General features: G+C 47.5%; 46 protein-coding genes (1 of these 46 only partly in view). 23 read left to right on the top strand and 23 right to left on the bottom strand.

Going from position 1 to position 57,671, the window contains the following annotated elements:
* On the bottom strand, window positions 1–783 hold the 5' portion of the coding sequence (locus H6F73_RS25430; RefSeq protein ID WP_190761537.1) for an aminotransferase class I/II-fold pyridoxal phosphate-dependent enzyme. Its footprint begins 504 nt before the window's first position; 783 of the gene's 1,287 nt are visible here — the first part of the coding sequence; the start codon lies at window positions 781–783; its stop codon lies beyond the left edge, outside the window.
* Between the two features lie 63 nt (window positions 784–846).
* Window positions 847–2,001, bottom strand: coding sequence for an aromatic ring-hydroxylating dioxygenase subunit alpha (locus tag H6F73_RS25425; RefSeq protein WP_190761536.1), 1,155 nt, complete (start codon window positions 1,999–2,001; stop codon window positions 847–849).
* Between the two features lie 146 nt (window positions 2,002–2,147).
* Between H6F73_RS25425 and H6F73_RS25420 the strand changes: the two genes are divergently transcribed.
* Window positions 2,148–3,356 carry an MFS transporter gene (locus tag H6F73_RS25420; RefSeq protein ID WP_347239614.1) on the top strand — a complete coding sequence of 403 codons (1,209 nt, stop codon included), beginning with the start codon at window positions 2,148–2,150 and terminating at the stop codon, window positions 3,354–3,356.
* Between the two features lie 6 nt (window positions 3,357–3,362).
* On the opposite strand, the gene H6F73_RS25415 is transcribed toward H6F73_RS25420, so the two are convergent.
* The 4 genes from H6F73_RS25415 to H6F73_RS25395 form a co-directional block, all read right to left on the bottom strand.
* Window positions 3,363–5,045 carry a GH3 auxin-responsive promoter family protein gene (locus H6F73_RS25415; RefSeq protein WP_190761535.1) on the bottom strand — a complete coding sequence of 561 codons (1,683 nt, stop codon included), beginning with the start codon at window positions 5,043–5,045 and terminating at the stop codon, window positions 3,363–3,365.
* A 476-nt stretch (window positions 5,046–5,521) separates the two neighbouring features.
* Entirely contained in the window at window positions 5,522–6,163 is a 642-nt protein-coding gene (locus H6F73_RS25405; protein WP_190761534.1) for a hypothetical protein, read from the bottom strand.
* Between the two features lie 305 nt (window positions 6,164–6,468).
* Window positions 6,469–8,007 (bottom strand): methyl-accepting chemotaxis protein, encoded by a 1,539-nt coding sequence (locus H6F73_RS25400; protein ID WP_190761533.1) that lies wholly within the window; start codon window positions 8,005–8,007, stop codon window positions 6,469–6,471.
* A 458-nt stretch (window positions 8,008–8,465) separates the two neighbouring features.
* Entirely contained in the window at window positions 8,466–9,056 is a 591-nt protein-coding gene (locus H6F73_RS25395; protein WP_190761532.1) for a hypothetical protein, read from the bottom strand.
* Between the two features lie 251 nt (window positions 9,057–9,307).
* Between H6F73_RS25395 and H6F73_RS25390 the strand changes: the two genes are divergently transcribed.
* A complete protein-coding gene (locus H6F73_RS25390; RefSeq protein WP_190761531.1) occupies window positions 9,308–9,790 on the top strand; it encodes a sterol desaturase family protein in 483 nt (160 codons plus the stop codon).
* Between the two features lie 79 nt (window positions 9,791–9,869).
* Here the strand turns inward: H6F73_RS25390 and H6F73_RS25385 are convergent, their stop codons facing one another.
* A complete protein-coding gene (locus H6F73_RS25385) occupies window positions 9,870–10,043 on the bottom strand; it encodes a hypothetical protein (protein ID WP_190761625.1) in 174 nt (57 codons plus the stop codon).
* 1 nt (window position 10,044) lies between these two features.
* Here H6F73_RS25385 and H6F73_RS25380 point away from each other — a divergent pair, with 1 nt between their 5' ends.
* The 3 genes from H6F73_RS25380 (at window position 10,045) to H6F73_RS25370 (ending at window position 13,588) form a co-directional block, all read left to right on the top strand.
* Window positions 10,045–10,365 carry an Mpo1-like protein gene (locus H6F73_RS25380; protein ID WP_190761530.1) on the top strand — a complete coding sequence of 107 codons (321 nt, stop codon included), beginning with the start codon at window positions 10,045–10,047 and terminating at the stop codon, window positions 10,363–10,365.
* A gap of 134 nt (window positions 10,366–10,499) precedes the next feature.
* The gene (locus tag H6F73_RS25375; RefSeq protein ID WP_190761529.1) at window positions 10,500–11,882 is read left to right on the top strand and encodes an amidohydrolase family protein; all 1,383 of its coding nucleotides are present in this window, start codon (window positions 10,500–10,502) and stop codon (window positions 11,880–11,882) included.
* Window positions 11,883–12,004: 122 nt separating this feature from the next.
* On the top strand, window positions 12,005–13,588 hold the full coding sequence (locus H6F73_RS25370) for a B12-binding domain-containing radical SAM protein (RefSeq protein WP_190761528.1): 1,584 nt from the start codon (window positions 12,005–12,007) through the stop codon (window positions 13,586–13,588).
* A 287-nt stretch (window positions 13,589–13,875) separates the two neighbouring features.
* On the opposite strand, the gene H6F73_RS25365 is transcribed toward H6F73_RS25370, so the two are convergent.
* The 3 genes from H6F73_RS25365 to H6F73_RS25355 all read right to left on the bottom strand — a co-directional run bounded on the left by H6F73_RS25365 (window position 13,876) and on the right by H6F73_RS25355 (window position 15,405).
* On the bottom strand, window positions 13,876–14,409 hold the full coding sequence (locus tag H6F73_RS25365; protein ID WP_190761527.1) for a hypothetical protein: 534 nt from the start codon (window positions 14,407–14,409) through the stop codon (window positions 13,876–13,878).
* A 108-nt stretch (window positions 14,410–14,517) separates the two neighbouring features.
* On the bottom strand, window positions 14,518–14,853 hold the full coding sequence (locus H6F73_RS25360) for a DUF4870 domain-containing protein (protein WP_190761526.1): 336 nt from the start codon (window positions 14,851–14,853) through the stop codon (window positions 14,518–14,520).
* Between the two features lie 216 nt (window positions 14,854–15,069).
* Entirely contained in the window at window positions 15,070–15,405 is a 336-nt protein-coding gene (locus H6F73_RS25355) for a DUF4870 domain-containing protein (RefSeq protein WP_190761525.1), read from the bottom strand.
* A 235-nt stretch (window positions 15,406–15,640) separates the two neighbouring features.
* Here H6F73_RS25355 and prfC point away from each other — a divergent pair, with 235 nt between their 5' ends.
* Window positions 15,641–17,269, top strand: a complete 1,629-nt coding sequence (gene prfC / locus H6F73_RS25350) for a peptide chain release factor 3 (protein WP_190761524.1) — start codon at window positions 15,641–15,643, stop codon at window positions 17,267–17,269.
* Window positions 17,270–17,338: 69 nt separating this feature from the next.
* Here prfC and H6F73_RS25345 read toward each other — a convergent pair whose 3' ends face one another.
* Both H6F73_RS25345 and H6F73_RS25340 read right to left on the bottom strand, forming a co-directional pair.
* Window positions 17,339–19,333 (bottom strand): ATP-binding protein, encoded by a 1,995-nt coding sequence (locus H6F73_RS25345; protein ID WP_190761523.1) that lies wholly within the window; start codon window positions 19,331–19,333, stop codon window positions 17,339–17,341.
* Window positions 19,334–19,708: 375 nt separating this feature from the next.
* On the bottom strand, window positions 19,709–20,527 hold the full coding sequence (locus H6F73_RS25340) for an alpha/beta hydrolase (protein WP_190761522.1): 819 nt from the start codon (window positions 20,525–20,527) through the stop codon (window positions 19,709–19,711).
* Window positions 20,528–20,992: 465 nt separating this feature from the next.
* Between H6F73_RS25340 and H6F73_RS25335 the strand changes: the two genes are divergently transcribed.
* Window positions 20,993–23,575, top strand: coding sequence for a zinc metalloprotease HtpX (locus tag H6F73_RS25335; RefSeq protein WP_190761521.1), 2,583 nt, complete (start codon window positions 20,993–20,995; stop codon window positions 23,573–23,575).
* Window positions 23,576–24,600: 1,025 nt separating this feature from the next.
* Window positions 24,601–25,131 carry an RNA-binding protein gene (locus tag H6F73_RS25330; RefSeq protein WP_190761520.1) on the top strand — a complete coding sequence of 177 codons (531 nt, stop codon included), beginning with the start codon at window positions 24,601–24,603 and terminating at the stop codon, window positions 25,129–25,131.
* Between the two features lie 224 nt (window positions 25,132–25,355).
* Here H6F73_RS25330 and H6F73_RS25325 read toward each other — a convergent pair whose 3' ends face one another.
* The 5 genes from H6F73_RS25325 to pds form a co-directional block, all read right to left on the bottom strand.
* Window positions 25,356–25,769 (bottom strand): hypothetical protein, encoded by a 414-nt coding sequence (locus H6F73_RS25325; protein ID WP_190761519.1) that lies wholly within the window; start codon window positions 25,767–25,769, stop codon window positions 25,356–25,358.
* A 9-nt stretch (window positions 25,770–25,778) separates the two neighbouring features.
* Complete coding sequence (locus tag H6F73_RS26265; protein ID WP_206754765.1) at window positions 25,779–25,925, bottom strand: hypothetical protein; 147 nt, start codon at window positions 25,923–25,925, stop codon at window positions 25,779–25,781.
* Window positions 25,926–25,930: 5 nt separating this feature from the next.
* Window positions 25,931–26,998: an EAL domain-containing protein gene (locus tag H6F73_RS25320; protein ID WP_242072650.1), complete on the bottom strand. Its 1,068-nt coding sequence runs from the start codon at window positions 26,996–26,998 to the stop codon at window positions 25,931–25,933.
* 593 nt (window positions 26,999–27,591) lie between these two features.
* Window positions 27,592–28,521: a 15-cis-phytoene synthase CrtB gene (crtB, locus tag H6F73_RS25315; RefSeq protein ID WP_190761517.1), complete on the bottom strand. Its 930-nt coding sequence runs from the start codon at window positions 28,519–28,521 to the stop codon at window positions 27,592–27,594.
* 77 nt (window positions 28,522–28,598) lie between these two features.
* Entirely contained in the window at window positions 28,599–30,053 is a 1,455-nt protein-coding gene (gene pds, locus H6F73_RS25310; RefSeq protein WP_190761516.1) for a 15-cis-phytoene desaturase, read from the bottom strand.
* 521 nt (window positions 30,054–30,574) lie between these two features.
* Here pds and H6F73_RS25305 point away from each other — a divergent pair.
* On the top strand, window positions 30,575–30,943 hold the full coding sequence (locus H6F73_RS25305) for a response regulator (protein ID WP_190761515.1): 369 nt from the start codon (window positions 30,575–30,577) through the stop codon (window positions 30,941–30,943).
* Between the two features lie 387 nt (window positions 30,944–31,330).
* On the opposite strand, the gene H6F73_RS25300 is transcribed toward H6F73_RS25305, so the two are convergent.
* Window positions 31,331–31,630, bottom strand: a complete 300-nt coding sequence (locus H6F73_RS25300; RefSeq protein WP_190761514.1) for an antibiotic biosynthesis monooxygenase — start codon at window positions 31,628–31,630, stop codon at window positions 31,331–31,333.
* A gap of 63 nt (window positions 31,631–31,693) precedes the next feature.
* Complete coding sequence (locus tag H6F73_RS25295; protein ID WP_190761513.1) at window positions 31,694–31,846, bottom strand: hypothetical protein; 153 nt, start codon at window positions 31,844–31,846, stop codon at window positions 31,694–31,696.
* Between the two features lie 111 nt (window positions 31,847–31,957).
* Between H6F73_RS25295 and dnaK the strand changes: the two genes are divergently transcribed.
* The 12 genes from dnaK to H6F73_RS25230 all read left to right on the top strand — a co-directional run bounded on the left by dnaK (window position 31,958) and on the right by H6F73_RS25230 (window position 52,670).
* Window positions 31,958–33,943, top strand: coding sequence for a molecular chaperone DnaK (gene dnaK / locus H6F73_RS25290; RefSeq protein ID WP_190761512.1), 1,986 nt, complete (start codon window positions 31,958–31,960; stop codon window positions 33,941–33,943).
* Window positions 33,944–34,049: 106 nt separating this feature from the next.
* Entirely contained in the window at window positions 34,050–35,057 is a 1,008-nt protein-coding gene (locus tag H6F73_RS25285) for a J domain-containing protein (RefSeq protein WP_190761511.1), read from the top strand.
* 799 nt (window positions 35,058–35,856) lie between these two features.
* The gene (gene amt / locus H6F73_RS26820) at window positions 35,857–40,080 is read left to right on the top strand and encodes an ammonium transporter (RefSeq protein WP_242072649.1); all 4,224 of its coding nucleotides are present in this window, start codon (window positions 35,857–35,859) and stop codon (window positions 40,078–40,080) included.
* A gap of 256 nt (window positions 40,081–40,336) precedes the next feature.
* Window positions 40,337–43,570, top strand: coding sequence for a response regulator (locus tag H6F73_RS25270; RefSeq protein WP_190761510.1), 3,234 nt, complete (start codon window positions 40,337–40,339; stop codon window positions 43,568–43,570).
* A gap of 98 nt (window positions 43,571–43,668) precedes the next feature.
* Window positions 43,669–44,046 carry a response regulator gene (locus H6F73_RS25265; RefSeq protein ID WP_190761509.1) on the top strand — a complete coding sequence of 126 codons (378 nt, stop codon included), beginning with the start codon at window positions 43,669–43,671 and terminating at the stop codon, window positions 44,044–44,046.
* A 794-nt stretch (window positions 44,047–44,840) separates the two neighbouring features.
* Window positions 44,841–44,999 (top strand): hypothetical protein, encoded by a 159-nt coding sequence (locus H6F73_RS25260; RefSeq protein ID WP_190761508.1) that lies wholly within the window; start codon window positions 44,841–44,843, stop codon window positions 44,997–44,999.
* Entirely contained in the window at window positions 44,996–46,054 is a 1,059-nt protein-coding gene (locus H6F73_RS25255) for an adenylate/guanylate cyclase domain-containing protein (RefSeq protein ID WP_190761507.1), read from the top strand. The genes H6F73_RS25260 and H6F73_RS25255 overlap by 4 nt, the downstream gene beginning before the upstream one ends.
* Before the next feature lie 177 nt (window positions 46,055–46,231).
* The gene (locus H6F73_RS25250; RefSeq protein WP_190761506.1) at window positions 46,232–48,952 is read left to right on the top strand and encodes a PAS domain S-box protein; all 2,721 of its coding nucleotides are present in this window, start codon (window positions 46,232–46,234) and stop codon (window positions 48,950–48,952) included.
* A gap of 437 nt (window positions 48,953–49,389) precedes the next feature.
* Window positions 49,390–50,211: a 5'/3'-nucleotidase SurE gene (gene surE / locus H6F73_RS25245; protein ID WP_190761505.1), complete on the top strand. Its 822-nt coding sequence runs from the start codon at window positions 49,390–49,392 to the stop codon at window positions 50,209–50,211.
* A 408-nt stretch (window positions 50,212–50,619) separates the two neighbouring features.
* Window positions 50,620–51,012 carry a hypothetical protein gene (locus H6F73_RS25240; RefSeq protein WP_190761504.1) on the top strand — a complete coding sequence of 131 codons (393 nt, stop codon included), beginning with the start codon at window positions 50,620–50,622 and terminating at the stop codon, window positions 51,010–51,012.
* A 195-nt stretch (window positions 51,013–51,207) separates the two neighbouring features.
* On the top strand, window positions 51,208–51,666 hold the full coding sequence (gene dtd / locus H6F73_RS25235; RefSeq protein ID WP_190761503.1) for a D-aminoacyl-tRNA deacylase: 459 nt from the start codon (window positions 51,208–51,210) through the stop codon (window positions 51,664–51,666).
* Between the two features lie 203 nt (window positions 51,667–51,869).
* Window positions 51,870–52,670 (top strand): HAD family hydrolase, encoded by an 801-nt coding sequence (locus tag H6F73_RS25230; protein WP_190761502.1) that lies wholly within the window; start codon window positions 51,870–51,872, stop codon window positions 52,668–52,670.
* A gap of 62 nt (window positions 52,671–52,732) precedes the next feature.
* Here the strand turns inward: H6F73_RS25230 and mreD are convergent, their stop codons facing one another.
* The 3 genes from mreD to H6F73_RS25215 form a co-directional block, all read right to left on the bottom strand.
* Complete coding sequence (gene mreD, locus H6F73_RS25225; protein WP_199330766.1) at window positions 52,733–53,296, bottom strand: rod shape-determining protein MreD; 564 nt, start codon at window positions 53,294–53,296, stop codon at window positions 52,733–52,735.
* Complete coding sequence (gene mreC, locus H6F73_RS25220; RefSeq protein WP_190761500.1) at window positions 53,286–54,095, bottom strand: rod shape-determining protein MreC; 810 nt, start codon at window positions 54,093–54,095, stop codon at window positions 53,286–53,288. Before mreC ends, mreD begins: the two co-directional genes overlap by 11 nt.
* A gap of 98 nt (window positions 54,096–54,193) precedes the next feature.
* Window positions 54,194–55,201 (bottom strand): rod shape-determining protein, encoded by a 1,008-nt coding sequence (locus H6F73_RS25215; protein ID WP_190761499.1) that lies wholly within the window; start codon window positions 55,199–55,201, stop codon window positions 54,194–54,196.
* A 440-nt stretch (window positions 55,202–55,641) separates the two neighbouring features.
* Here H6F73_RS25215 and H6F73_RS25210 point away from each other — a divergent pair, with 440 nt between their 5' ends.
* A complete protein-coding gene (locus H6F73_RS25210) occupies window positions 55,642–56,022 on the top strand; it encodes a single-stranded DNA-binding protein (protein ID WP_190761498.1) in 381 nt (126 codons plus the stop codon).
* Between the two features lie 54 nt (window positions 56,023–56,076).
* On the opposite strand, the gene H6F73_RS25205 is transcribed toward H6F73_RS25210, so the two are convergent.
* Window positions 56,077–56,751 (bottom strand): SIMPL domain-containing protein, encoded by a 675-nt coding sequence (locus tag H6F73_RS25205; protein WP_242072666.1) that lies wholly within the window; start codon window positions 56,749–56,751, stop codon window positions 56,077–56,079.
* A 317-nt stretch (window positions 56,752–57,068) separates the two neighbouring features.
* Here H6F73_RS25205 and H6F73_RS25200 point away from each other — a divergent pair, with 317 nt between their 5' ends.
* Window positions 57,069–57,476 carry an EVE domain-containing protein gene (locus H6F73_RS25200; RefSeq protein ID WP_147688357.1) on the top strand — a complete coding sequence of 136 codons (408 nt, stop codon included), beginning with the start codon at window positions 57,069–57,071 and terminating at the stop codon, window positions 57,474–57,476.
* The last annotated feature ends 195 nt before the right edge of the window (window positions 57,477–57,671 follow it).

Here is a 57,671-nt window from a genome sequence, read left to right as displayed (position 1 = left end):
CTCAATCGCGTGTTGAGGCAAAATACCAAAATGTTCGTAAATGCCCCTGCCGGTGGCACCAATGGCACCGCTGGCATGAGCTTCATCCATTACCAACACACTGCCGTCATAATGTTGCAGCACGTCGAGCATATCTGGCAGCGGCGCGATGTCCCCATCCATTGAAAACACAGCATCAGAGATGACCAGAATTCGATCCCCTGGACGAGCATACCGGCGCAACTTGCGAGCCAAATCTTCCATATCGCAGTGCCGGTAAGGCTTGACACGGACACGGGGGCTATTGCCAAACACCTTGCCAGAACGGGTGCCGGCATTGACAACCGCCGCAACAATGCAACCGTGATTCAGAACGTCCGTGAGAATCAACGTCTCGCGGGTATTTTGAAATCCGGGCACTGGAATTGCCAAATGACAGAACGCATCCATTAAGGCTTGCATCGCCATCCAGGCATTTAAAAATAGCTGAGTGTGAGGCAGATGTTTAAACGCCGAAATTTCAGCTTCCAGCTGCCGGTGTAGATCGATGCGCCCACTCAAAACTGAGCAGGAACTGTTCGACGTTCCATATTGAAGAATGCTATCAATTGCCGCTTGGCGTACAGCCGGGTTCTGAACTAAACCTAAGACATCATTCGTGCAGAAAGTCAGAACTGTCTGACGCTTGCCGGTTGTCGCTTCTTCGATCTCTACTAAATTTCCCTGCTTTTGATGACAAATATACTCATCGGGATCTAGCCCACTGTCATACCAGCGCTGAACATACTCTTTGACGACTTGCACTTTAAACTCCCCTCACCTTAGCAGACTGGCAACTGTATTCGAGTAATGCGAAAACGGCTGCTTTCATCCAATTGAAGTTTCTTTTGTTAACTCAGCTTGGCCTGAGGCCATGCCCTTAGACAGCGGAACAGATTCTTTGGAGTTTCCGCTCGCATTGTTTTTCGGTTGACTAGATTTTTGCACAAATTGCTCATACTGCCGAATAATCAACCGTTGAACGGCAATAATCGCTGGATTGATTTCCACATAGCGCCGGCGCGGGTTGGCCAGATAGCTTTGTTGTTCGCTTTCAACCATCTCAATATCTTGGGCAAGAAATTTCAGCAGAAAAAAGCGCTGAAGCAGCGTGCTTAGTAAAGGTTTGAGTGGATTGAGAAGCCATTTTGGCAGGGGAACTTTAAAAAAGAATAGAGCGCAAGACCGGCTTTCTGTTGGACCCACCGGCAACCGCATCAGATACAGCGTGGAAACGCCTTCCAAAGAGCTGTAAAAATTGGGATAGCGGTAATCGGTTGAGACGACGCGGGTGGTCACTTCATTTCCCTTGTCGGTCAAGCCTAAAAACTTGGCCATGCGACTTTTATAGGAGACTTTGTACTCAGCGCAAACCGCTGCGTCCGTCTCCCGCAAACTCAGCAAAACCGGATCGAACCACCCCTGTAAGTTGCGGTGCAAATAACCGTGAAAAACGTCCATTGAATTTTCATTGCACATGGAAAAATGTGCTCTGAAGTAGGCGCTCACCGGCACCATGAACCAGTCAGGATCATCAAATTCTGGCATATCGGGCAGCGCGTAGTTAGCAGCTTCTTCCGAATCGCCAGGAAAGATCCAAATGACATTATATTTTTCCGCAATGGCATAGCTGCGGGCTTTGGCGCAGGGAAGTTTTTGCGTTGGAGGGAGGTAGGGAATGCTGACGCACTGGCCGCTGCCGTCAAATTCCCAGCCATGATACCCACAAGCGAGGTGGCGTCCTTGGACTTGGCCTTTATGCAGGGCGATGCCTTTGTGAGGGCAGACATCCTCTAGGGCGTGGAGTTCGCCGGTTTCATCGCGGTAAACCGCAATCGTTTGTTGCCAAATCACGACCGGCATGATTTGACCGACTCGCAGCCGATCTGCCCAACCAACGCCATACCAATGATTTGGGTTGATTCCGACTTCTCGGACTTGGTTCTGAACTGTCTGGCTTTTTAAAGTTGTAGCCAGTTCCATTAATTGTGCCTCTGTGTTTAGGTATGGGAAAATATTTAGCTTTTGTGTGCCGTGTTCGTCAATCGGTAGCCTTTAAACTTTAAAGTTTAGGCTTGAGACTGTCCGGAGTCTAGCAGAACAAACCTGTGAAAAGTGAAATGTGAAACGTGAAAAGCTTGAAGATTTTACTCCCCAAATCCCAATCAACTAACCCTAACCCACAACCCTCGATGTTGCGAGATCGCCGGCTGCTGTTATTGCTGGCGGCTGGTTCTCTCACCACGATGGCCGGGGGAGTTGTTGCGCCGGTGCTGCCGGAGGTGGTGCAGCAACTTCAACTCAATCCGGTGCTAGCCGGCAATTTGGTCAGTATGCACTGCTTAACAATTGCCTTGTTTAGCCCATTCTTAGGAATTTTAGCTGATCGCTTCAGCCGGCTGAAAGTGCTGGTTCCCTCCTTGATTCTCTACGCGATATTTGGCGTTGCCGGCGCTCTAATGTCCAATTTTTGGCCCCTCTTAGCGACACGGGCGCTGTTAGGGGCAGCCAGTGGCGGCATTGCGGCGGCAAGTCTGGGCTTGCTGGGCAGTTTGTATGAAGAACCGGAACGTTCGCAAGCGATTGGCTACGCCACCAGCACTTTAACGCTTACCGGCATTTTATTCCCACTTCTAGGCGGCTGGGTGGGCGCGTCCCACTGGCAATTTGCCTTCTATCTTTACGCAATTGGGTTGCCCCTGGCGCTACTCGCCTTGTTTTTTCTGCCAGAAAAGCAGCAGCAGCCGGCCAAGGGGTTGGCGTTGGACGGCAAGCAGTTGGGCGCTTTGCTGAAACGCAGCCAGACTTGGCGGTTGTTAGTGACTCTCAGCCTTGCCTCGGCAACCATGTATGCTTTCTTGATTTATGTCCCCCAATATCTCAAACAAACTTTAGCCGCCGGCACGGTTGTTAATGGCATTGTCCTGGCATCCACCGCGATTGGTGCGGCGGTTGTTTCTGCTTTGGGAAGCAGCCGAATTTCCCAAAAATGGGGACTTGATCGGGCCATCGCCCTGGGATTTGGGCTGATGGCTGCGATGCTGGTGGCCATCGCGCAACTGGGCACCCTCAACGCAATTCTGCCGGCAGCCGTGTTTTTTGGGGTAGGGTTTGGTTTGGCCCTGCCGAGTCTTTATGCGGCTTTAGCAAATTTGGCCCCTTCAACGATGCGTTCTAGTTTGCTGGCTGCCGGCACGGGGGCCGGATTTTTGGGCCAGTTTCTTTCGCCGGTGTTTTTAGGGCCGGTGTTGGGTGCCGGTGGCATTGCGGCTGTATTTTATGCGGCGGCGATTGTTGCAATGGTGGCTGGGTTGTTACTGTTTGCTCCCAGCCGGTAATGATTTTTAATTGTCTTCGCTCATTCGGATTTCCTGTTCTATGACTAAGCCGGCAAGAAATTGCCGGTCTTCACTAATATGAGGAAATTTGAGTTGGGAATCGGGAATGCCTTTTTCTATCTGACGCTGGCGCACGATCCCAAAACTTCCGGGTGCTAAAATTCTCAATCTTGGCGGCGGAATCGGATCTTTGCGAGAGATTTCATAGTGAGTATTGACTTCTTGAAGTTTGCGGTCGCAAGTTTCTAAAAAGGCTTGAGGATTCTCCAATTGATAACCGGCAGCGAGTTCGATATTAATTAAATATCGCGCTGGGAAGTCGTTGTCAGATAATGTAATGCAGAAGTCTTCTAAGGGAATCTTAAATTCTTGCTGCAAGGCTTTCATAACTTGTGTGGCGTGAGCTTCGGTTGTCTTTTCGGTTGTGGAGGAAATTTGCCCCGCTCGTCGATAGCGAAAGACAATTAAGGGAGTCGTTTCATAAAATCCCACAACTTCGATGACATCGCCAATATCGTATCGGTAGAAACCGCCATAGTTGGTTGTGAGTATGCGATAGCGCTGGCCGGCTTTAACTTCTGTGGCGAGTAAGGTTTTTGGATGTTCTTCGTCCCACTGATCTTCTGGAATAAATTCAAAAAATCCGCTTTCAATTGCTAAAACGCTGCCATCTGTGTTGACATCTGGATAGATGCTAAACATTCCTTCGGCTGATGAGAAAACAGCCCCAAAAATCGGAGTATTTTCAAAATAAGTAGGGAATCTTTCAAAATAAAAATCTGAGGTTCCGCCGCGTGCGTTGGCAACAAAAGAAATATCTGGCCAAGCGAGTTTGGGAGTGAGCCGGCCTTCAGATTTTAAGATTTCTCGCAACTGACGCGCCCGGTTTGGATTGGCTGACCATTGCTGTTCTAATTGCGCTCTAATTTCGGGTTCCAGTTCTAGCCGGCTGGAGATCGTTCCTTTGTCAATATCTTGAATCAGTTCCTCTGCAAACTTCTCTAAATAATTACAAGTTCGCAAGATTAGCATGGGAAAATTAGCGACCATTCCCCGCATTAAAGGATCGCGTAAAGCAAATAGCAGACAGATATAATGGCGTGCGGGACTGTCAGCAACTTGCAGGGCTTCGTAAGGGTGAGCAAAAAATTGTTTGTAAAGCCGGTTATCCATTCGCAGAACGCCGGCACTTGCAGGACCATAATCAATGCCGCCTTCGGTACGTCCCCAGCGTTGTACGGAGTTGGTGACTAACAGTTTGCCAAACCGAAGTTTTCGCCACTCTAGCGCCTCTATTAAAAACCCCATGCTGGTTAAAGTTGCCTGCCGGACAATGTTTTGTGATTGGCGGGTGGTTGGGATTAGTTTTTTCTTGCCGGTGGAACCGCTGGTGAGTGTTAAATAAACGACGGGTTCAGCGGTTAATATATTTTGCTCACCTTTAGCAATCCGCTCCATTAAGGGTTCATAACTGCTGTAAGGTAAAATTGGGATGCGCTCTCGAAATTGCTCGATAGTTTTGATCTCTCCCAATTGATATTTTCGCCCAAGTTCTGTATCTCGATGCGCTAGCAGCACAGATCGTAAGGATTTCTCCTGCACGGCATCCGTCTTGCCGGTTTGACGAACAAAATTTGCTTTGGCACGTTTAGCCACTGCACTGAGAATGGGCAACATAAAGTTTGGCATTAGAATCTCACACCGCGCATCAAATTTTGGATTTTAGAAGCGATTTATCAAGCCGGCGCTCCTCTCTGCCTTGGTATTTTTTTTAGAATGCAGAGTTTTGTAACTTTGACCTGACAAACACTCTGTTATACCATTTTTTGTGAATTTTGCAAAATTAAATTTTATTCTCTTAATAACAGAGAAAACCATTTGCTATTATTAATTTATTATTTTTGCTAATTAAAAACTATATAGCCGATTGAATCCTAACGATTTTTGTTTTAGTAAAAGCTGTAAAAATTAATCTATAAGTTAATAAATATTTTAAACTTTAACAAGCTGAATCTCATATCATTTCTCAGCTTAATCTGGGACAGGCATTCACGTCGGGGCAAAGCATTTAGGCAAATAAGTTAAACGGTAGAACCATGTTTTTGTGAAGAAAGATTGCTATATATCCGTTTTAGAGTTAAACTTAATTAGTATTAAGTAACTTTTCAGCAATCATCCAACTTTTGTAAGGTAACTGTCCACCTATCCTTAACTTTTATCATAAGAAACGAATCATAACACTGCATAAACTCTACCAACTTTAATTGTGGAATCAATCCATTCAGCACGGGCTTTATCGGCTTCCCATACTTTTTATAAAAATGTTTTGTTAAAACTGAAATTTCAACAAAATATAAGGGCGAATCTGCTCCTAGTTCTTTCAATAAACTGTATAGATATCGTTCCAAATCTTCACAAGATTGGATGCTTGATATCTGTATTGCAGAGTTTGATATAATAACTGGTTCTATGCTTTCTGATTTACATACAGATTCTTCTGAGAATGTTGATTCCTCGCTTTCTGATTTACATACAGATTCTTCTGAGAGTGTTGATTCCTCTGGCTCAAATTCTCCATTTTTTGTAGAGTAAAAAGAAGGGAGCGTTTCAACCAAAGCTATGTAAATCTCCAAAGGGTTTGCTGTACGATATACTCGAAAATCAGGATTATTTGTAAACCATTCTTTTGTAATAGCTAATTGGTATTTAGTACAGCAAATTTTAGCAACCTCAGATAACTTAATCCAGATTTCTCCGTTTTTATGTTGTTCAGTTCTGATAGCTTCTTTTACTAAATTTATGTTCATATATAAACTTTTATTTGTATAAGCTTTTTCGTTTTGATAACCTTTATTACCAAATTTATGTGCATTTCTAAATTATCAATAATTGCCTTACGACTGCTTTAAATTAGGAATAAAATCTTTAGGGGATCGGCAGCCTCATTACAATAGCATCCCATTTTTGTAAATTTGTAGTCCGGGCATCTTGCCCGCTTGTCGTCATTAGGCAGCTTATTGATCTCACTCCAATATTTTGACAAATTTGAGATGCACCCCCTCACTACTATATCAATGCGATAGTTTCAATACTATCGGCGCTTTAATATTCATTACACTACTGTTTTGAGATGCATGGCAGCTTCATTAAGTTTTTGAGTGCCAATTTTTGTTTGACTGATCCCACTTGCTGTCTCAGAAGCTCCCTGATTAATAGCATTCATTGCCTCCACGACTTGCTGAACCGCAATCGCTTGCTGTTTAGAAGTGAGCGAAATTTGCTGGCAACTTTCCACCACCTCATTAATTGCATTCAGCGAAACTTGCTGATTGTTCAAAACAATGTCATTAATGGCTTGAGTCACGCTCGTAAAAACCTCTACAGTTCCTTGAGAAAGTTTAATTCCTTCCTCAGCTTTTCTCGTTCCTTGATCAGTCACTATCACAGTAAAATTAATAGCTTTTTGGATCTCATCAATGAGAACAGTGATTTTATCGGCTGAGATTTTGCTTTGATCGGCGAGTTTGCGAATCTCTGCGGCAACAACACCAAATCCTTTACCTTGCTCTCCAGCACGAACGGCTTCCACTGCTGCGTTGAGTGCTAACATATTTGTTTGATTTGCTAACTGGGTAACTGCATTCGTAATACTGCCGATCTGATTTGCCTGCTGGCTTAAGCGCATAATTTGCTCAGCAATTGCCCCGACATTGTCTTTTAGTGCGTAAATTCCCTCAAGGGTTTGCGTCACCGATTTATTGCCTTCCTCTGCCCGGTTTAAAACTTGATGTGCGCCGGCTGATGCTGATTCTGCTAGCTTTAAAACTTGACGCGCACTTTCGGCTGATAATTCTGCTTGCTGTGCTGCATGACGGGATGACGCGCCCAACTCATCCATTGTCGTCGTTGTTTGATAGACGGAACTCGCTTGCTGTGCTGCTGTACGTTCCTGCTGTTCTACGGTTGCCGCAATTTGCGTTGAAGATGAGGCAATTGAACTAACAGCTTGATTAATCGTATTCGTAATTCCAGAAGAAAGGATTAAAGCAACGGTTATGGCTAAAATAATTAGCAATAATGACCCAACAATAAGTGCATAGAGCAAAAAATTTAAAGCATTTTTTGATTGTGCGGTTTTTTCTTCAAGTTGCTCTTGCTGGAATTCTCTAAAATCTTGACTAATTTCATCAAATTTATTAACAAATTTTGTCCCCTGACCTGTTTTGAATAAAGCGATTGCTTGATTTTGTTTTCCTTGATTAATAAGATTTATTGATTTTTTTGTAAAATTATCATACTCTTTAACTACATCAAGCATTTGGGAAATACGGGTTTTTTGCTCTTTACTCTTTACAATTTCTTCGAGTAAAACTGCTGCCTCACGAGTAGCTTTTAAATTCTGTTGATATTCCTTAATGAATTCATCGTTATTATCAATAACGTATCCCCTATAATTTCGGATCATTGCCTTAGCTTCTGTTTCCAGTTTATTAGCCAATATCAAGACTTTTTGTAGTCTTTCAACTTCTTCAAATGTCTTAAAGACTTGATTTGCTGTTGAGTAAACCAACCCAACCATTAGCATATACAAAAATAAAGGAATAGTAGAGCTAATTAACATTTTTGTTTTTAGATTCATTTTAAATTCCATAAACTCATGCCCTTTACTTCAAATCCAACAATACTAAAATATTTTTTAAAAAATGAGTTTTAAACAATTTTAACTAAAATTTTATAGTTGAATTGAATAGTTATTTACAATTTAATATAAAGATAAACATATCCTTGAATTAGTTAACAACAGAACTCCGATTAAAACATTACTCAGATCGACAAGTACACTACTGGAGTCTGCCTTGCTAAAATTCTATCTTCTATTTTTTCATAGGATAAAAGCCTAAGTATCAGTCAAAGTGCAGGCATCATCGTTGATAGCTGGGTAGGACTAAGTAATTTCCGTGCTGTGCCAAATGGTGATGCTTGCACGGCACCGGCAACAGCTAAGGCGTTCAAAACTTAGCCAGTCCAGCTTAGCTTTCATCCCCAGCTCATAGCAACATTTTTGGGTGTTTTACACCCGTTTTGATAAATCTCGAAACACTTCAAGGGTTACCAGTGATATCGCCTTAACACATCTTGAGGATTTGAACCGGCTTCGGGTACTTGTTGAGAGGCAATTCTAATCGCATCTTGCTCTGGGACGGAGTGGATATCATGCAACCGAACAGGAGTGGCCACAGATGCCTCGCCAGACTGCATCTGAGACTGAATGCCGCCTGGTGGGGTTAATTCTTCTAACTGAACGCTCATCACCTCAAGAGATTGCTCTAGCGAAACGATCTGCTGTTGCAATTTCAGCATAGCTGTCCCCAAGTTTTCCACTTCCTGGCCGGCTTGAATTTTTTGCGCCTCCTGATTCAGCTGAGCAATGTCCATTCTCAAGTCGTCAACGCGCCGCTCAACTAAAGCTTTGATACTAAACAACTTTTGGTCTAGTTGGGTGATCGCAGCAGTCAGTCTCGCCCTCGTCAGTTCCTCCCAACGATGCCGGTTAAACAAGTTCAATAACAACGATAAAGACACCGGCACAGCCGAATACAAAACTTGCTGTGAAGCCACAGCGACAATTGAACCAATCACAGCACCGGAAAGCGCTAAATATTCAGCAATCTCTGGCCAATCAAGGTTATTTACTTTCATGGGGCGATCTTTCATCCAAAGAATTATTTCTGAGCCTTCTGTCCGACTTATCTAGGATGAGGCTACTTGGTCTGTGAGATTGCACCCTGCCGGTGAACGCAGATAAGCGGCATTCTACAGCTTCGCACACGTCTCGTGGTAGAGAACCATAACTTAACTTTTAGGCGAATCGTACCCCTCACCGGCAGCCAGAAAATGGCAAAATATCCCTGGTGGTTTCACTACAGAAACATCCCGCGTGAGGAGGCAGCATGATCGCAATCGCCTGTTTTATCATTGCCTTTATCTTGGCAAGTTTAGTGGAATATTGGATGCACCGCTTAATGCACGTCTCGCCTAAAATTGGCGAACGTCACCGCGATCACCACCGGCGCAACGAAGGCCAAGGCGTGATCTGGGAATTTCGGGACTATATTAAGGGGACTGGCCTTGTTCTGGCCCTAATGTTTTTCTACTCCCTAGAAGCCGGTATCGGTTGGTGTCTGGGCGGAGTGGCTTATGCAGCCTTTTCAGCTTATGCCCACCAACTACAGCACGAAAACCCAAAAGCGTGCTTTTGGATGAAGATGCCGGTTCACTATGTCCACCACAAATACAATATGTGGCACCACAACTTCGGTCTAGCAGTTGATTGGTGGGATCATGTCTTTGGCACCTACAAGCCGGTGGAATGGCTAACTGAAGAGGAAATGACTCAACCACCACGAAATTACTTACAACTGCGCTGGTGGTAGAGGGAATTTTGAGGAGTGAGTGCGTAAAGGGTGCCCAATGCCCCATCCCCCTAACGTTCTTGTTGGCGCAGCCTTGACCCTACCGTTCTTGTTGGCGCAGCCTTGCCCCATGCCCCATGCCCCATGCCCAATGCCCAATGCCCAATCCCCATTCCCCAATCCCAGCCAATCCTTGAAATTTTGCGCTCGCTCTCGCCAGAATGAGAGCGTAAGTGATATTGTTCCCAAAAGCGTGACTCGACAGGAGAATCACCGTGAGCTACTTCCAAGAAGCCAAAGCACACTTTGTGGCCAGCCATCAAAATCCCATTAACCAAATCCTGCATCATATAACCAACATCCTGGCAATTGCGGCGGTGATCTTGCTATTTTATGACTGGCGTCTCACCCTTCTTTGCTTGATCTTCACCCAAGTATTTGCCTTGGGAGGTCATGCCTTTTTTGAAAAAAACGAACCTGCTTTTAGAAAATATCCCGGCATCACCATCCTCGCCTCGATGTCGTGGTCGTTTGAACACTGGTTTGGTTTACGCCAATTGTGGGCGCACTTTAACCGTAAGCCGGCTTCACGCTAGGTTCACTTAAAATAACCTAAGCAATCGGCGCGAGACTGAGCAGTAGAAACCTATTCTGCTAGTCCAGTTCCCTCGAACGTCTCTAGCCCCTAAAATCTGACAACTGACAACTAAGAACTAACAGAGGAAAGTTAATGTACGACGGCTTACTGGTGATTGATGCCGATGCTCATAAGATAGAAAATCCCCTGATTATGCGGGATTATTTGGAACCAGAGTATCGCGACCGGCTCGGTTTAGTTGTCGATAGCCTCGGCGATCAACGGGCAAGAGTCATGGACTTTAACCCAGCCACCGGCAAAAAAGACTTTATGCGGATGTTCCCCCAACCGCAGGGTTTCGGTAAAGGCGGCTTTCGCAACCTCCACCCAGATACAACCTTAGGCGCTTTGTTCAATCAGCGCCGGGTTGAACACATGGATCAAGAAGGCGTAGATGTCCAAGTGATCTACGGCACCCTAAATCTAATCTTCTCCAGCATTTTGGATAAAGATTTCGGGGTTGCGTTGTGCAAAGCTTACAACAGCTATATCGCCGATGATTGCCGCAAGTACAGTGATCGGCTCAAACCAATTGGTGTTTTGCCGCTTCAAGATGTGAATGAAGCCGTAGCAGAAATGCACCGATGTGTTAATGAATTGGGCATGATTGGCGTTGCAGTTGCCCCCAATATGCCGATCCCTCATCCCAAAGCACCCGATGCTTTCCCGGAAATCCGCGCTTGCAAAACCATCAGCCATCCTGACTTCCACCCCATTTTACAAGCTGCCGTAGACCTGGATATCGCCCTAGGCGTACACGGTGGCCCAGGTTCCTATATGGTGGGTGGGATTTCAGACTACACCGAAACTTTCATCCTCACTCACATTTTCGTGCAGCGAAATCAGCAGCAATTAGCGCTCGCGCGGATGGTGTTTGATGGGGCTTTTGAGAAATTCCCCACTCTGCGAGTTGGCTTTTTAGAAGGTGGTTGCGGTTGGCTGCCAGATTTGGCCCATTCTTTCCACGAACACTGGGAAAAACGCATTCGAGACTTTGATCCCAAGCATCCCTATCGCCCCTCTTTGATGGAGTTTACCAAGTTGCTCATTCAGGAGCGTGGGAGCAATAATGTCAATATTATCTCTCAGGCGAAAAATCTTTTCGATTTGATGTGGAATGCTCAAAACGATCCCACAAAAATCGATGATGCCAGCTTGTACGAGCACTACGATTTGCGTCACCGCGATCCTCTGGAATATTTTGAACGGGGTCAGATTTTTACCTCGTTTGAATCTGACGATCCGGGACCGGCTTATCTGCCGACGGCGATGGGTGAAATTGGCAAGCATTTGGCTTGCTTCTCAGGCGATTATGGTCACTGGGATGGGGTTCTGAAAAATTGCGTCAAAGATGCGGCTGAGGTGACAAATTACGACCGGCAGCATCTCGGATTGCTGTTAGGTGGCAATGCGTTAGCGTTGTATGGCGAACGTTTGCGCCAATCTCTGCCGGCAAACCAAATGGTTCATGCCTAAAAGTTAGTAAGTGGCACTCAACAGCCAGTAGAATACTCAGCAATCACTGAAAAAAACACTGATTGTTGAGTGCTAACAATTTCTAACTGACCGCTTCCCTTTTTTATGAGGCTTGAGTTTCAATGCGAGTTTTACTCCTCTATCCCCTATTTCCAAAAAGTTTCTGGTCATTTGAAAAAACCTTAGAACTGGTGGGGCGAAAGGCAATGCTGCCGCCATTGGGTTTGGCAACAGTTGCGGCAATTTTGCCTCAAGAATGGGAGTTTAAGTTAGTTGATCGCAATGTTCGGGCAGTAACGGAGGCGGAATGGGAATGGGCTGAAGTTGTAATTATTTCAGCCATGATTGTTCAAAAGCTAGATTTTATTGCTCAAATTGAGGAAGCAAAACGACGCGGCAAATTAGTCGCAGTGGGCGGCCCTTATCCAACGGCATTGCCAAAAGAAGCGAATGCTGCCGGTGCAGATTTTCTGATTTTAGATGAAGGCGAACTCACCCTGCCCATGTTTGTCGAGGCGATTCAAAAGGGTGAAGTTTCAGGAACTTTCCGCGCCACAGAAAAGCCTGATGTGACTTCAACGCCAATCCCGCGCTTTGAGTTGCTGGATTTTGAAGCCTACGACAATATGTCAATCCAGTTCTCTCGCGGTTGCCCGTTTCAATGCGAATTTTGTGACATTATTGTTCTCTACGGTCGCAAACCTCGGACAAAATCTCCAGAACAACTTTTAGCTGAACTTGACCGGCTTTATGAATTAGGCTGGCGACGCAGCATTTTCATGGTAGATGACAACTTTATTGGCAACAAACGCAATGTCAGATTGTTGCTAAATGAGTTGAAAACCTGGATGATAGAACGCAACTATCCCTTCCATTTAAATACTGAAGCATCCATTGATTTAGCACAAGATCCTGAACTGATGAAATTGATGGTTGAGTGCAACTTCAATGCTGTCTTTCTAGGAATTGAAACACCTGATGAAGAAAGTTTAGCGTTTACCAAAAAGTTTCAAAATACAAGAGATCCGCTTTCAGAATCTGTGGAGGCGATTACGAGAACCGGCTTGCGGGTAATGGCCGGCTTTATTATTGGTTTTGATGGCGAAAAACCAGGTGCCGGTGAGCGAATTGTCCGGTTTGTTGAGCAAACAGCAATCCCCACAGCACTGTTCAGTATGTTACAGGCATTGCCAGATACCGGACTGTGGCACCGGCTGGAAAAAGAAGGCCGGTTGCATGGCAAAACCACGGCTATCAACCAAACCAACTTAATGAACTTTGTGCCAACGCGTCCCATAGAGACAATTGCCCGTGAATATGTTGATGCGTTTTGGCAATTGTACGACCCCATGACATTTTTAAATCGCACCTATCGGCACTTTCTAATGTTAGGGGTTCCCAAGCATCACGCCCCCACAAGACCGCCAAGTTGGGTGAATGTTAAAGCACTGCTGACTGTCTGCTGGCGGCAAGGTTTTGTTCGCCATACTCGCTGGCAGTTCTGGCGCAATCTGTTTGGCATCTTCCGGCACAATCCCCGCGTGTGGGATGCCTATTTAACTGTTTGCGCCCACAGCGAACACTTTATCGAATATCGCCAGATTGTGCGCGAACAAATTGAAGCTCAACTAGCTGAATATATGGCATCTGAAGCTGGGGCTAAAACGAAGATTCATGAAGAGGCGAGAGAATCAGCAGCCGCTTAATCCTTGCAACGATTTTTTTCAGCAACAGCCTCCAAACCGCCCGGAAATTGATTTTCGGGCGGTTTCGTTTAAGTCGAATAAATCCGAATCCAATAATTTTCAAGTCGGATTTATCCGGCTTTAGCTATTAACCAGAGGTTTAAACTCCCGGCTGGTTATCGAGCAGGTGTGGCGATATCAGGAAACAGAAATACCGCAAAGGTTGGAAGACAAAATGTAATTTAATCTTGACCTCTTTCTGCGCTTAAAAAACAATATTTCGGAAAGAAATCATTAGTTTTGGGAGGTTATTGTGAATCAATCCGTTGTGCCTTACCTACAGGCGTAAAGCGCTGAACAAAGCTTTGAAATTTAGGAATTTTGTCTCCATTTAAATTCAAAACCGGCAGATATCTTTCTTCGCTTGCTGAGTCGTATCCGTAACCGTAGCGAATCACGGTTCGTTCGGGACGTCCTGTGCCATAAGCAATGTGGATATCACGCACAAGGTTACAACTCATTACAAATCGCCCCATATTGATCTCACCATCACCGGCAAAGTAATGCCACTCAACGCTGTTCCAACTATTAGAACAATAGAGATTTGCCACTTCAAGCATTTTAGAGATGTGGACATCATAACGACTCAGCTTGCCACCATAAGCTGAGCGAGTTGTGTCTACATCCGGTACAATAAAAACGCCTCTTGCTTGTCCGCCTTTCTGAGCGCCCACGAAGCGAATGGAAGTGATAGGAACTTCGGTGTTGGCAACTGTCGGTTGCGCGATTGCGCCGGCACCTAATAAACCACAAGCAGCGATGGATAAAAATTGTGTACGCATAAAAGTAGGCTGTCGCGTGTAATGGTTAGATAACCATCACTACACGCCGACAGCCGGTGATTCCTAAAACTAATTTTTTATATCTAAGCTCAGGTGTTTAGGCAGTTATCATACCAAGCGGTAAATAAACGGGTAGCGATAAGGCCGGTCGGGATTGCCCAGAACTTGAATAATAGCCATAATCGGGAGTACAAAACTGGCAATACCTAACAGAATTAACAGTGGAAGCCCAATTAATACCAAAGCCAGCAGCCCAAAGATAGCTGCATAAATATAAAGGTTAATGTGAAAATTTAAGGATTCCTTAGCATTGTCTTTCACCACCGGATCGTTAGATATAAACATAAGCGCAATCGGTATGCCAATAGAGACAAGTGCAGCGCTAAAAAATATCGCTCCATGACACAACGCTGAGAAGAGCTTCCGTTTATCTAAGTCATTCATGCGAGCACGCTCCCATTGATTGCACGATACGTTCAATCATACCGGCCTAAAATCGGCATCACTTTAATTACTCGCTTTTATTTAAGATTAGAGCGTTCGGTTATCTTTTAAAAGCGGATGGATAATTGGTAATGCTCTGCCCTTTCTAATTACCAATTATCCATTACCCGAAATATCCTGCAAGTGCAATCACGAACATTTCCCACACCGGCAGCCTTAGAGAATGCGGAAAATAAACGGGTAGCGATAAGGCTGGTCAGAATTTCCAAAGACCTGTAAAAGTGCCAGAACCGTCAGTCCCCAGTGGATAAGAAACCCGATAGGACCCAAAATCAACCCCAGCAACCCAAAGGTCAAGAAAGCCAGCGCTGCAATAATGGCTCCATAAAACCATACGTTAATATGGAAATTGATCGATTCTTTGGCATTTTCTCGCACAACCGAGTCATCCGATACAAACCAAACTGCAATCGGTATCCCAACAGACACAATCGTAGTGCTGAAAAATATCGCCCCATGAGACAGTGCTGATAAAAGCTTTCGTTTGTCCATTTAACCAACTCTCTCACCCATTTCGGGCTTTGCTATTGTTGCCAGCGGCTGATCCGCTTCGTTATCTGTAATGTATTTTAACTTTGACAGCCAACATTTACGCTGGGTGGGATCTGGGGGGAGTTTCCGCACACGACAGCCAAGCAATTCGTGCTAGGGATAAAACTTGAATCCTTAGCTAGCTTTGCTACACTCAAACTTAAAGCTCCGTAACCTCGTCCCGCCAAATTTCAGCATGACCACAGAACTGCAAACCGAACTTCTAGCAGCGGTTGATCAGCGCCGCAACTTTGCCATTATTTCCCACCCCGATGCCGGTAAAACCACACTTACAGAAAAGCTGCTGCTGTACGGGGGTGCAATTCACGAAGCCGGTGCTGTAAAGGCACGCAGAGCACAGCGTCATGCGACTTCAGACTGGATGGCAATGGAGCAACAGCGGGGCATTTCCATCACTTCCACAGTATTGCAGTTTGAATATCGAGGCCGGCAGATTAACCTGCTAGACACCCCCGGACACCAAGACTTCAGCGAAGACACCTATCGCACCCTCGCCGCCGCAGACAACGCCGTGATGTTGGAAGACGCCGCCAAAGGGCTAGAACCGCAAACACGCAAACTGTTTGAAGTGTGCCGGATGCGTTCCATTCCCATCTTCACTTTTTTTAACAAACTCGACCGGCCCGGACGTGAACCGTTAGAACTGCTAGACGAAATTGAGAAAGAACTGGGTCTAGCAACCTATGCAGTAAACTGGCCGATTGGGATGGGTGACCGCTTCAAAGGCGTCTACGACCGGCGCACCCAGCAAATTCACCTGTTTGAGCGTAGTGCCCACGGTAGCCGTGAAGCGCTCGATACAGCCATCGATCTAGGCGATCCTCGCCTCGAAGAATTGTTAGAAAAAGACCTTTATTATCAATTCAAAGATGAGTTAGAGCTGCTGGATGGAGTGGGTTCAGAATTAGATTTAGAACAGGTTCATGCCGGCAAAATGACACCCGTTTTCTTCGGCAGCGCCATGACCAATTTTGGCGTGCAGTTATTCCTCGACTCGTTCTTAGACTACGCCCTAAAACCCGGTTCACACAAAACTTCTGTCGGTGACCTTCCCCCGACTCATCCAGAATTTTCTGGCTTTGTCTTTAAATTGCAAGCGAATATGGACCCGAAACACCGAGATCGGGTCGCCTTTGTGCGCGTCTGCACCGGCAAGTTTGAAAAAGACATGACCGTGAATCATGCCAGAACCGGCAAAAACGTGCGTCTCTCCCGCCCGCAAAAACTTTTCGCCCAAGATCGCGAATCGATTGAAGAAGCCTATCCGGGGGATGTGATCGGGTTAAATAATCCCGGAGTTTTTGCAATTGGCGACACGATTTATACCGGCCAAAAACTTGAATATGAAGGTATTCCCTGCTTTTCTCCGGAACTGTTTGCTTACCTGAAAAATCCTAACCCTTCTAAATTCAAGCAATTCCGCAAAGGCGTTGCCGAGTTGCGCGAAGAAGGTGCGGTGCAAATTATGTATTCCGCAGATGAAGCAAAGCGCGACCCAATTCTCGCCGCAGTAGGCCAGTTGCAATTTGAAGTCGTGCAGTTTCGGATGCAAAACGAATACGGGGTAGAAACCTTGCTGGAAATGTTGCCCTTCTCCGTGGCCCGTTGGGCGACCGGCGGCTGGGAAGCATTACAAAAAGTCGGGCGGCTGTTCAACACAGTCACCGTCAAAGATAGCTGGGGAAGGCCGGTTTTACTGTTTAAAAATGAGTGGAATTTGCATCAAGTAGAAGCAGATCACCCAGGGTTAAAACTGAAAGCCACAGCGCCGGTGGTTGCCGGCCAGGAACCGGAATCTTTGTAACAACAAAGCCAGTAGAAGCGTGAATTAGGGGCGGGTTTTCTGCAAAGATTTTCTCAACCCGCCCGAAATTTAAAGCGTAAAATAGAAAGTTGCACCTTTCTCCACCTCAGCTTCCGCCCAAATTCGGCCCCCGTGCCGGTGAATGATGCGCTGCACGGTTGCCAAGCCAACGCCGGTGCCCTCAAACTCACTGGTGCGGTGCAGACGCTGGAAGGTTCCAAAAAGCTTATCCGCGTAGGTCATATCAAAACCGGCCCCGTCATCGCGCACAAAGTAAATAGGACTGGGAGACGGGAGGCCGGTTTGACCAGCCGATTGCGGCAGAACCCCAAATTCAATTCGAGCGTTCTGGTGTTTAGACGTATATTTCCAAGCATTTCCCAGCAGATTCTCTAACACAATCTGTAGCAGCCGGCCATCAACCTTAGCCACCACACCAGTGGCGATCACCCATTCCACCTGACGTGCCGGCTTTGTCTTCTTCAAATTGTTAAGGACTGCCTGAGCTAAGCCACTGACATCAATCACTTCACGCCTCATTTCCGTGCGTGCCACCCGCGCCAACTGTAGCAAATCATCAATCAGTTGCCGCATTCGCGCCGTTGCCGTCCGAATACTCTGAAGGTCGTCCAAACCCTCCTCATCAAGCTTTTCAGCATAGTCTCTCAGCAAAAGCAGGCTAAACGCGTCAATCGAAGCCAAGGGTGCTCGCAAGTCGTGAGCAACTGAGTGAGAAAATGCTTCTAGCTCTTGGTTAACAATTTCTAATTGCTGGGTACGATCCACCAGCGCTAAGCGGCTGAAATAGCGCTCAGTCACATTATCTAGCAACCAGAGGCGACCGGGCACATCGCGCACACGCGTCGGAGTGCTGGAAAGACTCAGCACTGTTCGCCCTTCAGGGACAGGTGTAGCATTGGGTTCATGATTTTCTGCCGGCCAAGTAGAATCTTGGGGCAGGCTTTCATTTGCACAAACCCATAACCAATCCCGAATCTCCGCTTGAGGCTGTGAGAAAAACTTAACCGCCTGCTGCGCGATCGCCTCCTGATTTTCAGCACTGGTGCGTAACTTTGCCATTGCCTGAGAGATTACCACCGGCTCTACAGATCCAGGCATCAGATTCAGTTGCTTAGCCGCAGCCTGATTCAGCCAACTTTGCTCTCCACTTTCATCCACAAACACCACACCTTGAGGGATTGTCTCTAGAATCGCGCTGTAGCGTGCCTGTAGCTTTTCAAAGTGGAACGTTGTGTCTTGGAAGCGCAAGAGAGTCCGCACACCCGCTAATAGCGACTCCATTAGCTTCCTTAAGCGCCAAGAAATCTCAGTGCGGCGATACCAGATTAGCAGAATTGCCCCGCGCCGATTGCCGGCATCTTGCAACGGCAGCACAGCTAGAGACTGAGTGCCTTGGCCAACCAAAACCGGCGCTGCGCCGGCACTACTGGGATAATCAGAATAGTAAAGGCAGCGATTCTGAGCGAGCGCCTCAGCAAAAAGTTTAGGGGTCGTTAGTTTATCCGGCAATGCCGTCTGGGGAAGACAGACGAGCGCCTCTGCTGTGACTTCGTCAAGTTGATGCAGGGCAATTGCCGCGTCTGCACGGGCTAATTCGCGCAGGGAGGAGAGCGCTTTAGTCAGAAGAATTTCGGGAGTTGCAGTCGTGTCTGCCTCCAGTAGGGATGCGAGCAGGTTGCGCGAAGCAAACTGCCACTCAATGCCGAGTAAAAATCTTCGTGCTAAAACACCCAGAACGGTCGCACTCCCCACGGCTATGCTGTAACGTGTCAGCAATACATTGTCATCGCCTAGCAGAGCGCTGCTGTAGCTATACAGCGTCAACAACCCACTCTGCCCCAGCATCAGCGCCACCAGCATTGGTGACAGTGGCAGCATCAAAGCAGCCGCAAACAATGCCGGTGCGACGATCAACACCGGCATCACTCCAGCTAGGACACTAAAACCCACTAGAGCCAGCGTTAGCCCCACAATAGCGCCCCTGAAAGTCGGTAGCCGGTCAGGATGATTGTACGGCAAGTTGAACCATCGAGTATTTTGCATTACTGAACACGATATTTTCTGAAAATACAGAATGCTTTATTTCCGTTCGATCAGGTATTCTCCTGATTTCCTCATACCCTTTTATATTTTGAATTTCCCTTTCAGAGTCAGCGAGACTTCCTCAATCAGAAAGTTTTATCGCTCAAAAAAAGGCGCATTCATCGCAAAGAAATTTACAAAACACTTTCTTTATCTTTAACAAAAATTAAAAATTTAATAAAAATTTTAGATTTTGCAAAGTTTTATTAATCTTTGTCTGCCGGCGTTTGCGGCTCATCCCGATTCCCTCAATTAAAAACAGGTTTCCGAGCAGCTAAACAAATGAGTTTCAGCTTAAAGCAACTTCCGTCCCATTTGTTTAGAATGCCCAATTCCTTATAACTTGACACATTTATCGAGATGGGCTTTGATGGCATTAGTCACCACGTCGGGCGCACTCAGGTGAGGTAAGTGGCCACTGGCGGCGATCGGCAGTAGCTTACTGTTAGGGATATGCTCTGCCATATAGCAGCCAACCTCAGACGGCACCGCAATATCATCGCTTGATTGCACGATCAGTGTCGGCACTTTCAGGCGCGGTAACTCAATCCGGTGATCTGACTGGAAAATCACCCGTGCTACAGCTTGAGCGATATCCGGGCGGATAGCACTGAGGGTATTGGCAAACTCGATGGCCAATTCAGGTTTTTCCGGGTTCCCCATTGCCAGAGGCGCAAAACCACTTGCCCAAGCGTAGTAATTGGACGACATGGCTGCGTAGAGGGTGTCAAGATCGGACTGCTCAAATCCCCCGATGTAGTTAATATCATTGAGATAACGTGGCGACGCACTGATAAAGATTAGTTGGCTAAATACCGCAGGCTGGACTAACGCGGCTAGTAAACTGACCATACCACTAGCCGAGTGACCCACTAAGATGCAGTCTTTAATTCTTAATTCGGAACACAACTCCAGCAAGTCTTCGGCATAACTGTAAAGACTGCTGTAGCGACGCGGACTGTAGGCAGAAAAATCAGACTTGCCGGCTCCGACATGATCGAAGAGGACGAGGCGGTAGTCAGAGGCAAATGCTTCCACCTGATGCCGCCAAGCCGTTTGGTCGGAGCCGAACCCGTGAGCAAAGATAATCGTTTGAGAACCATTACCCAGTATTTGTACATGATTACGCTTAAGAAGGCTTGTGGTTCCAACCATAAAAGTTTTCAGCTTAGGTGTATTTTTCTATTTCTATGCTAGTGTTTATCGGAAAAAGTTTGGCTAGCCAGTTGAGCTAGGCTAATCTCACTCTGTTTCTTTACATCAAAAAACTCATTTTTTTTATAAGGAGATATTCTTGAAGATACCCTGAGTTTTGAATAACAGAATTCGCGCCAACTATTAGAACAAATCGGGCATAACTTTGTTGAGGGTAATAGGATGATTGCTAATTCGATAATTTAATTTTTCCCCTCGCTTCTCCCTAGCCCCTGTGCCCCTCATGCGCTCGTTCGGTGCGAAGCGCAGTAAGTACCGGCCTGCTTATCCATATTGACTACTCATTACTATTTTCGCGGGAATTGGGTTCGCTTTCACGCCCAGTTTCCCAAAGATTGTATGAAGCTATCAGGTTGGGTGAAACGCTTGTGGGTTATGGTTGGGAAGTAAGCCAAAGGAGGAGTTATGACCTCGATTCCCGAACCCCCTCCCTCTAGTGCCGGCGCTTCTGGGGTAACTCCTTCCCTAGAGACTGGTTTAGCCGCACTAAAGCAGGGCGATTATTCAGCGGCGATTACTCACCTAGAAGGGATCTGTGAGATTGAACTCCATGAACCTTCACTCTTGCGTGCTCAGATGGGGTTAGTCGTCGCCTATGAGCGCACCGGCAAAGCAGAAAAGGCCATTGCCCTCTGCCAAACGCTCAGCAAAAGCGAGAAAAGCCAGGTTAAGCAATGGGCGACTCGCACACTCACCGATTTGCAAGCGCGTTTCTCCCAAAAAAAATCCGCTCCCGCTCAAACGCTACAGCCTTCTAACCCGACTGCCTTTCAAAGTTCACCGGCACCAACCTCTTCAGAAGCCGGTGCCAATCCCACCGGCTTTGTTCCCCTCGATAATCTGCCGAACTCTTCAAAAGCTGCTGCTAACCCCACCGGCTTTGTTCCCCTCGATAACCTGCCGCCAGCCTCAGAAGCCGCTGCTAACTCCACCGGCTTTGTCCCCCTCGATAACCTGCCGGTAAAACCTAGGCAGAGTGTGCCAAAAGCAGTTCCGCCCCCACCACCGCTTCCGTCTCGGCGTTCTGCCAACCCGCCGGCTCTCCCAAATCAGGAGGCTCAGCCATCTGCCGGTGAGGGGAGCAAGGGAGAGCGGGAGCAAGGGAAAGCGGGAGAAAGTGAATCTTTGTCAACCCCTCAGCCCCAAATTCAGAACTATCAACCGAGTTGGCGTAATGCCGGTCGCGCCCAAAATTGGAAGCCCCTGCGAACTCCCAAGCAATGGCGTTTGTGGTTACTTCAAGGGGCAACTGTCTTCCTGATGCTGGCGGTTATTCGTGCTGTCGTTCACTTCGCGATGTCTACCATCAACGACATCATAGTGAAACTGCCCTTTATGTCACCTATTCAAGCTTTCTACTATGACCAAACTCAGTCTATTTTAATGATTTTGCTGGCGCTGCTAATATTGTCGCCCTGGTTACTCGATGGACTCCTAGAGCTGTTTTATGGTCAAAAGCCGTTGTCAGTGAAGACGCTAGAAACCCACAGTCCAGAAGCGGCGAAGATGCTGAAACGCGTTTGCTGGAAGAAAAAATGGCCTTGGCCCACTTTGAAGGTGTTGCCCATTAATGCGCCGGTGGCGCTTAGTTATGGCAACCTGCCCCGTACTGCCCGAATTGTGGTGAGTCAGGGTTTATTGGATCAATTGGCAGATGACGAAATTGCCGCAATTTATGCCGGCGAACTGGGGCACATTGCCAACTGGGATTTGGCTTTGATGTCTGTGGCGGTTCTGGTTGTCCAGATTCCTTATCTGATTTACTGGCAAGCCGCTGACTGGGAAGAACGGGGGCAACGTCTAATCCAATCCCCGTTTCTCTCGTCAGTTTTCGGCGGGACAATGGCGGTGGTTTCTTCCCTTGCTTATGGGATTTACTGGGTATTCCGCTGGCCGGCTTTTTGGCTGTCGCGGCAGCGGCTCTACTATAGTGATCGGGTGGCGACACAAACCACCGGCAATCCCAATGGCTTGACTCGCGCTTTACTAAAAATAGCGATTGGGATTGCCGGTGATGTCGGCAAACAGCGCTCAACCAGCTATCTCCTCGAAGGCTTTGATCTGCTGATTCCGGTGGGATGCCGGCAGGCGATCACGCTGGGCAGTTGTTATCCGTTAACACCCATTGAACCCTTGCTGGAGTGGGATCGCAGTAACCCTTACCGGCAGTGGCTGACGATTAACACCGCCCATCCTCCTCTAGGTGATCGGCTGAATATTTTGGCTCTGTGTGCCCGCTTTTGGAAGTTAGAAACCGAGTTGGATTTGCCGGTTCCTGAGCCGGCAGGGAAGAAAAGCAAGAAAAAGCCGGTTTCGCCTGCAATTCAAAACTCACCACTAAAAACTCAGGACTTGTTGCTACAAGGTGCGCCCTATTTTGGGGTGTTGATTGGTTTAATCTTTGGCGCTGTGTTCTGGCTGATCGGGTGGGTGGGCGTCCAGATGCGTATTCCAGAAATTAGTTGGGTGTTACGCGATCATCAATGGCTGCTTACCGGCTTGGTGCTGACTGGATTTTGCTTGGGGACGGTTATGCGGATCAATTCTTTTTTTCCAGATATCAAACCGGCTAATTTGTCAAATGAATCGAGCTTGCCGGCTTTGCTGGCAAATCCCGCTGCCTTGCCGCTGGATAGCCAGCCGGTTCGTTTAGAAGGTAAGCTTTTGGGACGTAAAGGTATTGGCAACTGGCTGGGACAGGATTTAATTTTGCAAACGTCTGCCGGCTTCGTGAAATTGCACTACCTTTCAAAATTTGGCCCAATCGGCAATCTTTGGCCTCATTCCCCTCGTCCCAGCGATTTTGTCAATAAGCAAGTGATTGCAACCGGGTGGTTTCGCCGGGGTGCGACTCCCTGGCTGGATCTTGAAACGCTTTCGACGAGTGCCGGTCAAACTAGCCACAGCGGCCACCCCATTTGGTCTACGATTCTAGCCGGTGTGGCAGCCCTCTGGGGAGCCTATCTGATTTCTCGCGGCGGACTTTAAAAGGTTAGGAGACAAGAATAAAGTAGAACCTCCCCATGCCCCATGCCCCATGCCCCATGCCCCATGCCCCATCCCCTAATATGTAAAGAAATGTTGCAAACTTTTTTCCAGTAATGTTACAGTTATTTACAGAAAGCACATGGTTCCAGACGTGTCCAAGCCTTCAATCTCTGTTATTGCAGTCGCAGGAGCCGTCTTGGTATCAGGTTTTCCTTCTCCCAACACAGCAATTTCAGCCAGCCGCAGCCATCGGCTGGTTTTTTGCGTAAGCTGTCAGGCATTTAATTTCTATTGCTTGCCAGCATGGGAAATGTAGGTAACGATATCTGTGGGAATTCGTTTTTCTTTCTCTGCGGCTAGCCATTTATTGGTGCTATCGGGCAACTTGAAAAATGCAAGTTAGATGCACACCTAACTGAGCGCCTTTTAAGTAATGGCATTGTTATAGATAAAAAAGACGGATTTCCGCCCTTGTAGCTAGCTCCATACCCAAGGCTGTGATACCTTTATTAAGGGTTTAAAATCTTATATCCTCAAAGCAAGGGGATTTGTGGGTCGCTCACTGAATTGCGAGTTACCAAGACAGCATTTTGGGCAAAGCGTGTCTAGGCTATGCTATCGGCTCCTAAGCGCGTCAGTTCCTGCATACCCGACGGGACAAATCGGGACGTTAGCATCCCTATTGCTTGAAATCCCAGGCTACCACCAGTGGTTTTTACGGCGGTTTTTCTCAAGATTGTGTAACAACAGTATTCTTAAAACACCATTGAGCCTCCATTCCCTAGTGATGACCAAAAGCTTACGCAGCGAGCGTCTAGCTAAATTTCAAGCGCGTCGGGTGCAATGTATTGGCAGAAGCCTATTGAATAATTTTGCAATTAGAGGTGAACTGCGTTGCTGAGGTTTGCCAGAGGGGCACACAGCTCGGCTAGTTTTGCTGCTTGGCGTCAACCCTTGTCTCTTGATGACCGTTATCAAGTTAAGATTTGTAAATTTGTTGGAACCCAACTTTGGAGGACTTGTCCATGTCAATTCGTCTTTATGTAGGGAATCTACCCAAAGAAATAGATCGTAAAGAGCTGCAAGATATTTTTGCGGAAGCCGGCGATTCTGTTTCTACGAAAGTGATCACTGATCGCAAAACCGGCAAATGTCGGGGATTTGGTTTTGTTACCGTCAAAACTGATGAAGAGGCTGATCAAATCATCGAGAAGTACAACGGTTTTGTGTTTAAAGAAAACCCAATCAAAATAGAGAAGGCATTGCCTCGCTCTAAGGGTAAAGGAGACGAGGAATCAGCCCCACAACCGGCTGCTCCTGTTACCAAGGCTGCTGGCGCTCCAACTGGCGGTGGCGGCGGTGGCGGTGGCGGTGGCGAACGTCGTAGTGGCGAACGTCGCGGCGGCGGTAACAAGTCTCGTCGCGGTTCTACCAGTACCGGCGGCGGCGGCACCTCGACTTCTACACAGCAAGAAGCCTCCCAGCCAGATCCACGCTGGGCACAAGAGTTGGAAAAGCTCAAGCAAATGCTGGCGGCTCAAGCAAGCAACCCGTAAATGTAGCTTTTGCGCTCAAGACAGTTAAAACGGGCGACTTGAACACTTGTGCCGGTGAATTAGCCGGAGGAATTTTTTAAAATCCACGTGTAGCAAGCGCCCGCTGATTGTCTTTGAAATCGTTAAGTTTGAGTGGGAAATCCTCAAAAAGGTTGAAGGTTAAAAAGAAGTTTTAACCTTTCATCGGCCTATTTTTTTAGTGCCGGTTAAACCACAGAACAAATTTAAGCAACCCAATTAGACGTTTCTTCTAATAACGGCACTTGCAGCCAATCTTGGAGGTGAACACGCAGGTGTTGAGCAAATTCTTGCCGGCGGCTGAATAGTTCAGTCCGCACTGCCTTACGAGATTCGTCAAGTGTCCAGCCATAATCACTGCTCAAACGCAGTTTCCCTTGCCAGTCAGCGACAGAAACCATGAGCTGAGGGGAAGGGCTGTTATCGTAATCTTTGACGCGAAACACATAGTTAAAAGTATTCTGGCTAGCAGCGGCTACGGTGGAGGGTTGCCCGCATTCGAGTTCCAAGCGCGATCGCACCTGCTCGGCTAAACCGGGTTTCGTTAAATCTTCAAGTGTGCGAACTGCCAAGGTAAGGGCAAAATAAAACTCTTCTACTGGAACAAATTCTAGCTGCATGGATAGTGGTTATGGAATTGCCGGTGTGATAGGCGAAATTAAAGCAAGCTGAGGTTTGCTTTCGCCAAAACATAACCCATCATACAGATTTTTTCCCACTCGCCACACGGTACGCGAAAATACGTTAATTCCCAAATTTGTCAAATCAGCCGGCATCCGTACTACGAAGCTTTAGACATCGAAAAATCTCTAAAGGTTGAAGATTGCTGTTGCAACGTCAATTCGGGACGCCCCAATCCAAATCCCTGTCCGTAGTCCATCCCTAAATCGCGGCAGCACTCGATATCCTTACGCTGTTCTAGTCCCTCCGCGACAACCAGAATTCCCTCTTCGTGGGCAGAATGTAACAGACTTTTGATTAAAGTTTGCTTCAGAGGATGTTTGCTGCACCCATCTATCAAGCGCCGATCAAGTTTAACAAAATCCGGACGAATCTCCATCACATAATGATCAATGGAAACACAACCACATAAATCATCCACCGCAATTCCAAAACCCCATTTTCTTAGACGGTTGATGAGCTGGGGCAAATTTGGGCAGTGGGCGAGGATTTCAACTTCAGTTAATTCAAACACAATTTGGTGCGGTTGCAATCCCAGCGCCAATACTTTTTCTAGATTCTGTTCTAGAGACTTAAAATTATTGATAATCGCATTCGGTAAAACATTAATGAAAAAAGTTTGATTCGTGTTTAAGGCGGCAATTGAATCCAAACAAATTTCCCTGGCTAATTCATCAAACTCGCGCGTTAGCTTCGTTGAAAGGGCTGCATCAATTAATTGTTGTCCGCTCAGATACTGACCCTGTTCGCTGAGGGCGCGAGCTAGACATTCATGAGCGATGATCTCACCCGAACCTAAATCAAAAATAGGTTGATACTTGAATAATAAACACTGCTTTAAGAGTAAATGGAAAAACCAGGCATTTCTCACACAGTTCGTAATCACACTTAGGGGCTGAGCCTGAAGAAATTCTAACAGTAGACTGTTATCCTCAAGGGGTAAGCGTGTCAACAAAAAGCGCGATGCGGCTTGACTAGCGTCTGTTAGAGTTCGGCTGAGCTGCCTAAAAACAGCAGCTAGCTGAGTTTCAGTAACTTCTTGATAAACGAGTTGAGGAATGGCCGGAATTTTCTGGAATCCTAGTTCGCCAAGCTCGTTAATTGTATCTAAGTCCAACGGTTGTATTATGAATTTCAGTTGGTTAGTTAATGAATCGATAGGGCGCATTAGGGATAGATTCCTCATTGTTACGACATATTAAGCTCATTTAGCTAATAATATACGATAGGAGAGGTGCTTCATACTGTGCTAAAAATCACACCGCTTAATTTCAATCACATCCCCTTTAAGAAATATCTATAAATGATATTGAGGTAGATAAAAAAAGTGTTCAATCTTTAAGCTTTTGTTAAGCCTTCTCTAGCAGGATATGTAAATAACTTATCAGTCTATTGACAAATTATTATCAGCAATTCTCTGATACAAGCGTCTTCAGGCAGAGATAGAAATAAGCGAGCAGGACATTAAGAAAACACTTCACAACTAAGTTTTTTCTGCATCCACCTAAAGGAAAATATGAAGAAAACGGCTCCGGACCTCTTTAGGTTGACATTTAAAAACATTTCACAACTAAGCTTTTAGCGCATCTAACCAAAGGAAGATATCGATAAAACCTATCAAGAAGCTTCTAACCGGCTTTCATCGGTGTGACTGAGTTGACTTCAAAGCAACCTTTATTCTGCTGGATTAGCACAAGTAAGCAGCGGCGCTCACACAAGCCAGCGCCACCCACCATACCTTAGCCGGTTGCCAGTAATCTTTTAGAGGACTTGCGCCCTCAGCCAAGCCACAGGCAAATACAACAGCTTGCGGGAGCGCCCAACATAAGCTCGCTGCCGAAACACGTCGTAGTGGTTGCTCTCAATCACATCCAGGATTTGCCGGTAGAGCATCAGCGCCGACCAAACCGGCCAGCGTGCATCTAAACTCAACTGACTAACGCCTTTTTCAGCCATCGTAAAAAACTTACGCGCTCGCCCGATTTGGAAGCGCATCAACTCGCGCCATCGTTCATCCACCACACCATTGAATAAATCCTCTTCGGTGTAGTTAAACAGCGCCAACTCTTGTAAAGGCAGGTAAATGCGACCCCGGTTCGCATCTTCCCCAACATCTCGGAGGATGTTTGTGAGCTGGTTGGCAATTCCCAGTGCCACTGCCTCTTCAATCGGAAGTTCCGCTGGTACATTTCGATTCCAAGGAGCCGTGCGGGGCGATGGTTCCACCCCCATGATCGGCATCGACATCAAACCAACTGTACCGGCGACTCGGTAACAGTAGAGGTAAAGCTCCTCAAACGTCTCGTACCGGCTACAGCACAAATCCATCCGCTGGCCCGCAATCATATCCCGAAATGGCTGAATGCTTAGGGAGAAGCGTTGCAGCGTATCCGCTAGCGCCACATCGGGATCTTCTTGGGGATAACCCCCAAAGATGGATTCGAGTTGGTGTTCCCACTGGTCGAGGGTTTCAGGCGTAGTTAATCGAGCGCGAGGCCCATCAACCAATTCATCTGTGCGACGGCACCAAGCATAGATAGCCCAGATTGCCCGCCGTTTCTCCTCTGACATCAACAGCGTGCCCAAATAAAAAGTTTTGGCATAAGTGGCTGTGATCTGACGACAGAGTTCGTAAGCGGCCTCTGGGGAAGCCAGCGTGTTCATGCAGGAGTAATGAGGCAGTTGCAGCATTCGTTGCAAGCTTAGAAATGGTCAGTGGTTAGTGGTCAGTTGTTGGCTGTCAGGGATCAGCTGTCAGCGGCTAGTGCTCAGCGCTCAGTTGTTTTTGCGACTGACAGCTGACCGCTGACAATTCCATTAACAACCGATGGCTGATGGCTAACGGCTACCTGCTGAGTGCTATTGATCGCCTGCGCTGTCAGCTTACCAGAAAGCACAGCCCCTTCCATACTTGCTAAGTAACGTTGCATGGTGTAATCGCCGGTTAAAAAGAAATTGGCAATGGGCGTAGTCTGGGAAGGCCGGCATTCCTGGCGTCCGGGGGTCGCTTTGTAAACCGAGCGAGGCGTCTTGACAATGTGATATTTAAGCAGATTTGCGGGCCGCTCACCACAGAAATGATCGGGAAACAGCTTTTCGAGTTCTGTCATTGTTGCCGCAACAATTTCCTCGTCGGATTTGGAGATCCAATCTTTAGCCGGCGCTAAAACAAGTTCCAGCATCGAGCGATTGGGATTGGCATATTCGCGGCAAGTATTGCTCATGTCGGCATAGACACTCAGCAGGGGCGAGCGCGAAAACAGCAGGTGATCGATGTCCGTCAGTTTGCGGTCAAACCATAAATGTACATTGATCACCGGCACTCCTTCCAATCCATCCAGCTTTTTAAAGTAATCGAGCTGACGCCAAGGTGCCGGCAGCATCACTTTCAGCGGGTCAACCGGCATTGCCGACACATAAGCATCCGCTACAATTTCCTCATCCGCCGCTCCGTCTGAGCCTCGGAGCAGAAACCCGCGAACCGTCCCATCCTCATTCAGCAAAAACTCCTTAATTGAGGCATTCAGTCGCACTTCGCCACCGCGTTCGGTAATGTAATCTACCATTGGCTGACAAAGCCGCTCCGTAGGCGCACCATCGAGGAAGGCCATTTTAGAGCCGGTTTTCTCTTGTAGAAAGCGATTCAACGCCGTCAGCACCACCGTCGCAGAAATTTCATCTGGATCGATGAAGTTCAGCGCCTTGGACATGGCAATGAAAACTTCCTTTTCCACGCGTGGCGGGACGTTTTGTTGCTTCAGCCACTCGGAGAAAGAAAGTTTATCCATCTCCTCGACATACTTCTGGCCCTGAATCATCGCTGGAATTAGGCCCAGGCCAAAGCGAATTTTCTCTGGCCAGGTGAGCATATCGTTGTTACGCAGAATCGCGATAACTCCGTTAATCGGTGCCGGCAGATCCGGAAAATCGAAACGCGAGTAAGTCCCCGGACTGTTCGGCTGATTGAAAATCATCGTGTGTTCTTTCCACTGCAGCCGATCTTCGATCCCCAACTCTTTAAAGAGTTGCAACATATTGGGATATGCACCGAAAAAGATGTGCAACCCCGTTTCGTACCAGTCCCCGTCTTCGTCCTTCCAAGCCGCTACTTTGCCGCCCAATACGTCTCGCCGTTCCAAGACGATCGGTGTGTGACCGGCATCCGTCAGATATTTGGCGCAAGAAAGTCCTGCTAAGCCTGCTCCCGCGATCGCAACTCGCATTTGATGCTTCTGCCTTTCGAGATTCTAAAGATTTTCTTAAGGGTGTGATTACCCGCCTCTCATTATACCTTTGCAATCCGTTACATTTTGCAAGCTTTGTCCAACCTGATCAATTTTATATTGACGATTTTTAGCTGGAGTGCCGGCCCTCTGCCTGTTGGAGTAGCCAGAAAAGTTTATTTTCCCATCCATAAACGCCTTGAGAGCAAGCCCGTTACTCTGGGGTAAAACAATTGCGGCTCATAGCTTGCACTCTCTCGTTATTCAGCTAGGATAGAGTCTCCCAGCTTTCCCGGCGATCCCATCCGATCTCAAAAATTCTCAGGCGTCCCCAGAAAATTGCCGATGGCTGGAGGCTGAGAATTTGGATCGGTCGCTGTTCGGAAAAATTTCCAGCCTAAAATCGTTGGCCCTGTAAATTTTTGCGTGATCAATGGGCACGATATCAAATAGAGGGTCGCTCGGCACTGTAGGAAATCTACACTTTCTTATTAACCTTTTAAACTAGCAGGCAGGGATCTATGAATACGGTTCTGATCGTGGATGACAGTTTAACCCTACGTCAAATTGTTTCAGATATTTTAAGAAAGAGCGGACTCAATGTTGTTGAAGCATCTGATGGCATTGAAGCAAAAGAACAAATTCAAGCCCGCTATCCAGATTTAGTGATTACGGACGTTGTCATGCCTCGGATGAACGGCTACGAACTGTGCCGGTGGCTCAAAAATGACCCAAAAGCCCACAATATCCCTGTTGTTATGTGTACGAGTAAAAGTGAGGAATTTGATCGCTACTGGGGAATGAAACAAGGGGCTGATGCTTATATTGCCAAACCTTTTCGCCCAACCGAACTGATTGCAACAGTTAAACAACTGCTGAAAGGACTGTAACTGCCGGCATCAGCAAGCCATAAAAAATTAAAAAAGGAGAGTATTCTCTGTTTTATTTTTAATTTTGCTTTTTTACTTTTAACCTTTAAGCTCCCACATTGGGCTGACCCTCTGGGAATCTCTTTGAATTCTCTAATTTTATTGGGCCGGTCTCAGTTTCTACTATGGCTGAAATGACCCTCTACGCTGGCTGTGGTATGAGCGGTGCTCATCACATCCATCGACTTCGTGCTTTTGATAAAACTGGATGATTGTAGTGAATGCTACAAATTATTCATTTCAATTGCTCGGTTAGTTTTGCTCAGACAGAGGAAAGGCATTGCTCCTGCCGGCTCAAGAATTTTAAATATCAGTTTTATTCATAAAATTTGAAAATTGTCAATACTATTAAGCCAGCAATTGATAACAGCGGATATCTGGCGACATCGCAGCCAAGCCATTAAGTTGAGAGGCTGCCTGCTGAATATGTTGTGAATTTAAATGGGCGTTGAGCAATTCCTGAGTTTCCCACTCTTCCACAAAGACAAAATCAGTCGGATCGGCTGAATTTTGCATCAGTTCGTAGAAAATACAGCCGGCTTCTTGGCGAGTTGGTTCAATGATGCTCAAAAGAATAGACTTCACCGGCTCCACCTGATCGGGAAGCGCCACAACACGAGCTACCACTCGAACGGTTTGTTTGGCCACAGGTTGAGTCCTCCAAAATTCAGTTGGGCAAGAGAGCAGATCCTACTGTATCAATCTCTGTTCCTATCTCCCCCATGCCCCTACCGTTCTTGTTGGCGAAGCCTTGACCCATGCCCCATGCCCCATGCCCAATCCCCAATCCCCAATCCCCAATGCCCCATTAGCTACAAGACAGGTTTCACCAGCAAGATACAATAAAGTCAGCAAGTTTGTCATCGGTTATCAGTCATGGATTATCTGTCATAAGCAAGCGTATAAAAGACAAAGGATAATTGACAAAGGACAACTGACAACTGAGAATCTTCAGAGCTAGGAGAAAAAGAACGCATGGGAAAGGTAGTCGGCATTGACCTGGGGACAACCAACTCAGTAGTAGCCGTTATGGAAGGCGGTAAGCCGATAGTAATTGCCAATTCAGAAGGCATGCGGACAACTCCCTCTGTAGTAAGCTTCAGCAAAGAAGGTGAGCTACTCGTCGGACAACTGGCCCGCCGGCAAGCCGTACTCAACCCCCAAAATACGTTTTACGGGGCGAAACGCTTTATTGGCCGACAATATGCAGAACTCAACGCCACGTCAAAACGAGTGCCTTACACCATTCGTAAGGACGAAACCGGCAATATCAAAATTAAGTGTCCGCGCCTGAAAAAAGAATTTGCCGCAGAAGAAATCTCGTCGATGGTACTGCGGAAACTGGCAGATGAAGCGAGTCGCTACTTAGGACAGCCAGTCACCGGCGCGGTGATTACCGTCCCCGCCTATTTTAATGACTCCCAACGACAGGCAACCCGCGATGCCGGTCGAATTGCCGGCCTTGAAGTCAAGCGAATTCTCAACGAACCAACGGCTGCCTCCTTAGCCTATGGATTAGATCGCAAGCAACAAGAGACGATCCTCGTATTCGACTTGGGCGGTGGCACCTTTGACGTTTCCATCTTGGAAGTGGGCGATGGCGTATTTGAAGTCAAAGCCACCAGTGGGGACACCCAGTTAGGCGGAAACGATTTTGATAAAAAGATCGTGGACTGGCTGGCAGAGCAGTTTTTAGAAGCTGAAGGTGTAGATTTGCGGCGTGACCGGCAAGCCTTGCAGCGCCTCACAGAAGCCGCCGAAAAAGCAAAAATTGAGCTGTCCGGCGTCACCGTCACCGACATTAACTTACCCTTCATCACCGCCACCGAAGAGGGTCCCAAGCATCTAGAAACTCGGCTAACGCGTGCTCAGTTTGAAGGGTTGTGCGGCGATCTAATCCAACGGCTTCGCATTCCTGTCAAGCAAGCTTTAATGGATGCCAGCCTCTCCCCCTCTCGGATTGATGAAGTCGTCTTAGTGGGCGGATCGACCCGCATTCCCCTAGTCAAACAGTTGGTACGCAGCCTGATTGACAAAGAACCGAATGAAAACGTCAACCCTGATGAAGTTGTCGCAGTGGGCGCAGCCATACAAGCCGGCATCCTGGCAGGTGAAGTCAGAGATGTGCTGCTGCTGGATGTGACCCCCCTCTCCTTGGGATTGGAAACCATTGGGGGCGTGATGAAAAAACTCATCCCGCGCAACACCACGATTCCCGTGCGCCGGTCAGATATTTTTTCCACCGCAGAAAACAATCAAACCCTGGTCGAGGTTCACATCCTTCAGGGAGAGCGGGAGATGGGGGCAGATAATAAATCGTTAGGCCGGTTTAAACTCACCGGCATCCCGCCGGCACCACGCGGCGTCCCCCAGATTCAGGTCGCCTTTGATATCGATTCCAACGGCATCTTACAGGTAACAGCTCTTGACAAAACCACGGGACGAGAGCAAAGTATCACCATCCAGGGCGCATCTACCCTGAGTGAATCGGAAGTCACCCGTATGATTCAAGATGCCGAGCAATTTTCCCAAGACGATCGCTTGCGGCGAGAGCGGGTGGAAAAGCGCAACCGGGCAGAAGCGCTGGCTTATCAAGCAGAACGACAGCTGCGAGAGGTGGCTTTGGATTATGGAATGCAGTTTGCCCAACGCAGCCGCAGTCGCATCGAATCTTTGGTTCGAGACTTGCGCGATAACCTGAGCCGCAACGATGAGCGAGGCGTGGATCTGACGAGTTCGGAACTGCAAGACGCGCTTTACGATCTGAGTCGAGAAGTTTATCAGTTCTCCCGCGAAGAGGACGGAGATGACTTTTTTGACTCAATTCGGCGCACCTTCTCTGGGGACAGCCGGCCCTCTGAGCGTGTGGGAGCCAGTCGCGTCACCAGAGGCGAGTCCCGTTACCCTCGGACAAATGTCAGCGAAGATGAGTGGGATGATGAGGATGATGATTGGTTTTAATGGGCCATCAGTTCGCGCTGGGCACTCAGCCGTTCACCTGAGTGCCGGCAACTGAACCCTGAGTGCTGGCAACTGAACCCTGATATTTGACACTTAATACCTGAAAATGCAGAACTTTCGGAACTACTACCAGATTCTGGGAGTTCCCAGAGATACCTCCAGCGACGAGATTAAAAAAGTTTATCGCCGGCTGGCTCGGCAGTATCACCCAGATTTGAATCCGGGAAACAAAGAAGCAGAAGAAAAATTTAAGGAGATTAGCGAAGCTTACGACATTCTTTCCGATCCGAGCAAACGGGCGCAATACGACCAGTTCAGCCGGTTCTGGAAGCAGAAAGATTTCCAGAGTGGCAAAGCACCGCGAACGCCGGCAGCAAAAACCTGGAACGGTCGCACTAGCAACGGTCGGACTTCCACCGAAGACGTGGATTTCAGCCAGTTCGCTGACTTTAACACCTTTGTTGACCAGCTACTCAATCGCCGCAATGACAATGCGGTTTCCACTCCACCCCCCGGCCCACGTGTGCGGGTTGATGCGGCGGATTCTTTTAAACCGGGAACGACAAAAACCGCTTATACAGTCGGCGGTTCTCGCGCCACTCGCCGGGATGTGGAAGCGCGTCTCAGCTTGCCGCTAGAAAAAGCGTATGTGGGAGGAAATGAGCGGATACGCTTGGAAGACGGACGATCTTTAGAAGTTAATATGCCCGGTGGTATGGTGACCGGCCAGCGTATCCGTCTCAAAAACCAAGGTTTGGGCGGCGGAGATTTGTATTTGAAAATTACTGTTACTCCCCATGCTTTCTTTAAGTTAGAAGGGTCTGATATTCGCTGCCAGCTACCGCTAACGCCCAGTGAGGCCGTGCTGGGAGGGCCAATTGAAGTGCCGACCCTGGATGGTTTGGTGAAAATGAGAGTGCCGTCAGGGGTTCGATCCGGTCAACGCCTGCGTCTTGCCGGTAAAGGCTACCCCACCGGCACCGGCACGCGAGGCGATCAGCTTGTGGAAATCCAAATTATGGTTCCCACAGAAATCAGCGCCCAAGAACGGGAACTCTATGAAAAGCTGCGTCTAATAGAAACCTTTAATCCCCGGCTAGATTTACAGGAATAGCTTACCGGGGTGTAAAACGTAACGTGAGAGGAGTCAAGGGCGGGACATCACAACTCATACCATTTTGGTTAATGCCGGCAACCGTTCAAGTTCTAAAGAATTTGGCAATCCGGACATTTAGAATTTAAACCCCAAAATGGTATCTCTCGCTTCCCCATTCCTCCGCCTAAGTCGCTTTTATCAGGGAAAATTCTCTAAAAATTGTTACCCACTAAACGCCGTTGAAGCAATCGCAAACAATAACATTAGTTGTAGGTTGTGGGCTTTCTTCAGTCAACCTACGAATACTAAGAATTATTACGCGCTTTGATCGTTGAAGCAATCGCCAACAATAACATGAGCAGGGATGTGTTCTTCTTTTCCGGATAACTCCCTCTGAGACTTGCTTAACTTAACAAAATCCGTTTTTGCCAAACGCAATTTAGTAGCGTTTGATACGTCCTGATTTGCATTTTCGACAACCGTCTCTTGCTTCAGGGATTTTTACCTTCAATTAGCTCTTTTTAAGGAGTAATTAGCCGGTATAACACTGCCGCAAGTCAGGTTATTTTATTGGCACTCGACCACAGAATCAGATTTGTCTGTTTTACTTTTTTAAGTCCCAAGCCTAAAATAGCCGCTTCTTTTTAAATAAAAAAATGTCAAACTTATTAGTAATTTATAAAATCTATATAAATTTGTAAAAAATACTGAAAAACCCTGAAAATAGCTTTTAAAAAGAAAATAGCAGAGAAAATTGAAATTATTCAACTAATTTTTGAATTTACAACTTTCATTGTAATAGAGGGGAAAGTCGGGGATGGACAGCTCAATGGTCGATCTTCTATGGCTTATAGTCAGTAGCAGCCTGATTTTTTTAATGCAGGCTGGATTTTTATGCCTGGAATCTGGGCTGACGCGCAGCAAAAATAATATTAATGTTGCGATTAAAAATTTAACCGATTTCGGCGTCTGTGCTGTCCTGTTTTGGGCGTTCGGCTACGCCCTGATGTTTGGCCACTCTTGGGGTGGCTGGATAGGCACAACCGGCTTTATCCCAAATTTCGCAATCGATGAAAGTGCTGTCGGGATGAGAGAGACAGCCTTTTTTATCTTTCAATTAATGTTCTGCTCAACCGCAGTCACGCTGATTTCTGGGGCAGTCGCAGAACGAATGCGCTTTAGCAGCTATATCTTAATGGCGGCGCTGGTTTCAGGTTTTATCTATCCTGTATTTAGCCACTGGATCTGGAATGGTGCCGATGTGGGGACACCGGCAGGGTGGCTAGCCAATTTAGGCTTCGTCGATTTTGCCGGCTCAACCGTCGTTCACAGTGTTGGCGGCTGGATTTCCCTCGCTGCAATTCTAATTATTGGCCCTCGTATGGGCCGGTTTCCCAAAAATCGACCCCCCAGAAAAATTGCCGGTGCCAACGTTCCCCTCGCACTGCTGGGAACCCTGCTGCTGTGGTTTGGTTGGTTTGGCTTCAATGGCGGCAGCACCTTCGCCTTTAATGAACGCGTTCCCATCATCATCCTAAACACCGTGCTTGCCGGCGCTGCCGGTCAGATTGCAGCCCTTTTTGCCGGTTATTTCAAATACCAGCGTGCCGATGTTAACTCAGTCATGAACGGTTCTTTAGCCGGCTTAGTCGCCATCACCGCCAGCTGCGATGCCGTCAGCACCGGCTCAGCCCTGATTATCGGCGCAGTCGGCAGCATCGTCATGCTAGCAACCGAATCTTTACTCGAACGCCTCAAAATCGATGATGCAGTCGGCGTGATTCCCGTTCATTTAGGAGCCGGCATTTGGGGAACCCTAGCCGTTGCCTTATTTGGCAACACCCAGCTTTTGGGGACAGGATTGGATCGTTTCGGGCAAATTCAAATGCAACTTCTCGGTATTTTTGCGTGTTTTATCTGGGCATTTGGTCTGAGTTTTATGCTGCTGCGGCTGATTAATCGCTTCTTACCACTGCGCGTTACCCGCACTCAAGAACGCATTGGACTTAATATTTCCGAACATGGAGCTAAAACCGATTTGTTAGAACTTTATATGGTGATGGATCAGCAATCAAAAACAGGCAATCTGAGTGTGAGAGTGCCGGTGGAACCCTTCACAGAAGTTGGCCAGATAGCCTGCCGGTATAACCGCGTTATGGAAGCCCTAGAAGGCGAGATCGCCCGCACAGAAGCCATTGTTAAAAGCTCTATGGATGGAATTATCACCTTTTCCCAACAAGGGCGAATCCTCAGCTTAAACCCCGCTGCCGAGAATATATTTGGCTATAAAGAAGAGGAAATTAGAGAGCAATCTATCGCCCAACTGTTCGGAACACAGCTAGAAACAGCAGAAATTGAAAATAGCAAAATTTTTCCCTTTTCAATTTTTAACGCTCCCTTCTCAACTTTAGGCCGGCGGGCAGATAATTCAACTTTTCCAATGGAAGTTATTATCACCGAATCAATCGAGAAACAGCAAAAAACCTCCAAAAAAAGTCGCCAACCCGTTACCACAACCTTTTATATCGGCACATTTCGAGATATCACTGATCGCAAGCAAGCAGAAGATGAAATTCGTCTTTTGCAGACCATGATGCAAGCAATTAATGAAGCTCCAGATTTTCACTCAGCCTTAGGTGTGGCGCTGACAAAAGTCTGTGAAGCAACGGGTTGGAATTATGGAGAAGCTTGGGTTCCCGCCTCTGGGGGGACAGTGCTAGAATGCAGTCCGGCGTGGTATAGCAATAGCGAAAGATTACAAGAGTTTAGATCCCTGAGTGAAGGGCTAACGTTTCCTCCCGGCATTTGGTTGCCTGGGCGAATTTGGATGTCACAGCAGCCCGAATGGATTCCAAATGTTTCTACCCAAAAAGAAACCATATTTTTACGCGCTCCTTTAGCGCAAATTGTTGGGCTTAAATGCGCGCTTGGCGTTCCTATTATTGCTGATAACCAGGTTGTCGCCATTCTGATTTTCTTTATGTTTGCTTCTCGCCAAGAGAATAAACGATTAGTTGAATTGGTTTTAGCCGTGGCAACGCAGCTGGGAACAGTCATTCAACGTAAGCAAGCCGTGGAGGCACTCAAACAAGCTGAGGCGAAATATCGCAGCATTTTTGAAAATGCGGTTGATGGAATTTTTCAAACAACCCCAGAGGGGCGATACTTAAGTGCAAATCCTGCATTGGCAAGACTTTATGGTTATGCCACGCCGGCAGAATTGATGGATCAACTCACAGACATTGATCGGCAGTTATATGTACAGCCCAACCGCCGTGCAGAATTTATAGCACAAATGGCAGAAAATGAGGCTGTTTTTGGGTTTAAATCTGAGGTTTATCGCACAGACGGTAGCATCATTTGGATTTCTGAAAACGCCCGGGTGGTACGCGATAACACCGGCAATATCCTCTACTATGAAGGCATGGTAGAAGATATCACCGAGCGTAAACTAGCAGCAGAAGAGTTACGCAAGGCAAAGGAAGCCGCAGAAGCCGCAAACCGAGCCAAAAGTACGTTTCTGGCGAACATGAGTCATGAGTTGCGAACCCCGCTGAATGCGATCATTGGTTATAGCGAAATGCTGCAAGAAGAAGCCGAGGATTTTGGCTATACAGATATCGTTCCAGATTTAGAGAAAATTCGGGCTGCCGGCAAACATCAACTCAATTTAATTAACGATATTCTCGATATTTCTAAAATTGAAGCGGGTCGGATGGAGCTTTATTTAGAACCCTTTGATGTTGGGGGATTGATCATGGAAATTGCTGCCACAATTCAGCCCGTTATCGAGAAAAATAACAATAACTTAAACGTACAGTCCGACCGTAAAATTGGCATCATGCACGCCGATATGACCAAGGTGAGACAGGTACTTTTTAACCTCCTGAGCAACGCCGCCAAATTTACGGAAAACGGCACAATTTCCATTTCAGTAACCAGAGAATTGGCAACACCTAATTCCCAATCCTTGATCGTTTTTAGCGTCAGCGACACCGGCATCGGCATGAGTCCAGAACAAGTGGAAAAAGTGTTTCAACCCTTTACCCAAGCCGACGCCTCCACCACGCGCAAATACGGCGGCACCGGCTTAGGATTGGCAATTACGCGCCACTTTTGCCAGATGATGGGGGGCGAGATTAATGTAGAAAGCCAAGAGGGAGTGGGTTCGACTTTCACCGTACGCCTGCCGGCAAAGGTGACAGATGCCGGTGTCCAAAAAGTAATAGTTGAGAAGGAGGGAGAGGGGGAGAAGAAAGGGGGAGAAAAACTTTCTGTCAAGAGTGAACCCCCAACCCGCCCTCTAGTGCTAGTGATTGACGACGATCCAGCCGTGTGCGATTTAATTGAACGCCGGCTGTTAAAAGAAGGCTTTCGCATTGAGACAGCAGCCACCGGCGAGATCGGGTTGCAGCTGGCAAAAGAACTGCACCCAGCCGCGATCGTACTGGATGTGCTGATGCAGGGAATGAATGGCTGGGCGGTGTTGGCAACCCTCAAAGCTGATCCGGATCTGGCAGATGTGCCGGTGATTGTTGCCACAATTATGGATCATAAAAATCTTGGCTTTGCCTTGGGTGCCTCAGATTTTCTAACTAAACCGATTGATCGCAATCGCCTTCTTAGTTTATTACGCAAATACCGGCAAGATCGGGCCGGTCAAATTCTGATTGTTGAAGATGATTCTGTCACCCGCGAAATGCTGCGACGGACTTTACAAAGAGAGGGTTGGAATGTCACTGAAGCGGAAAATGGACGGGCAGCTTTAGATCGGGTTGCTGAAAATTGTCCAGACTTAATTTTGTTAGATTTAATGATGCCCCAGATGGATGGGTTTGAGGTGATTACTAAATTACGCAACAATCCCCAGACGCGAACCCTTCCGATTGTGGTTGTTACGGCAATGGATTTAACGCCGGCAGATTATCAATTTCTCAATGGTTGTGTTGAGCAGATTCTCCAAAAAGGAGCGCACACCTGTGAGGAACTGCTGCATCAAGTCCGTGATCTCCTCATGGCAAGCTTGCCCGATAAACTGTGAAAATTAAAACCAAGAAAAGGAAAAGAAACTTAAATTTTTTTACCTTTTCTGTTTTTGAATTAATTTCCTTCTACAGCTAAGTCGATAATTCTTTAATAGGAAGCGTTGCGCTTGCTAACAACCGAGCAATGCCGGTGTAGCAAAGCTTGTTGTTCACAGTAAGGACGAACGCGCTTAAGATTATTGCAAAGGCAGCCGGCGCTGATACTTGTGGAAAGTGCCAGCGGTTTGGGCTATTGGTAGGGAAAGTAAAGCCATGAAATTCCAGCTTCCGCATGACTTGGCAGGGGTGTCAGGAGCTTGTTTGATTCTAGCCGCCGTTTGGGCATTCTATCAGTTAGAACAACAGCGATTTTGTCAAGAAAATTATCAATTAAAACTCCAGTATCAGAAAAGCTCTCGCGCCCGACTAGAAAGTGCTTTAGACTCACCGCAATTTCTGACGCCTGGTTTGGCTGCTTGTATTTCCGCTTATGCGCTTCAGTGGGTAACACTGCCAAACTTGATCAGCTTAAGCTTATTGCCGGCTCAGTGGTGGCAAATTGGGGGTGGGTTGCTGCTAGTGTCCACCGGCGTTCTTGCCTATATCCTCGTGCGCCATCTGAAACGACTGACTGCACAAGCACTGTCGAACTCTGAAGAAAAGTTCTCCAAAGCCTTTCTTGCCAGTCCCGATGCCATCACAATTAGCACCCTGACAGAAGGGCGTTTTATTGAAGTCAATGACAGTTTCCTGCGAATCACCGGCTACAACCGGCAAGAGCTCATTGGCTACACTTCAGCAGAACGCAACATCTGGGTTCATCCACAGCAACGCGCCCAAATGCTGAAAAGTTTTCAACAACACGGCGCTGTTACTAACCAAGAAATCGAATTTCGGACAAAAGCCGGTGCGATTCACGTGGGACTGTTCTCCGCAGAAGTGATCAACTTAGGCGGAGAACAGTGCCTGCTGACAATTACCCGCGACATCACCGAACGCAAGCAAGCAGAACAAGCGTTGAGAATGTCCGAGACCAATTACCGGGCGATTTTTGACAGCGCCACAGACGCAATTGTGGTTCATGATTGGGAAACCGGCATGATCCTTGATGTAAACGAGAAAATGTGCGAGCTTTTCGGCTATAGCGCTGAAGAAGCCAGAACCTTAAATCTAGACGTTTTAAGTGGCGATCAACCCCCCTATACCAAAAAACGGGCACGGCAGTGGGTGATTAAAGCAGCAGCCGGTGAACCTCAGCTCTTTGAATGGCTGTGTCAAAACAAGGCGGGCCAACCGATCTGGGTAGAAATCAACCTCAAACGGGTTCCCCTGAGAGGGAAAGATCGGATGCTGGCAATCGTGCGCGACATTTCCGAACGCAAATGGACAGAACAGGCATTGCGAAATATCGCTGAAGGCGTTTCGGCAGCAACGGGAGAAGCATTTTTCCGCTCTTTAGTGCAATATCTAGCCAGAACCTTAGAGGTAGACTGGGCTTTTATCGGTGAGTTAGATAAACAAGGCACTAGCGTCGAAACGATCGCCGCCTGCGCTAACGGCGAGATTGCTGATAATTTCAAGTACAGTTTGGCCGGTACCCCTTGCGAAAACATCGTGGGAAAACAGCTGTGCTGCTATCCCCAAAGCGTTCACCAGCAATTTCCTTGCGATCAATTACTCGTTGAAATGGGAGTTGAGGGGTATATGGGAGCGCCTCTGTTTGATAGTGCCGGCTCTCCCCTAGGCATTTTAGTCGTACTCAGCGCCAAACCCCTATCAAACACCCAACTCGCTGCCTCTATGCTGCGAATTTTTGCGATGCGTGCTGCCTCCGAATTGGAACGCAAGCAAGCCGAGGAACACCTGCAGCGGGCTAAAGAAGTTGCGGAAGCTGCCAATACTGCCAAGAGCAAGTTTCTTGCCAATATCAGCCACGAGTTGCGAACACCGCTCAATGCCATCATCGGCTATAGCGAGATGCTTCAAGAAGACGCTGAGGATTTGGGAACTGAAGAGTTTGTTCCGGACTTGCAGAAAATTCATGCTGCCGGCAAACATCTGCTTGCCTTAATTAACGACATCCTTGATATCTCGAAAATTGAGGCCGGCAGAATGGAACTTTGCCTAGAAACGTTTAATATTGAAGCTTTAATTGATGAGGTTGTCAGCACTGCCGGCCCGCTGATTGAGAAAAACAGTAACACGGTAGAAATTTTGGGGTTACATACTCAAGGTGAGGGATCACCCCAAACAGCCACCATGCACGCCGATCTCACGAAAGTGCGGCAAATACTCTTAAACTTGCTAAGCAATGCCGCCAAATTCACCGAAAGTGGCCAAATTACCCTGACAGTGACTCGTGAAGGGAAACAGGGATCGCGGGAATCGGACGTTGTGAACCCTGAATCTTTGATTGTTTTTAGCGTCCGAGACACCGGCATCGGCATGAGTTCAGAGCAGTTGGAAAAAGTCTTTCAACCCTTTACCCAAGCCGATGCCTCCACCACGCGCAAATACGGCGGCACCGGCTTGGGATTGGCAATTACCCGCCACTTTTGCCAGATGATGGGGGGCGAGATTAATGTAGAAAGCCAAGTGGGAGTTGGTTCGACTTTCACCGTGCGCCTGCCGGCACAAGTGGTCGATCTCGCGGCTGCGTCTGTCCCTGTTGAGCGTTTGAGAGGAGGAGAGGGGGAGACGGGGAAACGGGTAGAAACGCTTTCTGTCAGCAGTGAACCCTCATCACTTCCCTTGGTACTGGTGATTGATGATGATCCAGCCGTGCGTGATTTACTAGAGCGTCATTTAGTTAAACAAGGGTTTGGCATTGCCAGTGCCGGCAGCGGCAAGGACGGGTTACAGTTAGCCAAAGCACTGCGTCCTGCCGCCATCACCCTCGATGTTATGATGCCCGATATGGATGGGTGGGCGGTGTTGGCAGCGCTCAAATCCGATCCCGAACTTGCGGATATTCCCGTGATTGTGCTGACAATTGCGGACAACCAAAAGATTGGTTTCGCTTTAGGGGCGTCAGATTATTTAACCAAGCCGGTTGAATATAAGCGCCTAGTTGAGTTGTTAAAGCGATATGGACGTTTGCACAATAGTGCCGGCAGTGCCGGTCAAATTTTGATGATCACTGGCGACACCATGCAAAGGCAAATGCTACGGAACCTATTAGAAAAAGAAGGTTGGAGTGTCACTGAAGCCGAAAGTGGAAGTGACGCAGTCGGCTTGCTTGCTCAAAGCCAGCCAAACTTAATTTTATTAGACCTGATGCTGCCGAAAATGGACGGATTTGAGTTCATCACAGAACTACGCCGCACTCTAGCCGGGCGATCCGTGCCGGTTGTGGTGCTGACGGCGATGGAACTCACGCCGGTAGAACGGCAGTACCTCACCGAAAACGTTGAGCTAATTCTTCAAAAAGGAGCTTGCAGTTACGAAGATTTGTTGGGCGAAGTTCGCGATTTATTAACCACCAGCATTGATCGCAGAGGGCAGTAGTTATTAACCAGAAGAATTGACAATTAAGAATTAAGAATTGCGAAAGCCATTGTTCATACTTCTGGCTGATCCTGGAACTGCTACTAGGTAAACGAAAGATGACTAAAATTTTGCTGGTTGAAGATAACGAGATGAATCGCGATATGCTTTCACGGCGTCTGATTCGTAAAGGGTACGAAGTTGTGATCGCAACAGATGGTGCTCAAGGTGTGGAAATGGCCAAATCTGAAGCTCCCGACTTGATTTTGATGGATATGGGGTTGCCGGTGTTGGACGGTTGGCAGGCAACCCAGCAAATTAAAGCAATCCCGACAACCAGCGCGATTCCAGTGATTGCCTTAACAGCTCACGCAATAGCCGGTGATCGGGAAAAGTGTTTGGATGCCGGATGCGACGATTATGACACCAAACCCGTGGAATTTGTCCGGCTTCTGGGCAAAATAGAGGCACTTCTGGACAAAGCAGCCAAAGCATGACACAACAGAAAGAAGTAAAAAGTGAAAATCTAGGTCGCTCTCAATCTGCCGGCCTTTGGGAACGCGTTCATGCCTCCAGGCAAGCGAGACGTGCAAAAAACAAGTGGGGGGATCTCAACGGCTGTTCTCTTCTTTTTTCTATCTCATGGAGTCGATTACCAAAACAATGGAGGACAACAAACTCAAGATTTTGCAAATGCTAAAGGTTTTACATTCACGCCAGCGAGTGACACAATAAGTTAGACCGATTCACGCTCGTACTTACATGGAAAACAGAGAGCTGCCGGTGTGGTAATTTTGCCAAATTTAACTCTTTATAAATGCTCAATTTCTCTTATCTTATTTAAAAGTATGCAACTTTTGTAAAAAGCTGGGTTGGATTGATGGAATATTAATTAGCTTAAACTTATTTATTGTTTTAGATTTTGATTTGCAGGGAGTTGCCATGAAAAATTTATTTAATAATCGGCTTTATTTCCAGATTTTTAATTATTTAAAAAAAGGAGAAATTGATAAAATAGTAAGAAATAAAACGCCTTAGTAACAACTGGATATTTTAATTTTCAAATTTCTTTTGTCTTGACAGCGTTGACTCGATTAAATGGGTTAAAGGAAATGCTTGCGATGTCAAGCGATTCTCACTCACCCTCCCCAAAATCGAAGTTTGAGCAATCCCCCGATAGGAAAAGCATTTGTAATCTCACAAATTCTTAAGTAAGCTGCCGGCAACACTCACTGCTCTGCCAGCGAAGGAGGCCAAACCACAAAAGGCAAACATTACGGACAGAACACTTATGCCACGCATCCAGCTAGTTCAAGATATAAATAGAAATCCGATTTCTCTGCAAGCGCGAGGAAAACCCGATCCTGGATACCCAGCGATCAACGCCACCCAAGGCATTCCCGCGCCGCTGAAGATTCAGGCGCTCAAAAACAAAGAGGCCATGCCATGACCCTCGACCAAGCTGCCGTGCTGGTAGTTGATGATATTGAAGCGAACCGCGATTTGCTCGGACGCCGGTTAAAACGGCACGGTTATACCGTAACCGTTGCCGAAGATGGCTCTCAAGCGCTAGAGCTGATGCAAGCGCAGCCGTTCGACTTGGTACTCCTCGACATCATGATGCCAAAAATGAATGGCTATCAGGTGCTTGAGCAGCTCAAAGCAGACTCATCCCTGCGGCATATTCCAGTGATTATGATCTCGGCAGTAGACGACCTAGATAGTGTCGTCAAGTGCATTGAGTTGGGGGCAGAAGACTACTTAACCAAGCCTTTCAACCCCGTATTGCTCAAAGCCCGCATTAGTGCCTGTCTGGAAAAGAAACGCTTGCGCGATCAAGAACAAGCTTTTTTAAAACAATTGCAAGCTGAACAGGAAAAATCTGAACGTCTGCTGCTCAATATCTTGCCCAAAGCCATTGCTGAGAAGCTGAAACAGGGCTGGAATACAATTGCCGACAGTTTCGCAGAAGTCACTGTTTTGTTTGCCGACATCGTTGACTTTACAAAGCTTTCAGCTCAAGTATCTCCCACAGACCTCGTTAATTTGCTCAACGATATTTTTTCAACATTTGACCGGCTGGCTGAACAACACGGCTTAGAGAAGATCAAAACGATTGGCGACGCTTATATGGTAGTCGGTGGGCTGCCGGTGCCAACACCCGATCACGCCATCGCGATTGCTGAGATGGCGCTGGATATGCAGCAGGCTATCGCTCAATTTAACACCCAGCGCGAACAACCGTTTAGTATTCGCATTGGAATTAACACAGGACCCGTTGTTGCCGGCGTGATTGGCACCCACAAATTTACTTACGATTTATGGGGTGACACCGTTAATATTGCCAGCCGCATGGAATCACAGGGAATTATCGGCAAAATTCAGGTGACCACTGCCACTTATGAGCGACTCCGCGAGCGTTATAAATTTGAGGATCGCGGTTTAATTGATGTCAAAGGTAAAGGAGAGATGAGGACGTATTTGCTCCTCGACAGACAATCGTAGAAGCTAGAGACTAGGAACTGGAGACTAGAGACTAGAGATTAGACACAGGGTGCAGCCAACTGGGGATTTGGGGAAAATTTTAATGATTAACCCTCAGCTACGCTTTTAAGCGTCTCTTAGCTACGAATGGCATAGCCAAATAGTGATACTGACAACCTTCTTTGAAACAGCACTCGAATGATTCATCATCTCCTGAAGCGTCAACTGAAAAAACTCGGCATCCTAGAGGCGTCCCCACCTCAAGATGCCGAAGCATGGCAACAATTTTTAACGTCGGTGAGTCGCACTTACACCCAAGCTGACCAACAGCGCTGTATGCTGGCCCACTCGCTAGCCAGTACGTGCGGCCAGATGCAACAACTTTACACAAATTTACAGCAATCCCATGATGCGAGGATCTCGGCAGAGCGAAACCAGCTGAGGGCGGTGATCAGTTCCTTGGAGGCCGGTTTGTGCCTGCTTGATCCTGCCGGCTGCTTGCAGTCAATTAATCCAGAAGGCGAACGTCTTCTAGGGTGGCTAGAATCTGAACTAATCGGTAAACAGTTTTTAGAATTGGTAGAAACGCCATCGCCTTTGTCTTTACAAGACGCGCCAGAGTGCGCCCCAGGAATATTAGCTTCAGGGTCAATCTCTGGTAACCGGGAAGGATGTTTTCGGCGTCGGGATGGCACAATGTTGCCGGTGTCTTATGTATTGAATCCAATCGTTGAAAATAACGTGCCGGTGGGTGCAGTTCTCGTATTTTTTGACATTACAGAGCGCAAACGAGCAGAAATCTCACTGACACGAAGCGAAGCCAACAATCGCGCTCTCATTAACGCAATTCCAGATTTAATGTTTCGCCTTAGCAAAGAAGGCACTTTTCTAGACTTTAAAGCTGCGAAAGGAACTAATTTTTCCCTATTGATAGAACGAGAATTCTTAGGAAAAAATGTGCGGGGAGTTTTGCCGCCGGCAGTCGCTCAAGCGTGTGTCTACTATGCCGAGCAAGCCTTGGCAACGGGTGAGGTACAAATCTTTGAATATCAGTTGCTACTCAATGGTCACCGCTGCGATTATGAGGCTCGGATTGTGGTCAGTGGAGAAGCAGAAGTTCTGGCGATTGTGCGTGATATGAGTGAGCGTAAACTAGCTGAGGAAGCACTGCTGCAAAGTGAGGAAAAGTACCGCTCTGTAGTTGATAACATCAAGGAGGTAATTTTTCAAACTGACGCGCTGGGTTTTTTCACCTTTCTCAACCCGGCGTGGACAGAAATCACCGGCTACACACGCCAAGAAAGTATTGGCACTCATTTCTTTAATTACGTTCACCCACACGATCATCAACAACGGCAAGAATATTTCCAGAAGCCGATTGAACTTCAAGACGACTCCTGCCGCGATCAAATGCGCTATTTAACAAAAGACGGCGGGGTTCGTTGGATTGAGGTCAATACCCAATTTATTCGAGATCAGGAAAACCGGCTGACTGGCACCTTCGGAACGCTCAATGACATTACAGATCGCAAGCAGGCAGAAGAGTCTTTGCAGTATCGCATTGAGTTTGAACAATTGCTCACCACGCTATCAACGAATTTTATTAATTTAGCCCCAGATGAAATGGACACCGGCATCAATCACGCCCTCGAAGTGATTGCCACCTTTGCCGGTGTGGATCGCTGTTATATTTTTCAATTCAACGATGACAAAATTTATCTTGACAATACTCACGAGTGGTGCGCCACCGGCATCCAATCGCAAATATCTGCTTTGCAAGAAGTGCCGATAACCGCGTTGCCGTGGTTGATGACAAAACTCCGCCAATTTGAGAACATTTATATTCCAAGAGTGGCCGATTTGCCGGCTGAAGCGACTGCTGAAAAAGAACATTTGAGCGCGCAAAGCATCCAATCGCTGGTTGTGGTGCCAATGGTTTGTGGTCGATCTTTAATGGGATTTGTCGGCTTTGATTCGGTGGCGTCGGAAAAAACTTGGCCGCAAGAAAGCATTGCGCTGCTTAAAATGGTTGCGGAAATGCTCGCCAACGCCCTACAGCGCCAGTGTACTGAAGCGCAATTACAACAGGCTAAAGAAGTTGCCGTTCGTGAAGCGGCGCGAAGTGCAGCCGCAAATCAAGCGAAAAGCGTGTTTCTGGCTAATATTAGTCATGAACTCCGCACGCCGCTGAATGCGATTATCGGCTATAGCGAGATGCTGCAAGAAGAAGCCGACGATTTAGGCTATGGGGAGATTAACCCGGATTTGGAAAAAATTCGAGGTGCCGGCAACCATTTGCTCGCTTTAATTAACGATATTCTGGATATTTCTAAGATAGAAGCCGGTCGGATGAATCTTTATGTGGAAACCATCGATCTTCCTACCCTGGTTGAAAATTTGGTGAACACAATTCAGCCGCTTGTCGAGAAAAATAATAACACCCTAGAAATTTCCTGTGATGCCGGCTTAATGATGCACGCCGATCTCACCAAAGTGCGCCAGATCCTTTTAAACCTGCTCAGCAATGCTGCTAAATTTACCGAAAATGGCACAATTACTTTAACAGTTAGCAGCAACCAAAAGCCAGAGCGTCAGGGGAATTCTACCATTGCTTCCCTCACTCCCTCAACGGCTCTCCCACTGAGCAGCCGGCACAAAGCATTTGTGACTTTTACCGTCACCGACACCGGCATCGGCATCCCCCCAGAGCAGTTACAGACTATCTTTGAGGCGTTCACCCAAGCAGATCCATCCACCACACGCAAGTATGGCGGCACCGGCTTGGGGTTGGCTATCAGCCAGCGCTTCTGCCACATGATGGGCGGCGAAATTACTGTTAGCAGTGAGGTGGATGTTGGCTCAACTTTTACAGTTTACCTGCCGGCTGAAGTGAGCGAGCGGAAAACTGTCACCGAGTGAGTGAAGCGATGAATTAAAAATCGAAAAGTTTCATAAAATTTTCAACCATATTGGCATAAAATGCTCTCTCTAGTTGGTTAATAAAATAAATTTATGATGAACGCTGGCGCGAGATAAGACCGGCCGCCTGAGAAAAAAAAGAAGGTCACTGCCAAGTTTGGGGCAAGCTTTAGAGCGGGCAAGTCCATCAGATTCTTCCCAGAAGTGCCGGCAGGAAAGATGGAACTGAAAATTTATCAAAAAGCCAAAGAATGGTGAAGATATCTCAAAAAATTGGACGGTAACATTGTCCTTAAAATGCCCAACAAATCCAAATTTCCTCATGCCGGCCCATCAGAACCCGGATTGACAACTGGAAAATTTTTGGCAACAAGTGTGCTTGCCATTTCAAACTTGTAAAGAAGTACAAACGCAATAATCTTACCTTACAAAACTTAATGAAACTCCTGATCAGTAATGACGACGGCATCTTTGCTCCTGGCATCCGCACTCTTGCCGACACTCTTGCCGCAGCCGGCCATGAAGTGACTGTAGTTTGCCCAGATCGAGAGCGTTCAGCCACCGGCCACGGCCTTACTTTACATCAACCGATCCGTGCTGAAGTGGTAGAGTCGGTTTTTCACCCCACGATCAAAGCTTGGTCCTGTTCTGGAACGCCTGCCGACTGCGTCAAATTAGCTTTGTGGGCATTACTCGAAAGCCCTCCTGATTTGGTGCTCTCTGGCATCAACCAGGGTCAAAACTTGGGAAGTGATATTCTGTACTCTGGCACCGTTTCAGCGGCAATGGAAGGGCTTTTAGAAGGCATTCCCAGCATTGCTTTCAGTCTGGTGAGCTACACCACCCACAGCTTTGAACCGGCAGCAAACTTCGCCGCTGCCTTAGTGGCTCAACTTGCCGAACATCCCCTGCCGTCAGTGATGCTGCTCAATGTCAACATCCCCCCTGTCGGGCAAGAAGAAATTGCCGGTGTTGCCCTCACCCGTTTAGGAGTGCGCCGATATATGGATATTTTCCAGAAGCGAGTCGATCCGCGCGGAAAAACTTACTACTGGCTTGCCGGTGAAGTGGTTGAAGAAATTGAAGCAACCGCCAATCCCGATCTGCCCGAACAGTTACCGACCGACGTGCGGAAAATTCGCGACAACTACATCACAATTACCCCACTGCATTACAATCTCACAGACTTTACAGGACTTCAAACTTTGCAATCATGGAAATTTCCTTGGACAATTCCCCAAACAAAAACTCATGAGTGAACAACCACTGTACGAAGAGTGAAACAACCAGAGTAGACTAGAAATTAGGTAGGGCAACCTTCACGGGTCAACAGCCCGCTTCTGCCCTCGCTTGTGTTGGTTTAGCCAACTGTAGACATCGACAGAGCTTGCCTGCCGGCAAAGGAACCCCAAACGGACGCATCGGTTTAATTCTGCCGCGTTCTGCTCAGCCTCCAGAAAGAAATCCCAAATGTCCCCTTAACGCTGACATTTGGGCGCTCCTTCACAACGCACAGGTGAGTGCAGATGCTTGTCATCTCAAAGCCGGTTGGCTTATAGAAACTCACCCCCGTTTCAACTCCGTGCTTGGCCGATCACTGAGATCCACTGTCGGCTTTCAGCAAGCGCTAAAAATCAAATCATGTTTTGGGAAAGCGGGAAATACGAATGAACGCTCACACCTTTGATAGTCACTCTGTCACTTGCCCAATTTGCAATCGCACTGGCACCATTCAGTCTGGGTTAATGTTCGGAGGTTTGTATACCTGTCCTTACTGTCAGGAACGTTTAGTGATTAGTTGGAGCGGCCATTACGTCCGAGACCCTTTCACGTTACAACAGCTTGCGGTTGGCCGGATGCTGCGCCGGCAAAGCCGGCCTCTGGCACGGGTTATGCGCGATGTTGGACTCGCAAAACGTCCTTCTCTTGTGGGTGTTTTGGCCAGTGCGGTTGTGCTTGGGATTACTGTGGCGGCAATAGAAGGCTGGATTCCTGAGCGCAATCCTTTTCATGGACTGTTAAACCAGGTAACAGAGGTTGTCGAGTCTACGCTTCAGTAAGGAGAAAACAGGATTTTTGCTTTTTAGGATGGATCTTTTTATTTCTGGACTGTGAAGTTCAGCGGCACTCGACTGGCAAGAAAACAAGGAAATTTTTCACCATTCTAAGTTCTATAAACCAGAATCCAGACAAAATCGAGTGACCAGGCTGCCGGTGTTTCTATGATGTTGAACTAAGGTTTTCTCACGGTTGATATGCGAGTTGTTGTCCAGCGCGTTAAATCATCTCAAGTGACGGTTGCCGGTTGTGTGATTGGTCAAATTGGCCAGGGACTGAACTTGCTCGTTGGGATTGCCGGCACGGATACTGAAGCAGAACTTGACTGGATGGTTCGCAAATGCTTGGATCTGCGGCTGTTTCCGGATGTCGGGGATGAGGGTGCCGGTCGTTGGGAGAAATCAGTTCTAGACATTGGAGGTGAACTCCTTGTCGTCAGCCAGTTCACCCTCTACGGAGACTGCCGCAAAGGCCGCAGGCCCTCCTTTGACCGTTCAGCCTCCCCTGACAAAGCCCGGAACCTTTATGAACAGTTTGTCGGCAAGTTGCGGCAGAGTGGGTTGCGTGTGGAAACCGGCGAGTTTGGTGCCATGATGCAGGTCTTCATCGAGAATGATGGCCCTGTTACCTTGTTGCTAGAACGAGAAGCCGGTTGAACAGAGGAGTTAGGAGTTATAGACTTTTGGCAAAACGCCCGTATAGAGAGGGGGAGACAACACTTTCTGGTGGTTTGGGGCCACAAGATTGAACGCTAAAATAAGCTTTTCTAATATTTATAATTCAAAGGAAGGTATTTAAACTTATCGAAAGTTTGATAATGTAAAAAAGTATATCAAAAACAACCTATAGGGAATGTTTTATGAAAGGAAGCACATCTGCTGACTCAAATTTCCCTTTATTTAGTGACGGCTCGGACGCCTTGCCATTTGCTTCGGGAATGACAGTCTTCTGTGACTTTGACGGCCCGATCATTGATGTTTCTGAGCGATACTACAGCACCTATCAGCTAGGATTAGCTGACACTGAAGCTTCGTACAAAGATCAAGGCATCTGTTTGCACCTCCAGACACTGACACAAGAGCAGTTCTGGCAAATGAAGCAAGCTCGCCTCCCTGATATTGAAATTGCCATGCGTTCGGGTTTGCAGGGAGAGCAAGTCGATGCATTTGTGCGGCGGGTAAGCCAGATCGTGAATGAGCCAAATTTATTACACAAAGATCGCTTACAGCCTGGGGTGCAGTGGGCGCTGGCTTTGCTGCATTCGCAAGGAGTGCGGCTGGTGTTAGTGACGTTACGCCGGCAAACTCAAGCCACCCAAATTTTAGAGAATTACGGGTTAGCGAACTTATTTAGTTGTATTCAGGGAACTGGGGACGACCAGTCAGCTTATCACAACTACTCAGAGGTGAAAAAACAGCTATTAGCTGAAGTCATGGCTCAGCAAAATGTGTTGCCGGCTTCAGCTTGGATGATCGGTGATACAGAAGCAGATATTCTCGCTGGACAAGCTTTAGAAATTCCAACAATTGCCCTTACTTGCGGGCTGCGGAGCCGTTTTTACTTGCAGCAATTCCAGCCAACCCGGATTACTTCAGATTTGCTCTCTGCAGCTCATTACCTGTTGGGTTGCACACAACCCATTGCGGTTCAGACGACTTGAGATCGAGTTAATCTTGTTCCCAGAAGCCGGGGCTAACCTTTAACCCTAGTTCAGCAAAGCAATTAAGACGTTTCAATTGACCTAATGCGCTCCCACCAACGATTCAGCGGAAAATAAACAACAGGTGCCCACAAACTGCTGAGAATGGCAGAGGAAAGCACGACGAGCTGGTGGGAGTTCCAAATTTCATGCAGAGTGCGTTCGCTAGACAAACTGTACTGAATAGCCGTAACTGTCTCCGCTAGGATAGCCATGCCAAAAACAATTAAGGCGACAGAAATAAAATCTTCCTGAACGTACCGTTGTTTTTGTAAACGAGCGGTCAAAAATCCGACCACAGCAAGGCTAAGAGCGTGGGTGGGATGGGGGGCTGTCATGCCGTCCTGAAGCAGCCCTAAAGCGAACCCAGCGGCGGCTCCAAGAAAGGCTGTACGTTTAACACTCCAAGCAACCACCCAAATTAACAACCAGTTAGGGCCAATACCGAGCAGAGCCATTCCTGGGATACGGGTGGGCAGGAACAGTAAGCACACAAGTACAGAGCCAACCGTTACCAACCCATTAAGCAATCGGCGAGTTTGGGGATGCCAATGAGACACCCTGCTGCGACGAGAGCTAGTTCTCATTGCTGGTTTGAGTATCATCTTCGGGCTGCTGTTGAGGTTGAGGAGGATCTGTGGGAGCCGGTGGCTTGGTTGGGGTAACAACCACCCACTCTAAGGCATTCATGGGCGCAGAAAGCTCGATAATGGCTTCAGGAGCGGGGCTTTTGCTCAGATTCACTGACTCGACGCGTCCCACGGGAATGCCGGCGGGAAACAGCTCACTCACGGGTGAAGTGGCAACAACATCCCCTTTGCGAACTTCTGGCACTTTATCAAAAAATTCCATCACTGCTCGTTTAGCGCCCTGTCCCCGCATAAAACCCATTTGGCGGCTGCGACTGAGGGTGACTCCCACGCGACTGCTGGGATCGCTGATGAGCAGAACGCGGCTAGTATGGGGGGTAACGCTAATGATCCGGCCTACTAAACCACCAGGGCCGGTGACAATATGGCCTTCTTTGATATTATCGTTACTGCCGCGACCCAAGGTTACTTGCTGCCACCAGTGATCGGGACTTCGCCCTATAATGGGTGCGACAATGCCTTTGTCTTTATTGGCAGAAACATACCCGATTAACTCTTGTAACTTTTGGTTTTGCTTTTCTAGTTCTACTAACCGTTCGTCCCGCGCTACCATCCGGGCTTTTTCGAGTTGCTCTTCTTTTGTGGGACTTGACTGAAAAGGACGGGTTACCCCTTGGAAAACTTCAAAAATGATTGAGGCTTGGGTATAGCGCACCGCCCAAGCCGCACTGATGGCTAGAACCACCAGTGCAACTTGCAATCCATGCCGATCCCACCAGCGACGCAATGTGTACATTTAGCTTAAGTGTCAGTTGTCAGTTGCCAGTTGTCAGTTGTTAATAGTTGATTGTTCAGTGTTAATTGCGGTGAACCCTCAACCATGACAAATGACTTCTACATATTACGAGAACGACCGCTAAACACGCGCTCAAGCTGTTTGAAATTCTCTAGAACCCGCCCTGTTCCCAGAACAACACAGCTTAAGGGGTCCGCTGCAACGTGCGTCACAATGCCGGTTTCATGACTGATTAAGGTATCCAGCCCCTTTAATAAAGCACCGCCTCCTGCTAGCATGATCCCGCGATCAATGATGTCGGCTGCAAGTTCTGGGGGGGTTCGCTCTAGGGTTCGTTTGACTGCTTCTACGATGACTGCTAGGGGTTCTGCCATGCTATCGCGGATCTCTGGCCCTTTAATTGTGACCGTTCGAGGCAAGCCTGAGAGCAGATGCAAGCCGCGCACATCCATACTCGCATCATCATCTTCGTGAGTTGGGTAAGCTGAACCAATCTGAATTTTGATTTCTTCAGCGGTTCGCTCCCCAATAACTAGGTTATGAACTTTTTTCATATAGTGTACGATCGAGTCGCTCAGCTCGTCTCCGGCAACGCGCACCGATTCACTTAGAACTGTGCCCTGCAAACTCAAAACGGCAACTTCTGTAGTACCACCACCAATATCAATAATCATGTTGCCGGTTGGTTCGGCTACGGGTAAACCGGCCCCAATTGCGGCGGCCACCGGCTCGTCTATTAGATAAACATCTCTAGCGCCGGCCTGGGAGGCGGCTTCCATAACAGCTCTTCTTTCGACCCCTGTAACTCCGCTAGGGATACCGATCACAATCCGGGGAGAGACGAGGGTTCTGCCTTCATGCACCCGTCGGATGAAGTGTTTGAGCATCAGTTCTGCGGTATCAAAGTCAGCGATTACACCATCACGCAGGGGACGCAGGGCAACCACGTTTCCTGGGGTACGACCCAGCATCTTTTTTGCGTCTTCTCCGACTGCCAGTGGCACTTTTAGGTTTTGGTCAATGGCAACTACAGAGGGTTCTTGGAGAACAATACCTTTACCGGATACATAAACTAAGGTGTTGGCGGTACCAAGGTCGATACCCATATCCCTAGATAAGGAAAAGCGATTATTGAAACGACTAAACAGACCCACAAGTTTCTACGCCCCCAAAATTAAATGCTTCTGTGTGCGACTAGAGTGTAGCCGTGCTGGATTTTATTACGTTTTTTATCCTGAGTCTAGTCAAATGGACAAATTCTTCGACTCAAATGACCCAGAAGCTATAAGGTATAATCCTGCGTGTTACGTAGGTCATCCGGGTAAAGTTCAAAGTCGCTTTTAGGTAGCTGCTGTTATCTTAGCTGTCTGGTGCTGAAATTGTGACGGTATTTTAAAGTCAACTTGGGCGGTGGGTTTCTGGGAGAAACTCACCAGGGCGATGCCGGCAAGCTGTTAGATTTACCTTGGTGCAGTTTCCGTGCAAAACTACCTGTGCCTCTCCTCAGCTACGATCAGTGCATTAGCATTTCATTACTTAGACGATTATGAGTCTCAATGTTGTAACCTTGGTTGGCCGGGTGGGCGGCGACCCTGATGTTAAGTATTTCGAGTCCGGTAGCGTTAAGTGTAGATTGACACTAGCTGTGAGACGTGCGAGTTCTAAGACTGATGAACCTGACTGGTTCACCCTTGAGCTGTGGGGCAAAACGGCAGAGGTGGCTGCCAACTACGTCCGCAAGGGCAGTTTGATTGGGGTCACTGGTTCTTTGAAGTTCGATTCTTGGAGTGATAGAAATAGCGGGGCAAATCGATCTTCACCCGTGATTAAGGTGGAGCGAATGGATCTGCTGGGTTCCAAAAACGATAATAGCGCGGGTATGGCGAACTCTGGCGCGGGGGGTAGCTATGGCGATGGGGAGTTCTAAAGGGTTCGCTTTTAAGTAAAGTGCCGGTGTCTTGCTTGACAACCGGCGGCTGCTTTAGTAGCGAATTTGCAAGGTAACAGATGCCTCGACTTGCTGTTCACCTCCAATCACCGGCGTTGAGGCTGCTTTATCAGCTCGTTCTGCCATAACGGCATAATTGATGATCGGGATTTGAGGAGGGGCTGCATCATTGATTCTGATGCCGATCACTTCTCGTCTGGTGAAGTTTAGTGCGCTCAAAACGGCGTCTGCTTGCTGGTTGGCTTCTTCAACGGCTTCTCGCAGGGCTTGTTTTTGAGCCACTGCGATGGCACTGTCGGCGGCGACAAAACTGATTCCGTCAATGCGTGTGGCACCGGCTTTGACGGCTTCATCCAGCAAGGAACCGGCTGAGGGAGTATCTAGGCGAAAGCTGACGGTATTGGTGCCGGCATATCCAGTGAGTCGCTGCACATTGCCTTCGTAGCTGTAGACAGGGTTGAGAGTGATGCCGGTGGTTTCCAATTTCTCGACGTTGCGAGATTTTAACAGCTCTACCACAGCAGACGACCGCCGCGCCACTTCTTCCTGTACCTCGGCTGCGGTTTTCCCTTGAACTTCCACACCCAACTGCACTTTAGTCAGGGTTGTGGGAATCGATTCTACGCCTCTTCCCGTGACGGTGAGGGTTCTCGGTGGCTGCTCTTGAGCCATTGCCGGTGCGGCTAACGTTAAACTGATTAAACTCATCGCTAATGGTAAAACTCGCAATAAATTTCTAGCATCGATCCTAAAATCAGGGACGAAACGTTGCATAAACTTAATTCTCCTCACTAAAAACGATCCTAAGTTGTTCTGGCCGGCTCAAATCTATATTTCTACTTTGCCAATGCTTTATCCAGAAAGTTTCACTGGTTACATTTTTGGAAACCTCTTCAGTTTTAGGGATGAGAGTTTAGATTGGGGTTTGCCGGCAAGGGCTGTCATCTCATAAACTTTCACCAGCAGGGAAATGTACTAAAAAATTCTTGCCCCTGAATTGGATAAAATCTTAAGGAGCGTGGCTCGTGGCGTATTGGCTGTTAAAAAGTGAGCCTGAAGATTACTCATACAGCGATTTAGAGCGAGATGGAAAGGGCATTTGGGATGGGGTGAAAAATGCTCTCGCTCTTAAGTATATGCGGACAATGAGCAGCGGCGATTTGGCGCTGTTTTACCACACCGGCAAGGAACGGCAGGTTGTGGGAATTGCTGAAGTTAGCAGCCTGCCTTATCCTGATCCGGCATTGAATGATCCTCAGCGGGTAGTGGTGGAGGTACGCCCTGTGCGGCGGGTGCCACAACCTGTGACTCTGGCACAAATAAAGATAGATAGTCATTTTGAAGGGTTTGATTTGCTGCGGATTTCACGGCTTTCGGTGATGCCGGTTAAGGATGAGTATTGGCAGCGAATTTTATATCTTGCCGGTGAATAAAGACTTTTTTAGTCTTTCTTGTAAATCGGTTAAATTGTTATGCGGTTGCGGACAAATTGCAAGTAGCAGCCGGCACCGGGTAAGCAATGGGATCGCTGCATTTATTCTCGTTACTGTTGTGCTGTTCAGGAACACCCGCAAGCGCTGCCGGCTGATGCTAAACCAGAACAGGAATTGCAGCTTGCGTTAAATTTT

The organism is Microcoleus sp. FACHB-68 (assembly GCF_014695715.1).
Lineage (GTDB): Bacteria > Cyanobacteriota > Cyanobacteriia > Cyanobacteriales > Oscillatoriaceae > FACHB-68.
Note: the sequence above shows the minus strand (reverse complement) of the source record. Positions and strands in the feature narration are given on the sequence as shown.

Excerpts from the sequence above, each read along its gene's own strand:
- H6F73_RS25425 (WP_190761536.1), bottom strand. The coding sequence starts at position 2,001 with ATGGAACTGGCTACAACTTTAAAAAGCCAGACAGTTCAGAACCAAGTC.
- H6F73_RS25415 (WP_190761535.1), bottom strand. The coding sequence starts at position 5,045 with ATGCCAAACTTTATGTTGCCCATTCTCAGTGCAGTGGCTAAACGTGCC.
- H6F73_RS25405 (WP_190761534.1), bottom strand. The coding sequence starts at position 6,163 with ATGAACATAAATTTAGTAAAAGAAGCTATCAGAACTGAACAACATAAA.
- H6F73_RS25400 (WP_190761533.1), bottom strand. The coding sequence starts at position 8,007 with ATGGAATTTAAAATGAATCTAAAAACAAAAATGTTAATTAGCTCTACT.
- H6F73_RS25395 (WP_190761532.1), bottom strand. The coding sequence starts at position 9,056 with ATGAAAGTAAATAACCTTGATTGGCCAGAGATTGCTGAATATTTAGCG.
- H6F73_RS25390 (WP_190761531.1), top strand. The coding sequence starts at position 9,308 with ATGATCGCAATCGCCTGTTTTATCATTGCCTTTATCTTGGCAAGTTTA.
- H6F73_RS25375 (WP_190761529.1), top strand. The coding sequence starts at position 10,500 with ATGTACGACGGCTTACTGGTGATTGATGCCGATGCTCATAAGATAGAA.
- H6F73_RS25370 (WP_190761528.1), top strand. The coding sequence starts at position 12,005 with ATGCGAGTTTTACTCCTCTATCCCCTATTTCCAAAAAGTTTCTGGTCA.
- H6F73_RS25365 (WP_190761527.1), bottom strand. The coding sequence starts at position 14,409 with ATGCGTACACAATTTTTATCCATCGCTGCTTGTGGTTTATTAGGTGCC.
- H6F73_RS25360 (WP_190761526.1), bottom strand. The coding sequence starts at position 14,853 with ATGAATGACTTAGATAAACGGAAGCTCTTCTCAGCGTTGTGTCATGGA.
- H6F73_RS25355 (WP_190761525.1), bottom strand. The coding sequence starts at position 15,405 with ATGGACAAACGAAAGCTTTTATCAGCACTGTCTCATGGGGCGATATTT.
- prfC (WP_190761524.1), top strand. The coding sequence starts at position 15,641 with ATGACCACAGAACTGCAAACCGAACTTCTAGCAGCGGTTGATCAGCGC.
- H6F73_RS25345 (WP_190761523.1), bottom strand. The coding sequence starts at position 19,333 with ATGCAAAATACTCGATGGTTCAACTTGCCGTACAATCATCCTGACCGG.
- H6F73_RS25340 (WP_190761522.1), bottom strand. The coding sequence starts at position 20,527 with ATGGTTGGAACCACAAGCCTTCTTAAGCGTAATCATGTACAAATACTG.
- H6F73_RS25335 (WP_190761521.1), top strand. The coding sequence starts at position 20,993 with ATGACCTCGATTCCCGAACCCCCTCCCTCTAGTGCCGGCGCTTCTGGG.
- H6F73_RS25330 (WP_190761520.1), top strand. The coding sequence starts at position 24,601 with ATGTCAATTCGTCTTTATGTAGGGAATCTACCCAAAGAAATAGATCGT.
- H6F73_RS25325 (WP_190761519.1), bottom strand. The coding sequence starts at position 25,769 with ATGCAGCTAGAATTTGTTCCAGTAGAAGAGTTTTATTTTGCCCTTACC.
- H6F73_RS26265 (WP_206754765.1), bottom strand. The coding sequence starts at position 25,925 with ATGCCGGCTGATTTGACAAATTTGGGAATTAACGTATTTTCGCGTACC.
- H6F73_RS25320 (WP_242072650.1), bottom strand. The coding sequence starts at position 26,998 with ATGCGCCCTATCGATTCATTAACTAACCAACTGAAATTCATAATACAA.
- crtB (WP_190761517.1), bottom strand. The coding sequence starts at position 28,521 with ATGCTGCAACTGCCTCATTACTCCTGCATGAACACGCTGGCTTCCCCA.
- pds (WP_190761516.1), bottom strand. The coding sequence starts at position 30,053 with ATGCGAGTTGCGATCGCGGGAGCAGGCTTAGCAGGACTTTCTTGCGCC.
- H6F73_RS25305 (WP_190761515.1), top strand. The coding sequence starts at position 30,575 with ATGAATACGGTTCTGATCGTGGATGACAGTTTAACCCTACGTCAAATT.
- H6F73_RS25295 (WP_190761513.1), bottom strand. The coding sequence starts at position 31,846 with ATGACAAACTTGCTGACTTTATTGTATCTTGCTGGTGAAACCTGTCTT.
- dnaK (WP_190761512.1), top strand. The coding sequence starts at position 31,958 with ATGGGAAAGGTAGTCGGCATTGACCTGGGGACAACCAACTCAGTAGTA.
- H6F73_RS25285 (WP_190761511.1), top strand. The coding sequence starts at position 34,050 with ATGCAGAACTTTCGGAACTACTACCAGATTCTGGGAGTTCCCAGAGAT.
- amt (WP_242072649.1), top strand. The coding sequence starts at position 35,857 with ATGGACAGCTCAATGGTCGATCTTCTATGGCTTATAGTCAGTAGCAGC.
- H6F73_RS25270 (WP_190761510.1), top strand. The coding sequence starts at position 40,337 with ATGAAATTCCAGCTTCCGCATGACTTGGCAGGGGTGTCAGGAGCTTGT.
- H6F73_RS25265 (WP_190761509.1), top strand. The coding sequence starts at position 43,669 with ATGACTAAAATTTTGCTGGTTGAAGATAACGAGATGAATCGCGATATG.
- H6F73_RS25260 (WP_190761508.1), top strand. The coding sequence starts at position 44,841 with ATGCCACGCATCCAGCTAGTTCAAGATATAAATAGAAATCCGATTTCT.
- H6F73_RS25255 (WP_190761507.1), top strand. The coding sequence starts at position 44,996 with ATGACCCTCGACCAAGCTGCCGTGCTGGTAGTTGATGATATTGAAGCG.
- H6F73_RS25250 (WP_190761506.1), top strand. The coding sequence starts at position 46,232 with ATGATTCATCATCTCCTGAAGCGTCAACTGAAAAAACTCGGCATCCTA.
- surE (WP_190761505.1), top strand. The coding sequence starts at position 49,390 with ATGAAACTCCTGATCAGTAATGACGACGGCATCTTTGCTCCTGGCATC.
- H6F73_RS25240 (WP_190761504.1), top strand. The coding sequence starts at position 50,620 with ATGAACGCTCACACCTTTGATAGTCACTCTGTCACTTGCCCAATTTGC.
- dtd (WP_190761503.1), top strand. The coding sequence starts at position 51,208 with ATGCGAGTTGTTGTCCAGCGCGTTAAATCATCTCAAGTGACGGTTGCC.
- H6F73_RS25230 (WP_190761502.1), top strand. The coding sequence starts at position 51,870 with ATGAAAGGAAGCACATCTGCTGACTCAAATTTCCCTTTATTTAGTGAC.
- mreD (WP_199330766.1), bottom strand. The coding sequence starts at position 53,296 with ATGAGAACTAGCTCTCGTCGCAGCAGGGTGTCTCATTGGCATCCCCAA.
- mreC (WP_190761500.1), bottom strand. The coding sequence starts at position 54,095 with ATGTACACATTGCGTCGCTGGTGGGATCGGCATGGATTGCAAGTTGCA.
- H6F73_RS25215 (WP_190761499.1), bottom strand. The coding sequence starts at position 55,201 with ATGGGTATCGACCTTGGTACCGCCAACACCTTAGTTTATGTATCCGGT.
- H6F73_RS25210 (WP_190761498.1), top strand. The coding sequence starts at position 55,642 with ATGAGTCTCAATGTTGTAACCTTGGTTGGCCGGGTGGGCGGCGACCCT.
- H6F73_RS25205 (WP_242072666.1), bottom strand. The coding sequence starts at position 56,751 with ATGAGTTTAATCAGTTTAACGTTAGCCGCACCGGCAATGGCTCAAGAG.